Origin of the sequence: Brevundimonas intermedia (assembly GCF_027922165.1) — a bacterium.
GTDB lineage: Bacteria > Pseudomonadota > Alphaproteobacteria > Caulobacterales > Caulobacteraceae > Brevundimonas > Brevundimonas intermedia.
Genome location: NZ_BSFD01000002.1, coordinates 805,577 through 863,247 on the forward strand (window position 1 = coordinate 805,577; position 57,671 = coordinate 863,247).

The window sequence follows — 57,671 nt, forward strand, 5'->3', positions numbered from 1 at the left end:
GGGCCAAGCTGATCGGAAACTGGCGCCGTCCCAATTTCGGCCTAACGCAATGGGCTCGTCGTCAGGGTCTCGAAGAAATGTCCGGATCGAACCGTAGCGCCACCTCCGCGCCGCCGTCCAAGCCTTCGCCAATCTTCACCGCGCCCTCATGCCGATCGACCACCGCCTTGACGATGGCGAGACCCAGGCCATAGCCTGCGCGGCCGGTCGAAAACCGCGTGAACGGCTCGAACAGGGTTTTGATCTGCTCGCTGGGAATGCCAGGTCCCTGGTCGCGCACCCTGACCCACCCGTCCTTGTCCAACCTCACCACGACACGCTGACCTTCGGCCGAAAATGACAGAGCGTTGTCGATGACATTGCCGATCGCCGTCTCGACAAGGCTCGGATCGGCCCAGAGGTCATACCGTGTGACTTCCCGTTCGAAGACCAGATCCAGACCACGGCGCCGCGCCACCACTTCCCGCTCTCCGACTGCACGGCCGGTCAGGGTCACTAGGTCAGTCGCCTTCAGAGGGGCCGGCGCCTCGCCGATCGTCATGAGCTTCAGCAACTGGTTGGCGAGATCGGTCAATCGACGCACGTCCGAGATCAGCTTCTCCTTCAGCCGGCCGTCGTCCATGATCTCCAGACGCGTCCGCAGGACCGTAAGCGGCGTGCGCATCTCGTGCGCCGCCGCCGAAAGGAAGAAGCGCTGGCGCCGCTGCGCTTCATCGACGCGCAGGATCATCTGGTTGAGCGCCGAGACCAAGGGCGCGACTTCCAGAGGCAGACCCTTTTCCGGAAACAGCTCCCCTAGATTGTCGGGATCGAGATCGCGCGCCAGGGCGGCCACCCGGCGTATCCTAAGAACATTCGCCAAAAGGATGACGGCGAAGACCACGAAGGCCGCCGCCACGGTGAATAAAAAGATGCCGCCGTAGGACCAGATGAACTTGCCGTAGAGCCGAACCGAGCCGGTTGCGGCGCTCGCCGTGGCGTATTCGATCCCAGCATATTCGTAATAACTGGCCTGGCCGCCGCAATCCGCATAGGCGAGGAAACTGCGTCCGGGGCCACCGGGATCATTGATGGTGCTGTTCAGGCAAAGTCCAGGATAGGCGGCGGTCAGATTCTGACGCTGAAGCCGATCAAACGCTAGGCTGATGAAGAAGGGCGTCCCTTCGCCTGAGCGGAACTCCTTCCCCTGAACACGGACGAAATAGCGAAACTGCGGATTATGGGCCTTGATGTCGCGCAACACCGGATCGGCCTCAAGATCGCCTCCCGTTCCCGCCTGCTCGCGCTCGGCGAAAGCAAACCGCCCAAGCGCTTCTGAGGCGCTGGACGCCGTGATCTCCAGCGGGTCTGCGACGCCGCTGGGCTCGACCGAAAGGAGCGGCCGAAGCGTGAAGAAATAGACCCCAAAGCCGACGAACAGGATGGTGATGATCGCCAGTTGTCCGAACATGGATCGGTACAGACTTCGTATCGTCAGGCCCAATCCATCCTCCCCGCCCCGAGGCGCTTTCGCAGCATCTTAACCTAGGCTGGTCTGGGCCCAAACACCGTGCTTGCAGCAGCCTATGGCTCAGTCGCCGGCGACCAAGTCCGTGAAACGGTTGCTGACGGAACTCGCGGCTTGTCGCCTCAGAAGCGCCGCGAGGTCTTTTCTGATCCGATCTGCAGCGGGCGGGTCCGAGAATGCGGCCAAGGCCTGGGAAAAGGCGTCTGCGTCCAATGGCGGATCACCGGGATCTGCATAGTCGCGGCTTGTCGGATACAGGCTTTGCAGCAGGGCGGCTTGGATCAGCGCCGAAGCGATCGCGCTCTCGCCGGCGCGTCCATAGGCCCGCGCAGCCGCCAACCTCAGGCCGGCCGATGGCGTCGCGACGAAGCGCAACTGTCGGGTCAGCCCGACCAGACGACCGCTGTCGAGCGCCTCAGGCGCCCGGTTTTCCAGGGCGAGAAAAAGGGCCAGGTCGTCCACCCCGATCGGCGGACCGGACAAGCGCTCGGCCAGGGCGTCAAGCCGGGCCCGCCCGGCGCCCTGGGTCCAGAGCCCCTGCGCCACCCGGTCATAAAGCCGCATCTGCCGCGCCTGCATGATTGCGGACAGGCTCGAAAGCTCGCTTTCCAGCTCCGCCGTCACAGCGGGGTCGTTCGTGACGGCCGCAACGACCGACGCGCCGTAGCCGGCGGCGGCCGGATCGGCCAGGCTGTCGATCAGGGCCTGACGATCGGCCGTGTCGCCGTCTTCGCGCCCGCGTGGCGCCGTGGACCGCCAAAGGCCTCGCAAGGCATCGGCTCTCGCAGCGCCCTGCATCTGCGGCGCAATCAGTCGATCAAGCGGCCGGTCGGCCGCCGCGGGCGTCCACTCGGGCTCTTGGACCGCTAGGCCGACGACAGCCGGCGCTTGCGGAAAGCGTTGTCGATAGGCGGACCAGACCGGCTCGAAAGCGCTCAATAGGTCAAATTCGCCGGAACGCGGCTCTGCGGCTCGGCTTGCAAGCTGGCCGATCCATTCGGGGTCGTCCAGGTCCACGCTGGCGGATTCAGCGATGCGCGCCGCGCCCTCTGCATTGTCCGTCAGCCGATAGGCCAGGCCCAGCACCGTCCCGAGCACCTGATCATCCGATCGGGTGGCCGCATAGGGCGCGGCGCTCGCGACAAGAGCGCTAAAATCTTCCGCCTTGGCCTGGATCAAGATGAGGCCTGCGACATAGACGCCGTTCCCCGGCTCAATGGAAACCAGTCTGGCGTAGGCGGCCGCGACCTTGGCGTCGACCGGCGTCTTGGTCGCTTCGCCTCGCAGGAACCGTGTCTGGAAACGGGCCGTCTCCTCGCGGGTCGGCCGAGGCGTCGCCAGAAAAGCGTCGAACGCGGCCTGACGTTCGGCCTCGAACCTCTGGGTCAGCAGGGTGGTCAGGCTCAACGGCGGCGTGTCCATCGCCTCAATCACCGCCGTCAGGGCGTCGAAAGCCCGGGCGCGATCACCCGCAAACCAGGCTGTGAGAACCTCCGGCAGGCGGGCGCTATCGACATGGCGCGCCGCCAGGGCCCGGGCGCCCGCGATCAGAACATCCCGATTGGCGGTCGGCGCATCCAAGCGCAGCAGCAGAGCGGCAAATCCGGCGCCGGTATTGGGCGCCTCGGATCTTTCAGCGCCAATGTCCCGGATCAGCACGGCTTGAAGCCGCGCCCTTTGCGCGGCGTTGATCTCCGCGTCCAACAGGTGGTCGGCGATGGCGTCCTGAAGGCCCGACGCCGAACCGGTCTGTTCCAGACGTTCGACGAGGGCTTCGTAGAGATCGATGAGCCGATCCGGATCGAACCTTTGGGTCATCACCTGCAAAGGCGTCGGCCCGCCTCGCGTGCGACCTGCGGCGCCTGCGACCGGAAGCGGGTCATTGCCTCGCGAGACCAGCAGCGGGATGAGGACGTCATCCGAGAGCAGGCGACGACCGGCGACGGCCTCCAGTTTGGCGAACCGAGCGGGATCAATGCGATAGACGTCATACAGGGCAAGATCGTTGAAGGGCGTGCGCGCCAGCGGCGCCAGAATATCCTCTCGCACGATCTCGGGACGATCCACGTCCGCCGCCTTCAGCAATAATGACACAAGCATCGGCGGTTGATTTTCGGTCACGCCCCTTTCGCGTTCAACTCGCCAGGGCGCGTCCGCCGCGATCGCCTGGTCGGTCAGGGTGCGAATGCGGGCGCGGTCGCCGGCTTCGAAAGCAAGCGTCAGCCCCAGGTCGAAATCGCCGTTCGCCTCCGCCTGGCGCCGCAGATCCGCAATGGGCCAGTCGCGGCTCGTCGCGGTGCTCGCCTGAGCAACCGGCCCCGGAAGATCGGCCAGGACGCCCCTCGCCTCAGGATCGTCAGCGAAAGGCGTAAGGAGCGACGTCTGGAGCTCGTCCAGATCGGCGTCGCCCAAGAAGGTCGCGAGCCGCTGGTTAATCCGGGCGATCAAGGCCAGTCTGGGATAGGCAGCCAGTTTGGCTGATCCGCCTGGTGCGGTTTGCGGACGCAGCGCGGCAGAGGACGCCGTACCGCGCCAGGCGGCGAGCCGTGCGGGGGTTTCACCGGCGGGCCAAGTCAACAGCGCGCCTTCGATCAGGGTTGGGGCGTACTGCGCCGCATCGAGCGCCTTCAAGGCGTCGCCGGCCCTCTGCGAGGGCTGGCGCTGCACAAGGGCGTTCAGCCCGCGCCAATACAGGGCGCTCGCCTCCGACGTCTGTCCCGACTGTTCCAACAAGACGGCCGTGCGGGCGATCAGGTCCAGATTGTCCTGATCCTGCAAAAGGGCCACGCGGTAGCTCGCCAAGGCTTCACGCGTCAGTCCGGCCTCCGCATAGGCCTCGCCCCGCAAGGCGTCCACATTCACCAGCCCCCCGATGTCGCCCATCAGCCCAAAAGCGCGTTCGGCGCCGGCGACATCGCCTGCCTTGAGGAAGGTCTGAGCGAGGTCCGCATAGACTTCGGGCGGATAAGGCTTTCGCATGGCCACCAGGCGACGGCCATAGATCGCCTTTCGCGCGGGATCGCCCACAGCCGTTTCACTGGCGGAGGTGAGGCTGATCAGCTGGCGAAGAACCGCCGGCTTCTGGTCCCCCGCAACCGCCAGGGACGACTGGAGGGCCCGCAACTGCAGCTCCGGATCGCCGCGCTCCTGGCCGATGTCGCCGACCAGCGACGACAGCCGCACATCGTCTCCATCTTGCAGGATGCGCTCCAGCGCCGCGCGCCTCGCCCAGCCCAACCGGGCCTGGGACAGATCGGTTGGAACCGGATCGCTGTTGGCGTCGCCGGCGGCCAGGCCGTCCAGAAGGCCGTTCAGGGCGGCCACGAAGGCCGCGCCGCTGGGCGCCGTCTCAGCCTTGAACTGCAAGAGACCGGCGGCTTGCGCCACCCATCCTTCAGCCTTCAGCGCAGCGGTGTATTCCAGCAGGGCGTCGACGTCCGCAGGGGCCAGAGCCAAGGCGCGGCGGTGTTCGGACAGCGCCTCGGCCCGCCGATATCCGGAGGTATAGATCGAGGCCGCGAACCGCGCCGCCTCGACATCGTCGAGTTTGCCGGCCGCGCGCATCTGCGCCATCAGGTCATCGATCCGGCGATTGCGATCCGCCTCGCTCTCGGCGGCGTCCGGGAAACGCAGCACATTGATGATCAGGCGGCGCAGATAGGCGTCCGCATTGGCCGGATCGACCTGGGCCAATCGGGCCAGGCTGGCGTTGAGCCCAGGATAGTTCCTGAGCCGCGCCTGGACGGCCGCGAGTTGCTCTAGGGTTCGGACCTCGCCCGACCGCGAGCGTTCGGCGTAACGCCGGACGGCTAGCTCGGCGCCGGCGCCGTCCTGCTGCGCGATGCGGATTTCGACCAACAGGCTCACTTCGCCCTGGTCTGCGGCGCCCGAGGTGATCCGCCCTTCGAGTTCGGCAGCGATCGGCTCAAGCTGACCCGTCTGCTGAGCGGCGCGAATGATCTGGCGCTGAAGGAAAACCTTCCGCGCCGGAAGCTGGGTTCGCGCCCAAAGCACGCGCCAGCGTGCCAATGCCTCCGCAGGCTTGCCGGCGGCGAAGGCCAGATCCGCGATATGGGCCTGCTGATCGTCATCCAGAACGCCGCCGCGCGACTCTACGCCCAGCAAGGTTTCAAGCGCCAAGTCCTGGCGGCCCAGGCGCTCATAGTCTTCGGCGACCGCCACAAGCACCGCCGTATCGCGCGGCGCGGCTGCGGACAGGGCGCGAAGACCCGCCTCGGCCTCGGCCTCCCGACCCTGATCTATGGCGGTCTCGACCTCGAAGCGACGGATCGCAGCGGTGACCGCCGGGGACGAACCGGCGTCACCAAGGATGCGGGACGCCTGTTCGCCCATTCCCATGCCGATCATCTTGCGCGCGGTCTCGATCTGCACGTCCGGGTCGGCGCGATTGGCGACAGCGAGGCCGCGATAGACCTCTACGGCCTCATCCGCCTTGCCCTGCTCGAGATAAAGGGCCGCGAGGCCGTCCGCCCAACGGGAATCGTCCGGTCGAGCGCGGATCAGACGCCGATACTCAGCCTCGACCTCAGCCGCGCGACCCGCCGTCTTGAGAACGCTAAGGAGCCGCTCGCGCAGCGCCGGGTCGCCAGTCTGTTGAACCATGGCGACGGCGTCGTCGTAACGCCGCAACTCCAAAAGGACATCCAGCCGCGCCTGATCTACGTCCGGTCCGCGCGGCTTCTCCGCCAGGAAGCGCTCGGCGCCCGTAAGCTGATCTGCTGTTCGATAGGCTTCAACCAGAAGCGCCAGGGCGTAGCGTCGATCCTCGGTCGTCCCGGCAGCCTCCACGGCGCGCCAGGCCGAGGCTGCGGCCGCATCCGGCGAACCCTGCCCGATAGCCCAGTCCGCCAACCGCACGGCGTCGCTGTAGCGCGCACCGGCCTCCGTTCGTGGTCGATAAAGCGCGGCGGCGTCGCTGGGCCGTCCGAGGAGGCCGAGAACGGCCGCCGCCCGGTTGGCCATGACCACGTCCCCGGATCCCGCCAGCTGAGCCAGGGCGTCTGGTTTTCGTCCCATCGCCCCGATGATGGCCAGGCGACGGTCCAGCAGGGCGCGTTCTTCGGCGTCGCCCGACTGCGCCCGCGCCCGTTCATACCAGACCGACGCCGCGCCCGCCTGGTTCTGAATGTCCAGCAGCCGACCGCGCAGAAGCAGGGCGTCGGTGGACTGGCAGCGGTCGAGGGCGGCGGAGACCGTGTCGGTCGCCGCATCGACATCGCCGTCACGCCATTCCAGAACCGCTTTCAGAACGGCGATCCGGCAGGCGTGCTCCGGATCGGCGCCCACCGCCAGTTCGTCCAGGCGGCCATAGACGCCGCTCAGGTCGTTTGCGAGCACGGCGCGGGCGTACAGACGATCCGCCATGGCGAAGTCGAGCCGCGCGCCGGACAGCACCACGTCGATCATGGGGCGGGCGTCGGCGCTGTTCTGCGTCGAGAGCGTCGAAACCTCGCCGGCAGGCGACGCGGTCTGCGCCGTCACGGGCGCGGCGACCGCGCCGCCCAGGCTGAGGCCGAGCGCGAGAAACAGGGAGCGTGATCGCAAGGTCATGATCTCGATCTCAAACGGCGATCCGCCGGGGCGGCCAGCGACGATAGACGATGTCGACGACATAGAGAGCCAGCGCCAGCCAACAGAGCCAGCCCCAAAGGTCCAGCGCCGACGCCGGAGATCGCGCCGGCGGGGGGACGACAGCGCCGACACGAGAGGGATCTTCGATCACGGTCCCGCCTGTCAGACGCGCGAGTTGGTCCAGCGGCAGGCCGTCGGTCTCAGAGACCGGGCGGTCAGCCTGACCGCCGGCGATCGCCGCAAGAGCCGCACGGGTCACACCGCGCCCGTCGCGAACCTCGACCTGCGCCGGCGCATCCGCCGGCGCCCCCCCTTCCACCGTGAACAGGCCCGGCGCCCGCTCGACGGCCGAAAGGGCAGGACCGGCCTGGCCGGCGGGGTTCAACAGGCGGATTTGCGGCGCATCGCCGTCGCCGCCGCGAATGCGCTGAGCCACAATCTTTAGCCGGTCGCCCACGCGACCGAGACGAACGTCCCACTCGGGGCGGGGATCGGCCGTGCGGGCGATCAGACCCTGTATCCAGTCACCGTAGCCGGACCAAGCCCGCCAGTTGGCCGTTCCCGCCCCGACCGGTTCGGTCATCAGCGCCGTGACCCGGCCGGCGCCCCATTGCCAGGAGGCCAGGACCGGTTCCCCGGCCGTGGTGCGGATCAGGGTCTCAGCCGGCGGCTTCACGCCCGCCTGGGCGTAGCCGTCCAACTGTCGGGGTGGGGCCGCCGCCAGGCCGCCCCATCCGTAGGACGGAGCCGACGCGGCCAGGACGAACCCACCGCGCTTGACGCCCGGCTGAGGTTTCTGCTGCGGCTGTTTGAGGTTGATCTCCACCAGACTGAACTCGTCGCTGACGACATAGAAGCGGCCCCGCCCGAGCCGCGCCCACTGCGCCATGCGGGCCTCGCCCTCGGGGCTGCCGCCGACAAGAACGGTCGAAACGGTCACCTGATCCTGAGCGATGTGCCGGATCAGTTGCGGATAGCGGTCGGCGTTCACCCCCGCGTCCGAGATCACCAGGATATGGCGATAGCGGGCCTGGGTGTTCTGCAGCCCATAATAGGCTTCTTGAAGAGCGCCGAAGAGATGTTCGCTCCCGCCCTGGGCCTGGACACGGCCGATGGCGCGCTCCACCTCAGGAATGTCCCGCGCGGGCTGCATCGGCGCCACCCATTGGCGACCGCCGTAGAACTCGACCACGCCGACGCTGTCGGCCGGCGTCAATTTGCGCACCGCAAGACGCGCGACCTGTTTGCCGAGTTCAAGCGGGGCGCCCAGCATCGAACCTGATGTGTCGATCACCACGGCGACGGCGACGCTGGGGTCCTCGGTCTGCACCTCCTGGCGGATCGTCACGGGCAAGGCGGCGGAGAGCGGCGAGCCGGCGTAACCGCCCGCGGCGAAGGCGCTGTCGCCACCGGACACCATCAGGCCGAGCCCTTGAGTGCGCACCGCCTCGATCAGCCTATGCTGCGACGGCGCCGGCAGAGCCGACGCGGGCACGTCATCGAGCAACACCGCGCGATAGGCGGACAGATCGACGGCGGCGAGGGCCGCAGGCGCCTGGCTGTCGATGCGGAGACCTTGGCCCGCGAGCCTCTGGAGCGCCGCCGCCCCTCCCGTCTGGCGCCCGTCAACATAGAGAATCGGCAGCGGATCCTGGACGGCCGCCGCCGTCTCGAACACACTGACAACGGCGCCGCCGCGCATCAGCTCGACACGCAGCGGCATGAAGCCGGACTTGTCGACCGGCACGTCCAAAGCCACACCGACGGTGCCGTCGAGGTCGAAGGGTCCCGCCCCGCCCAGGCGCCGATCGCCGCTGAACACCGCCAGGGACATATCCTGCCCCGCTCCGTCCAGCCGCACGCGAACCGAGACGCGTTCGCCGGCGCGCACTGGGGGGATGGCGACGTCGGCGATGAAGGCGTCGCGTCGTCCGGCGCTGATCGGGACGCTGTCCACGACCACGCCGCGCGCCAGCAGGGCGTCGACGGACCGCCCCCAGGCGCGATCGGCGCCCAGGCCGTCGCCAATCATCGTGACCCGCCCCTCGGATCCCAAAGGAAAGGCGGCCAGAGCCAGGTTGAGGGCGTGAGGCAGGCCGCCGGTCTCGCCGCCGTCCGGCAGGGTGACATGTCGCGTGGCCTTCAGCGCCAGAGGGGCGCCGCCGCGCTGGATGACCACCACGGGCCCGTTTCGTTCCGCGCGGGCCAGGACAGACTGGGCCGCCGAGACAGCTTGGGCGCGTGAAGCCGGCGAAAGCGCGGCGCCCTGATCCACTATGATAACCGACGTCGAGCCGCCCCGCCGCACGATCAGGCTGGGCTGAGCCAGCGCCGCCACGAGCGCGAGGAAGACGACCGTACGAAGCCCTACCCGCATCCTGGCGGCCTTGCGCGCCCACCAGACGAACCCGGGAATCAGGAGCAGGAGCCAGCCCGCCTCGGGGTGGAGAAAGGTCAGGGTCACGACGCGGTCCTCAAGCCATCGCGCCGCGCTGGTGCAGCCGCCACTCGAACAGCAGCAGCAGACCGGCGATCACGACGAGCAGGATGAAAAGAAGATCGACCGCCGGTCCGCGCACCGAGGTCACGACCATATCGGCGGGCGCAGCGCGGGCGGCGTCCATCGTGATCTCGCGGTTCGTCAAGGCGACGGCCAGGCGCAGGTCGCCGATCCGGGTTTCGCCCGCCTGGTTCAGGAACAGATCGCCCTTCATTGCGCGATCAGCGATCCGGCGATCGGACGACAGACCGAACAGATCCGACTGGTCGGTCAGATCGGTTCCGGCCTGGGCGTAAGGAATCCAGGGCCCAGCGTCCGCCAGCCAGGACAGGGTGCGCGCCACAAAGACGGGAAAGCTCGAGGCCGCCGGAAAGCCGCCGGCCTCGTCGAAAAGGGCCGACCAGACGGCGACGCCTCGCTGCTGACCCGGACGAGTTTCAGCCGCAACGTCGCGTCGGGTGAAACGGGCCAGCGCCTGGGTCTCGATCGCCGACACGCCCAGGGCGTCGAGCGCGCCGGCCAGGTTGGGCTCTGCCTCGTCGGCGCCATAGGTGAAGACGAAGGCGCTCTGATCCCCGGCCTGGCTCACGACCAGGGCCGGCCGCCCCTCCCCGAACCACTCGCTCCCGCGCCGCACCACGACCTGGGCGTCTTGCGGCGCGGTGACTGTAAAGGCGGGATTGAGCCGAACGGCGCGCACGACGGCGGCAGGCGCTCCGGGCGACAGGGCGACGCGCACCGGACGTCTGTCCGGCAGACGCAACCCGGCTTGATCGTCCGCCGGGAATGCGTCGGAGCGCGCAAGCCGGACGGCGAACAGGCCGCCGTCCGCGATCACGTCGCGAACGACCAGTCGTCCGTCGGGACGGGCAAGGGTTTCGACCGCGACATCGCGCCCGTCGCGGCTGAACCGCAGGGCGTCGGCCGGCAGAGAAACGCCATCCGCGCCGATCGCCTCGACGAGTATATCCGCTCGCCCGGCGTCTCCAGAGGCGGCGGGCGAGGCGCCGAGGGCGACTATGCCCCGATTGTCCGGAGTCGGCGCGGCCAGATAGCCGTAGACGAGACGCCGACCCGCCGACGGGGTGACAGGCCGCGCGCCCGACCAGGCGCCGTAATAGTGGAAGACAGTGGGCCGACGGGGCGACGCTGCGCCATCCAGCTCCGGACTGACGAAGGCCTCCGCAAAGCTGGAGGGCGCGGGCCGAGCTCGAACGCCGTCCAGCCGTTGGCTCAGAAGGGCGAGGTTTTCGCCGGGTTGGAGAAGCGGCGTGGCGACGGCGCCGTCGAGATAGACCCTGCGGCGGGCGGGGTCGGTGTTGCGGGCATCCGCGATCAGGGCGCGGCGCGCCTGCGCCAGGTCGTCGCGGCCCATCAGTCCGGCCGAGGCGTCGAGATAAAAGATATGATCCGCAGCATCTCGCGCGGGCGCCATCTCGGGTCGCGCCCCCGCGAACCAGAGCAATAGGGCGATCGCCACGATCAGCAGATAGGCCAACCATCGCTGGAACCGCTGCCGAAACACCCGCAAGGGCGTGACCCTGGCCGCCTGCGCCCAAAGACCGGCCGCAGCGATCCGCACAAGCTTCTGGCGCGCCTTCAGAATCTGCAGCGCGAAGAGCAGGGCGGCGAGGCCGAAGGCGCCGGCGATGACGGCCCAGACCGGAAGAGACAGGAAGCTCACAGCTTGACCCCGCCCTGGCCGAACAGGACAGACAGTTGGTCGCGCACCGGCCGGTCGGCGTCGATCTGGACCAGACCCGCGCCGCGGCTCCGGGCGAAGTCCGACAAGGTGTCGCTGAAACGGCGGTAGGCGGCCTTGTAGCGCGCCATCAGATCGGGCGTAACCGTGACCGAGGTCGGCTGAACCTGTTCGCCGTCTTCCAGCAGGATGTCGCCGTTCAGCTCCGGATGACGCTCGGGATCGGCGTCATAGGATTTGACGATCTGCACCAGGAGCAGGCGATGCGGCAGCTGTTCCAGCCCCCGCACCACCGCCTCGACGCCTGCTTCGTCGAAAAAGTCCGACACCACAATCACCAGGCCTTGGCGCAGACGAAGGCTGGCCAGGTGTGAAAGGGCCGCCGCCAAGCCTGTGCCTTGCAGCGCCGAATATCCGGCCAGACTGTGGGCCACGCGCGAGAGATTGCCCTTGCCCGACACCGCTCGGAACTCGATCTCGAGCGTGTCCGAGAAGGGGAACAGGCCGACGGAATCATGCTGGTCCAAGGCCACGGTCGCCAGGGCCAGGGTCGCCGCCTGCGCGGCGTGGATGCGCGGCGGCTGCTCGACGAACAAGCTGCGAGACCGGTCGACCAGGAAATAGACCGGCATATCCTGGCTTTCCTCAAACACCCGCACGAACAGGCGCCCCAGGCGGCGATAGACGTTCCAGTCGATGGCGCGCAGGTCGTCGCCCGCCACATAGGGTTTGAAGTCGGCGAACTCGGCGCCCTGCCCGCGCGCGTTTGTCCTTTGCTCGGCCAGGCGCCCGCCCTTCTGAGCCCGCGAAATCCGCAACGAAAAGGGCCGAACCGCAGCCAGAAAGGCCGGATCGAACAGGGCCTCGAAGGTCAGGGGGTCGGCCAGACCCGCGACGGCGGCAGGAGCGGCGACGGCCGCGCGACGGCGAAACAGCATCAACGGCCGCCCCCGTTTCGCGCGTTGAAATAATCGCGCGTGACACGCTGTTCCTGGGCGCTGGCCGGCCGAGAGGCCGTCCGCCCCGCCTCGCCCTGAGCGGTTCCACGGTCCTGCGCGCTCGCGCTTCCCGCCGGTAGGGGCTGGGGCGCGCCGTCGCGGGTCGTGGTGCGAATGCGACCGGGACTGATCATGCCGCTGAGGCGATCCTGCATCGGGGTCGCCAGCATCAGGCTGGAGACCCCACGCCCCTTCTTCGGCCCAGTGTCGGCCCCGCTCGGGTTGCCGTTCTCACCCTGTCCCCCGCCCTGCTCGCGACCGGACTGGCCCTGATCGCCGCGACGACTGCGGCCCGGCTGCTGACCTTCACCGTTTTGCGACGGCCCGGAGCCTTCCTGGGGCGGCTGCGGCCGGCTGGCCGGCGGCGCGGCCTGACGGGCGCCGGCGAACTGTCCGCTCGACGCTTGGGACGCCGGCGCGTCGGCGTCGTCCTTTTCGCCAGGCTCGCCAGGGGTCTGTTGCGCCTCATCGCGAGGTTGTTCCCCCTCGTGGTCTTGGGCGGCGGCGCTTTGCGAGGCGCTGGTTCCCGCCGCGCCCTGAGCGCCGCGCCCCGCGCCCTCGCCGCCGGCGGCGGCCTGGGACGGCGCCGACGGCCTGACGGTGGCGCTTTGCGCCGCAATGGCGGCGCCGCCCGACGACGACAGGCGCGCCATCAGGCGCTGGAACGCCGCAACCAGCCTCGCCCCGGGCGTATCCTGACCGGGCCGAACCGCAGCCTTGACGTCCCCCTCTTGCGTTGAAGACGGCGCCGCACCCGGGATCGACGGCGGCCGGATCGAAGAGGCAGGGAGCTCCGCGACGGACGGTCGTGACGTGACGCCGAACGTCGCAGGATTCGACTCGCCGGCGCCGGCTCCAGCAGCGAACTGAGGAGCGACGAAGGCGGCGACAAGGCACACAAGGCCCGCGACCGGCCACAGCCACAGGCGCGACCGGCCCAACTTCAAAGGGGCGGCCTCATCATCCACTGCGCTGGCTTGGGCCCGCGCCACCCAGGGCGCGGCCTCCTGCAGGGCGGCGTCATGAAAAGCGGTTCGGCGATCCAGTCGCTCGAACTCGTCGGACGTTTGCAATCGGTCGTTCAGCCGCAACCGATGGTCGAGAAGGGCCAGAGCGGCGGCGCGGGGACGCGCGGGGACGCGACGCGCCCGGACATAGCCGAAGGCCGCCGAAGCGATCGGCACGCCGGCGAGGGCGATGACCGCCGTCGTCAGGGTCGGTGCGACGAAGGGGGCGGAAAGGAGAAGCGCCAGCGGACCGATCGCCGAAGCGGCGGCCGCCCAAGTCAAGGCCTGCCGGAAGGCCTGACGGCGTTCCTTCGTCGACAGCATATTGCGCCCGCGCGTCTCGAGGCGATCGAGGCGACGACGCAATCCATCATCGACGCCCTGGATCATCCGTTCCATTTCGACCCGCGCAAACTCATCACCCCCGATCCTTAGGACCGGCAGCTTGCACCAACCTTACAGCCCGCGCGCTTTGGAGGGCCATTTTTCCTTGCGTTCCAATGGTGAAGCTCATCGGTGTCAGGCTGGCGCAAGCTTCGTGTGCTTGGTGGCGCGCGCCCGACATCGGCGTGTGAGGATCGACCTTGAAGACCTTCGGAAAACCCATCGCCGGCGCAGTGCTGGCCGCCCTTCTGTCCTGCGGCGTCTCGACTGCGGCCTTGGCCCAGGCGCGGCCCGAACTGGGTCAGGTCCGCATCCCCTATGAGACCTTCACCCTGCCGAACGGCCTGACCACCCTCGTCTACACCGATCACACCGCGCCCACCGTCTTCGTCGGCGTCTGGTACCGGATCGGATCCAAGGACGAACCGGCCGGCAAGACCGGGTTCGCGCATCTGTTCGAACACCTGATGTTCCAACCGACGGTCCATCGGCCCACCGAATATTTCACGCCGCTGGAGGCTGTCGGAGCCACCGACATCAACGGCAGCACCACCGCCGACTACACCAACTACATCCAGACGGCGCCGACAAACGCCCTCGACCGCGCGCTGTGGATGGAAGCGGACCGCATGGGCCACCTGACGGACGGCATGACGCAAGCCCTGCTCGACGAGCAGCGGGCTGTGGTCAAGAACGAGAAGCGCCAGAACGAACTCGGTCCAGGCCAGGCCTCGGAGGCGCAGTTCCTGAAAGGCTATTATCCCGCCGGCCACCCCTATGCTCACACGACCATCGGCTCGATGGAGGATCTGGACGCCGCCACCCTGGACGATGTGAAGGCCTGGTTCGACGCCAATTACGGTGCCTCCAACGCGGTGCTGGTTCTCGCCGGCGACATCGACGCCGCGACCGCGCGCGAGAAGGTGGCCTTCTATTTCGGCGGCGTCCGCCAGGGCGAGCCGATCAGCCGACCCGACCGATGGACTCCGTCCATTCCAGACATCCGCCGCGACATCGTTTACGAGAACATCCCGGCCGCCGTCATTTCGCGGACCTGGCCGCTCAGCAACGCCTCGCCGCGCGACAACACCCTGCTGCAACTGGCGGCGCGCGCCATGGCGGCGGGACGCGGCACGCCCCTGCACGACGCCCTTGTCGAGGATTTGCAACTCGCCGACGACGTGTCTGCGTCGGTCGGCGAGAGCCAGCTGGCCAGCGCCTTCACCCTGTCCGTCGCACTGAAGCCCGGCGTGACGCCCGAGGCCGCCGGCGCGGCGCTCGACCGCGAACTTGCGAAGTTTTACGCTGCGGGGCCCAACAAGGATCGCCTGGACGAAGTCGTCACGGCCACCGACATCTCTCTGTTGCAGACCATGGAGAGCAGCGCCGCAATCGGGGCCTGGCTGGCCGAGGGCGCCGTGACCCACGACGACCCGGTCTATTTCCTCAAGCAGCGCGAATGGATCGGCGACGTCGACGCCAAGGCGGTGGCGCGGCTGACCCAGGCCGTGCTGTCGCGCCCCTATTATGAACTGGTCCAACTTCCGACGCCCGTACCCGTCGCGGCGCCGACCGTCTTCGCCGACCCCAAGCACATGCCCGAACCCGGCCCGGCGGACACGACGATCGCCTTTCCTGCCGTCGCCGAGGCGACCCTCGCCAACGGACTGAAGCTCGTGGTGGCCCATCGTCCCAACCTTCCGATCGTGAGCGCCAGCCTGCAGTTCTCGACCGGCGCCCTGGCGGAAGACGCCTATGGACGCGGCACGGCGGGCCGCGCCTTCGGCATGCTGACCAACGGCTCACGCCGTTACGACGCCGAACAGCTTCAGCGCGAGGCGACCAGAGCCGGCGTAAACATAACCGCCGGCGCCCAGAGCCGGCAAAGCGCCGTGACCTGGACCATGCTCGCCGCACGACTCGACGAAGGCTTTGGTTTCGCCGCCGAGGTGGTGCGACGCCCCACCTATCCTCAGGCCGAGATCGACAAGGCGCTGGACCGCGTCGGTCCCCAGTTCGACGCCTATGAACGCAATCCGCTGCAGTCAGCCGCACCCGTCTATTCTCGGGCCATCTGGGGCGAGGACCATCCCCTGGGGCGGATCGGCACGCGCGAGGACGCCAAAGCCGTGTCGCGCGACGAAATCCAGGCCTTCCATGACCGTGAGATCGGCCCGAACAACGCCACGCTCTACCTCGTCGGCGACATTACCCTCGACCAGGCCAGGACACTGGCCCAGACCCATTTCGGCGACTGGCGTCGCATCACCCCCACCCCGCTGAACGAAAGAGCGCCGGCGACGGGCCTGCCCGGCCGCATCATCCTCGTGGACGCGCCCGGCGCCGCTCAGACGAGCGTAATGGTCGGCGAACTGACCACCCCGTTCGTCGCGGACCAGGCGGCGGCGGGGTCCCTGGCGGACTCCATCCTGGGCGCGGCCTTCAACAGCCGGCTGAACATGAACCTGCGTGAGGAGAAGGGATGGACCTACGGCTTTACCGGCGGTGTTTCGGACACCCCGGTCGGCCCGCGCACCTTCACCGCCTCGGGCACGGTTGAAGCCGACCGAACGGCAGACGCCATGGCTGAGATTCGCAAGGAGATCACCGCCTATGTCACCGACAGACCGGCGACCGCCGAAGAGCTGGAACGGGAGCGCACGGCCCGCGTGCTCGCCCTGCCTTCGGCCTTCTCCGGGAACAGCGCCTTCCTCTCGGCGATCACCAGCGCCGCCGCCTATGGACAGCCTTATGATCGCGCCGCCTCCTCTGGCGCCCGACTGGCTGCGGTCACGCTCGATCAGGTCCAGAACGTCGCGCGTCAGACCTATGACCCGGCGCGCCTAACCTGGGTGGTGGTCGGCGACCTCTCAAGGATCGAGACGTCTGTCCGCGCCCTGAACTATGGCTCCGTCGAGGTCTGGGACGTCTACGGCCATAAGGTCCGCTGATCCGCAGGCTGGATCCAGAATAAAAAAGGGCGCCGCGGACCAAGCAGGATCCCGCGGCGCCCTTAAGCACCCTCATCGACAAACCGGGTTGGCGACTAGTCTGTCGCGTAGGGACGCTTCACGTGCGCCAAGACCTCTGTCAGGAGATCGTCGGCCGAAAGATTGTTCGCCTGGGCATGGAAGTTCAGCACCAGGCGGTGGCGCAGCACGGGCATGACCACGGCCGCGACGTCGTTGGTTGAGACGGCGAACCGGTCATCCAGCAGCGCCTGGACCTTGGCGGCCAGCATCAAGCTCTGCACGCCGCGGGGCGAGGCGCCCAAAGCCACGCTGCGGTTGATGCTGTCAGGCGCATAGTCGCTGCCGGGCTGGGTGCCCATGACCAGACGAATGGCGTAGGCCTTGGCCGCCTCTGTCACTGGCGTCTGGCGCACAACCGCGCGCATCCGTTGCAGGGTGTCGGCATCCGTCACGGCATTCAACACGACGTCGTGGCCGCTCGTCGTTCGGTCGATGATGGCGTGATAATCGGCCTCGGACGGATATCCGACCACCAGTTTGAACAGGAACCGGTCCAGCTGGGCCTCGGGCAGCGGATAGGTGCCTTCCTGGTCCACCGGGTTCTGGGTCGCCATGACGCAGAAGGGCTCGGGCATCTTGATGGTGCGGCGCCCCACCGTCACCTGGCGCTCCTGCATCACTTCCAAGAGGGCGGACTGGGTCTTGGGCGTGGCGCGGTTGATTTCGTCGGCCAGGACCAGATTGGAGACGATCGGCCCTTGTTGGAAGGTCAGTTCATGACCCCCGCCGTCGGCTTCGGTCAGGACCGTGGTGCCGATAATGTCGGCCGGCATCATGTCGGGCGTGAACTGGATGCGCGAGAACGGCAGGTCGATCGCGCGGCTGATCGAAGAGACCAGCATGGTCTTGCCCAGTCCCGGCACGCCTTCCAACAGGACGTGGCCGCCGGCCATCAGCGCGGTCAGAACGCCATCGACCACATCGGCCTGGCCGACGATCATCCGGCCGACCTCGGCGCGGACCTTGATGAAGGTTTCCTTGAACTCGGCCGCGCTCTGGCGGGCCAGTTCTACGTCGTCAGTCGAAACCATTGAAAACCCGCATACTTAGATCCAGTCAGCTAGGGTATGGCACACAAGGCTTGCACCAGTCTGGCCGGCTTTTCGAAAGGCGCGCCGGGTCAGCCTTCATCCGCCAGACAGTAGCCGAGCCCCCTCACCGCCCGGATCCGTACCCTGTCGGTGCGTCGCGCCAGATTGGTGCGCAGTCTTGAAATCTGTGACTCAAGCGAATTGGCGTTGACCACCTTGTCATAGCCATAGACCCGCGCCTCCAGCGTCTCGCGCTGGATCACCGCGCCGGGCCGCGCCATCAGCGCCTCAAGCACGAGCGCTTCGGTTCGCCGCAATGTCAGAGGGACTTCGTCGATGAAGAAGACCCCGCTCTCCAGATCGTGCAGCAGTGGGCCGAACTGGCGGGTCTCGCGGCGCACCTCGATCGAGCGGCGTAGCGCGATGCGGATGCGCGCCAGGAGTTCGCGCGGCTCGAACGGCTTGGCGATATAGTCGTCGGCGCCGGATTCCAGCCCTTCGACCCGGTGATCCGGCGTCGCCATGGCCGTGAGGATGATATAGCGCTGACGCCGGTTGCGATGGGCCGAATAGGCGATCAGCGAGACGCCGTCTCCGTCCGGCAACCCCCGGTCCAACAGCACCAGATCGAACTCATTGGCATCCACAGCGCTGCGCGCAATCGCCAGTGAAGGCGCGACGTCAACGACAAACCCCTGACGCTCCAGGTAGATAACCAGCGTCTCGGCGACGTCGGCGTCGTCTTCGACAAGCAATAGACGCATAACCCATATTACTCCGTCGAAGGCGTCGACCTCTGGCGCGACGCCCCGCTCTCCTCTTTAAAGAATGAGCTGGTGCAAACGCTAGAGACAGGGCGCGCTCGCACGCGCCCTGTCCGTGTCAGAACGAATACTGAAGTTCGATGGAGAAGGTCCGCCCCGCCGCATTGTAGCGCGCCGTATCGTAAGGACGACCTTGAACGACCACGAAGGGCGGATCCTGATCCAGGATATTGCGTCCCGCGAAGTTTAGACGGATGTCGTTGTTGATACGCCAGGCCGCCGTCAGGTCCACGATCAACAAGTCATCAACCGGCATCAGGCGATCCTCCTCGAAGTTGACGCCAGCCGCGCGGAAGATATCGTAATCGTTGATATATTCCGGAGTGTAATAGGCCCACACCGCCGCACTTAGATCGTGGTAATACCAGCCAACCGACCCGACCACCTTGTAGTCGTCAGGGCCCTGCAGCAGCCCGAGCGTCGAAAGCGGCTCACGATTTTCGAACGCCTGTCGTTCCGCCGTGAGGTTGTCGAGCACGTTGATCTTGGGTTCGAAAGTGCCCCATTTCGTGCCCCATAGGTAGCTAAGCTCATAGTTGATCGAGGTATATTCAGAACCCACGATATTGAAGGTCATGTTTCTTGCTTCGATGATCTTCCCGTTGGCGTCCCGCGGGTAGAACTGGGTCAGCCTGTATATTTCGTCCTGACGCAGGAAGGTCTGGAGGTCTCGCGGATTGGCGTACTCGCTGTCGATCTTGGTCGAGTTATACGACACGTCCAAAGTCAGTCCGTCCAACATACCTTTCGGACGCCAGGTCAGGCCATAGGTGACTTGGGTTGATGTCTGGGGCTCGAGGTCGGGGTTGGGCGCAACCACTTGTGGAACGGCGTAGGTTCCGGGGCGGACGCAGTCCGTCGTGCAGGTGTACAGCGGATCATTGCTTATAAACGTCGTATAGACTTGGTTGCCTGTGGGGCTGAACAGTTGGGTGTAGGGCGGCGCCTGGAAGCCTTCCGTCCACCGCGCACGCAGCGCCAAACCGTCGAACGGCTCCCATCGCACGCCCACGGCTGGCGTCGTATTGGCGAAGGTGTTGGAGTCGTAGAGCAGTTCCCCGCCCAGCGAGTAGGGAACATTGTTGACGGTGCCGATCGGGCCCTCGGTGGTGTAGCTGTCGCGACGCGCCGCCAAGCTGACAAGAAGCGATTTAATGCCGGGATAGTTGAAGCTCTCACCGAAGATCGGGATCGTGAATTCCGCGAAGTAGGCATGGCGATCCCGCGTGACGGGATTGACGGTTCGCACGCGGACTTCTTGGCTGTCGTTGTCATCCGAGGTCATCTCGGCACCGACGGCGTAGAGCAGCTTGCCGGCAGGCAAGGTCCACAGCGAGCCTGTCAGACGGGCTTCCCAGTTCTCCGTGCGCGACGACCGTTCCTCTGTCACGGGGATATAGTAGAAGTCGGCGACGCTGGATCCGCCGCCATTGGCGGTAGACTTCCACGGATTGAACGCGAGCGTCGGGTCGCTGCTCGTCAAGGCGAGGCACTGACGATCAAACACCCCTTGAAGATACTCGCGTTCCGCGCCGGTGACGCGGTTCTCCGCCAGCTGGAAATTGTAGCAGCTCACCCCGTTCGGGGATGTCGCGTCCGCGCGGAAATCCACAACCGAACCCAGGTTCGGGCTTTGACCGGAGGTTTCCGACTTCGATGTGGTGTAGAGGAGCTCCAGCTTGGTGTCGGGATTGAATTGATAGCTCAGGCCCGCGTTGATGTTCCACTGGGTCGCGGTATTGGAAATCCGGCCTGTCGGCAGCTCTCCAGCCTCCACTTCAGCCTGAGGATTATAGGCGACGTTCGCACCAGGCGTGAACGAGTCGAAATAATAGGCCGGGAAGGGATTATAGGCCTGGCCCGGAGCCAACTGAACGCGCAGCCCTGTAGCGTAGAGGATGTCCTGCTCACTCTCAGATCGCGTATAGAGCGCGTCGCCGAAGAATGTGAGCTTTTCTGTAATCTTCTGTTCAAAGTTCAACGTCCCGCTGATGCTATCAGACTCGGGCCCGGCGAGTTCCGGCACCACATCCGGGAGGGCTTCCGCGCCCACCGTTATGAAGTCGCCAAGTCCCGGGCGACCGACGAAGCCGGGTCGTACGGTCAGGCCTTGCGCAACATAGATGCTGTTAAATGTAACCGGATCAAAATCGTAGTAGCTTTGGTCGATAACTCCGGGTTGTAGCCCCCGACTAAATGAACGTGTGTCGAATGCAGTGTCGCCGCCGTAGTAGCTGGCGTAGTTTTCGGTGACGTAACCGCTCTTGTAGTTGTTAATGGGCTTGCGACGGCTGAAGTCGAGAGTTCCCGAGAGATTTCCTGAAGCCCAGGAATAGCCGGAGAAGAGGCTGATGCGGCTGTTGTCCGCGTCGTTGGCGGACACTTCATGTTGAACCGTCAGGGTCGATCCAATGAAGTCCTTGCGCAGTATGAAGTTGATGACGCCGCCGATGGCGTCGGCCCCGTAGATGGCGGAAGCGCCCCCCAGAGAAATTTCCACGCGCTCAACAGCGCTGAGCGGAATGCCGTTCAGGTTGGCGAAACCGTCTTCGATGCCGGCCGCGCCGGCGACCCGTCTGCCATTGACCAGGATCAGTGTATTGCCCGCGCCCATGCCGCCGAGGTTGGCTGCAGAAACGCCCAGAGAACCGATCTGCGACACGCTGACCTGACCGCGATTGGAAAGGGGTCCGCGTTGACGCTCGTTTGTGATGGCGCCGATGGTGGCGACGTTCTGCGGCAGGGTCCGGATCAGCTGCTCGACGCTGGTTACGCCGCGCGCCTGGATCTCCTCCTTGGAGATGACGATGACGCGCGAGGTCGGGTCGCCGGTCCGCAGGCGGCTGCCCGTCACCTCGACCGAGTCCACGACCGCAGCTTCGCCAGCATCGATTGCCGCCTGCTCGGCGCGCGCGCGCTCCGCTTCCGTCGTCTCAGTCACCGTTTGCGCCCAGGCTCCGCCCGCCGATGCGCAGAGCACCAGAGCCAGCATGGAAGTGCTCATCATCCTTGTCTTCACGTCATTCCCCCTGCCAGCCCCAGCCGGCGCAGATTTCACCTCCGTTGCAGGGTGACAGGAATGACGCGGCGTTCAGTGACCGGCAGAAATTCCGCAGCACGTTGCAACACCGTCATGGTTACGTCGCCAAGCTTGCACCAAACTGGCAGCCCTAACGGCGTGCGGCATAATCGAACGCGACCCACCGAGATCCGCAATAATATTGCCGACGGTGTCCTTGCAGACACAGTCCGTGCACGATCCGCGCCATTCCCACGCCACGCAGGTGATCCATGCCTTTCCAGCGATGCGACGCGCCCAAGCCTTGGCGTTTTCTAACCATTGCGCAGCACTTGGACGCGCCACCGGCCAGACTTTCGTTTGCGGATGGAGGCCATGATTTCGGTGCAAAATGGGTGCAGTGAGATATCGTAGAGAGGCGAAAACCGTCGAAAAAGCGCGTAGAAGCGCTGGCAAACATCGTCTGCCAACCGCCTGAAATTAAAGAAAAATGTTTATAAATCAAGCGCGTAGACTGGCCGTGGCGCCGATGATGGACTGGACGGATCGGCATTGCCGCGCCTTCCATCGGGCTCTGACGACGCGCGCCTTGCTCTATACGGAGATGGTGACGGCGCCGGCCGTGCTGCACGGTGATCAGGATCATCTGCTGGGGTTCGACGCCGTCGAACATCCGGTCGCCCTGCAACTGGGCGGGTCTAATCCGGCGGAACTGGCCGAGGCGGCCAGGATCGGCGCGGCCTATGGTTATGACGAGATCAATCTGAACGTCGGCTGCCCGTCGGACCGGGTCCAGTCGGGTCGGTTCGGCGCCTGTCTGATGCGCGAGCCGGAACTCGTGGCTGACTGTATGGCGGCGATCAAGGCGGCGGTCGCCGTTCCCGCCACCGTAAAATGCCGGATCGGCGTCGATGATCAAGACCCGGCGACCGGCCTGTTCGCCACGGTGGACGCCTGCGCCGCCGTCGGGATCGAGGTCTTCATCGTCCATGCTCGCAAGGCCTGGCTGCAAGGCCTGTCGCCGAAAGAGAACCGCGACGTGCCGCCGTTGGATTACGACCTGGTGCGCCGGCTCAAGCGCGAGCGACCGCATCTGAACATCTCTATCAACGGCGGGGTCGCTGATCTGGACCAGGCCGAGTTCCATCTGGCGGAAGACGAGGACGGCGTTCGGCTGGACGGCGTGATGCTGGGCCGCGCCGCCTATCATGAGCCGGCTTTGCTGGGTCAGGCGGACCGACGCCTGTACGGGGCCGATACGACGGATGTGGACGCCTTCGCCGCTTTGGATCGCTATCGTCCCTATGTGGCCGCCCGTTTGGACGAGGGGGTGCGGCTGGCGGCCATGACCCGCCACATGCTGGGCCTAATGCACGGCCGCCCCGGCGCGCGCGCTTTCCGCCGAATCTTGACCATCGAGGCGATCCAGCCCGGTGCAGGCCTGGAGGTGTTGGATCGCGCGGTCGACGCCGTGCGAGAGGCTGAAGCGCGGCGCGAAGACGCAGCCTAGGAGCAAAAGAGCTTTAGAGATTCAGTCGCTTAACGCAGCCCGGACAGGCCGCCACAGCGGCGGAGCGCGGCGCGCCCCTTTCTGGCCACAAGTTAACGCGACAAAACCGGCGCCGGCGGCGTTGGGAGCCGGTGCTGTCATGAGCAAATCGGATGATCGGCGCTTCCGCTGCCTTCGCCATTCTGTGGGCCGCCGTGTCTTCGCTTTCGAGCGAGCCGGTGCCTTACAATGTCGCTGTCGCGGCGGATGAAGCCAGGGTTGAAACCCCGGCGCCCGAGATCGGTTCCACCGACGTCTCGTCCGAAATTACCCCGAGCCTCAGCCCCGACCAGGCCGAACTGATGGTCGGCGACCCGGATTGGCGCGCCTCGGCCCGCCTCTATCATGCAGGCGGCGGCGGAGCGACGGGCAATGATTCCCTGGGTTGCCGTCCCATCGCCATGCGTACGGTCGCGGTCGATCCCCGCGTCATCCCCCGCCGCACCAAGCTGTTCATCCGCGAGACGGTCGGTCTGCGTCTGGCCGATGGTTCGGTCCACGACGGCTACTGGTATGCGTCCGACACCGGCGGCGCCATCAAGGGGCAGAAGGTCGATCTGTTCACGGGCAACGGCCGCGGCTCGATGGCCCAGGCCCGCCGCCTGAACATGCAGACCCTGACCATCGCCGACGCCGGTCGCTTCGACGGCTGCCCTCCCGCCTGGGAAAACGCCTCCAACTGATCGTTCCAGGCAAGAAAAAACGCCGGCGAGCCTTAGGGCCGCCGGCGTCTTCATGTCTTGTCGATGCTGCGGCCTAGTCCAGTTCGCTGACCTTCAGCGTGGACTGCACCATGTCGTCCCCATAGGTCCCGACCCAGACGTCATAGCGACCGACCTGCGGATTGGTGATCAGCACCTTGGGGTTCACGCCGCCGCCGCTGTCGTCGTCGCAATACCAGCGGCCGTTCGGGGCGTTGATCAGCAGGGTGGTGTCCTCGGACGCCTCGACCAGGAAGGTCAGATCCAGGTCGCCCGGCTCGAAGAAGACCTGATAGTCCGCCGCCGCGCTGACCTTGCCCTCGCAGCCCGACTTTGCGCTGGCCGCCGGGATCGAGCCGCCGGCCAGGATCGCCTTCTCGTGCGGGTCGGGCGTGAAACCGGTCTGCAGCGTCACAGAACCGAAGTTGGGCTCCAGTTCGGTGTTCGGCGCGCCGTCGTCGGTCCCGTCCGATCCGCCCAGTTCGCTGATCTCCAGCGTCGACTGCACCATGTCGTCGCCATAGGTGCCCAGCCAGATGTCGTAACGCCCGCTCGTGGGATCGGGGATCAACACCTTTGGATTCACGCCGCCGCCGTTGTCGTCATCGCACAGCCATTCCCCACTCGGCGTATTGACCAGCAGGGTGGTGTCCTCTGACGCCAGCGCGCGGATGGTCAGGTCGAACTCGCCCGCTTCGAAGGTCAGTTGCAGGTCCGGCGCGGCGCTGACCGAGCCCTCGCAGCCCGACTGGACGGCTGCGGCGGGCACGGAGCCGCCGGCCAGGATGGACTTGGTCCAGGGATCCGGCGTGAAGCCGGTCTCCAGCGCGACCTCGCCATAGTTGGGATCAAGCGTGAAATCCGGCTTGGCGCCGCTCTTTTGCGCGACGCTGACGCCGGGCGTCAGTACGAGCGCGGCGCTAGCCGCGATGGCGATGATCTTCATGGACGATCTCCCTCCCCTGCGGCCTCCCGCCGCAGGGCGATCCTATCCGCTTCCGCTGCAAGGCACAGCTTCAAATCACAGAGGCTAGGTTCAGAACCGCCGCCGGCCGGACGCCGTCTCGAAGAACAGGCGAAAGTCGCCCATCAGGCTCCACAGCGGATATTTGAACGTGGCCGGCCGGTTTTTCTCGAAGAAGAAATGGCCGACCCAGGCAAAGCCGTAGCCGACCAGCGGCATGGCCAGCAGCCACCAGGGGTTCAACGTCAACACGAAGGCGACGAAGGCCAGGATCACCAGACCGGTGCCCACGACGTGGATCCGCCGACAGGCCCGGTTTGAATGCTCGTGGATGTAATAGGGATAGAAGGCCTCGAACGAGGCGTATCGTCCCTCAGGTTCGGACGGGGTGCTCATGGGCGGAGGGTGCGCCTCCGCCCATGAGCAATCAAGTCTCAGCCCTTGGGCTTGCCCTTGAAGCCTTCCTTCTTGAAGCCCGGCTTGGCCTTGAACGGCTTCTTGGCGAACGGCTTGTCGGCGGCCGCGTTGGAGCGCGGGTTGGCGCCGCCGCCATCGGACTTCGGCGCCCAGGGCTTCTTCTTGAACGGCGGGCGGGCGTCGCCCTCGCCGCCGTCGGCGCGCTTGTAGGGGGTCTTCTTGAACGGACGATCGCCTTCGTCGCGGTTCGGCTTGCCGGAGAAGCGGCCGGCCTTCATCGAGCCCGGCGTCGGAGCTTCCGACGACGTGATCTTGACCTCGTCGTTCGAGGCGGCGACGGCCTCGCGGAAGGCCTTTTCGTGGGTCTTGGCGATCTCGAACCGGGTCTCTTCCGGGAAGGTGCGGATGGCGCCGATCTGGGGCTTGGAGATGCCGCCGATGCGGCAGATCAGCGGGATCAACCATTTGGGATCGGCGTTCTTGTTTCGGCCCACGTCCAGGCGGAACCAGACCACGTCGTCCGCGCCCAGGCGGTCGCCCGGCCAGGGTTGGGCGGCCGTGCCGTCTTCGTTGCGCACGGTGCGCTCGCGCTTGACGGGGCTGCGATCCGAGCCCGGATCGGACAGTTCTTCCGGCGCCGGCTGCTCCTTGCGCAGCAGACGCACCAGGGCGGCGGCGATCTCGTCGGGCGTGCGCTCGGCGATCATCCGCTTGGCTACGATCATGTCCTCGTCGGACACGTCGGCCTCGAAGAACTCGGGCGACAACAGACGGCCTTCATCGGCCTTGCGTATCTCGTCGAAGGTCGGGGCGCCGGACCAGACGGCGTCGATGCCGGCGTCGTCCATCAGACGCTCGGCCTTACGGCGACGCGAGTGCGGCACCAGCATCACGGACACGCCCTTCTTGCCCGCCCGGCCAGTCCGGCCCGAACGGTGCAGCAGGCCGGCGCGGTTCATCGGCAGTTCGGCGTGGATGACCAGGCCCAGGTCCGGCAGGTCCAGACCGCGCGCGGCCACGTCGGTGGCGACGCAGACGCGGGCGCGGCCGTCACGCAGCGCCTGCAGGGCGTCGGTGCGTTCGCGCTGACCCATCTCGCCCGACAGGGACACGGTCGAGAAGCCGCGCTCCAGCAGCGAGGCCTGGAGGTGACGGACGGAATCGCGCGTCGAGCAGAAGACCATGGCGCGCGGCATCTCATACCAGCGCAGGGTGTTGACCACCGCGTGCTCGATCTCGTTCGGGGCGATGCGATAGGCGCGGTATTCGATGTCGGCGTGCTGGCGCGTCTTGTCGGTGGCGTCGATGCGCACCGCGTCCTTCTGGTAGCGCTTGGCCAGGGTCGCGATCTCGCGCGCGATGGTGGCCGAGAACAGCAGGGTGCGGCGTTCGGCCGGCGCATGGTCCAGGATGAACTCCAGGTCCTCGCGGAAGCCCATGTCCAGCATCTCGTCGGCCTCGTCCAGGACGGCGACCTTCAGCTCGGACAGGTCCAGATTGCCCCGGTCGATATGGTCCTTCAGACGGCCCGGCGTGCCGACGACGATATGGACGCCGAAGCCCAAGGCGCGCGCTTCACGTCGTGCATCCATGCCGCCGACGCAGGTGGCGATCTTGGCGCCGGAGTCGGCGTACAGCCACTGGAGCTCGGCCGCGACCTGCATAGCCAGTTCCCGCGTCGGCGCGATGGCCAGGCACAGGGGGGCGCCGCCCGGACCGAAGATCGGCTTGTCGCCCAACAGGGTCGGCGCGGCGGCCAGGCCGAAAGCGACCGTCTTGCCCGATCCGGTCTGGGCCGACACCAGCAGGTCGCGGTCCGCATGCTCGCCTTCCAGGACGGCGGCCTGGACCGGGGTCGGCTCGGCATAGCCCTTGTTGATCAGTGCGCGGTCGAGCGCGGGATGGACGGCGGGAAAGGGCATCGGCTACCTGGAATGACGGACAAGGGCGGTCGCCGAAACGACCGCGCCCGGCCGAGGACAGACCTCAGGCCGGGCGAATGATGGGCGCTCTATACACGGATAAAGGCGCAAGCGGGGCGGAAAACGCCGTTCACCCTGTTTGTTGCAGGGGCGTTGACCGGGACGGGTCCAGAGTACGGGTTGAAGGAGACCGCCCATGCAGGCCCTGTCTATCGCCGCCGCCGGAATGCTCGGGGCGCAATCCCGGTTCGAAGCCAGCGCGCGCCGCACCGCGTCTGCCCCGCTCGACAATCTCGCCGAGGAAACTGTCGAACGCATCCAGGCCAAAACCGCCTTCACCGCCAACGCCGCCGTGGTGCGCACTGCGGACGAGATGAGCGGGACCCTGCTGGACATGCTGGCCTAGCTGTCGGTCGCCGGCTCAGGCCCAAGGATGCGCCGGATATAGGGCCAGGCCCTGGCCACGGCCGAAATCACGCCGACCAGGCTGGCGAAGAACTGAAAGCCCGCCCAGACGGCGCTGAACACCGCGCCGCCCAGAAACAGCTCGGACAAGGGATAGAGCACAGACGCGATCGCGATCTGGAAATCGGCATAGGCGACCGAATATTCGATCGACCGGTCGGCGAAGAAGGCGATCACCACCGCCGCCGACACCGGCGACCAGAGCAGGGGCAGAACCAGCAGCACGGCCGCTGAAAGCACCGCCAGTTTCGTCCCCAGGGTCCGGTTCGACAGAAAACTGGCGACCACGCCCACGCCGAGGATCAGGGCGACCAGGGCCAGCAGGACCGGCAGAACCAGATCCGCCGCCGCCATCAGGTCCATGAACAGCATGCCGATCAGTATGGCTGCGCCGCTGATCAGGAATCCCGCCACCCACAGGGCGGCGTACTGGCTGAACCGCTGCTTCAGATGACCGATGTCGAACATGGCGTTCCCCGACGACGCCTCCCCCGAGGCCGCCTAAGGATACTCGCCTTCGACGCGAAGTCGACTCAGAGAACCGCGATCACCGGAACATCGCAGTCCTCCGGTCGACGGGGATCAGAATTCCTCCCAGCCCTCCGCCGCGGGCGCGGCCTGGGCCTTGGGAGCCGCGCCGCCGCGACCGAGGGTCTTGAGGGCGGCGACCATATGGTTCGAGCGGGCCGGTGCCGACGCCTTGGGCGCGGCGCGTTCCGTCGGCGTCGAGGCCGATGCGCCCACCTTGAACTGCGCCATCGAGGTCTGCAGGGCCTCCGCGTCCTGGGCCAGCGCCTGGCTGGCGGCGGTCGATTGCTCGACCATGGCCGCATTCTGCTGGGTGACCTGGTCCATCTGGTTTACGGCCGTATTGACCTGGGCCAGGCCCACGGCCTGTTCCTGGGCCGAGGCGGCGATTTCCGACACCAGATCGTCGATCTCGGCCACCCGGTCCACGATCCGTTGCAGGGCCTCGCCGGTCTGGCCGACCAGGCTCACGCCCGACCCCACCTGGGTGGTCGAGGTCGAGATCAAGGTCTTGATCTCCTTGGCCGCGTCGGCGGAGCGCTGGGCCAGGGCCCGCACTTCGGAGGCGACCACCGCAAAGCCGCGACCGGCCTCGCCCGCGCGCGCCGCTTCCACGCCGGCGTTCAGCGCCAGAAGATTGGTCTGGAAGGCGATCTCGTCGATGACGCCGATGATCTGGCTGATCTGAGACGACGACCCCTCGATCGCCTGCATGGCTTGGACAGCGTCGCGAACGATGACGCCCGAGGTCTCGGCGTCGCCCTTGGCGGCCTGGACGACTTCGGAGGCCTGGCGGGCGCCCGAGGCGGTCTTGTTCACCGTGGCCGTGATTTCATCCAGAGCGGCGGCGGTTTCTTCCAGCGAGGCCGCCTGCTGTTCGGTGCGACGCGACAGATCGTCGGCGGCTTGCGAGATCTCGCCGGCGCCCGAGCGGATGCTGGCTACATTGTTCAGAACCACGCCCATGGCCTGCTGCAGCCGGGCGATCGCGGTGTTGAAATCAGCCTTCAGCTGTTCGCCACGCGGCGACACATCGGTGGTAAACCGGTGGGTCAGGTCGCCGTTCGACAGGGCGGACAGACCCTCCGCCAGAGCGGTCAGGGCCACACGGTCCTCTTCGGCGATCCGCGCCTTTTCGGCCTCGTTGGCGCGGTGTTCGGCTTCACTCAGTGCGCGCTGGGACTGGGTTTCCGCCTCGAGCCGGATCTTCTCAGCCGCATTGTCGCGGAAGGTCCCGACAGCGATCGCCATGCGGCCGATCTCGTCGCTCCGTCCCTGTGCTGGAATGGCGACATCGAGGTCTCCCCCGGCCAGTCGATCCATAGCGCGGGTCATGGCGACGATCGGCTGGCTCAAGGCCCGCACAAGCCACAGGGTCATAGCGCCGGCGACCAACAAGGCCAGAATCCCGCCGATGACCAGGGCGGCGTATCCGGCCTCGAACGCGATCTTCTTGTCGACCTCCCTCTGGGTCAGCACACGCCCCGCCGCCTCATCCACCGCCGCGACGGCCGCGCGGATGTCTTCCAGTCCGGCCGTCTGCATCAGTTGGGCTCCGGCCTGGGGCCGGGTGGCGGGATCGCGGGCCAGGCCCATCAGGCCTTCGGACTGTTGGTGGAAGGCGGTCGTGGCGGTGCTTAACGCCTGATGCTGGGCGGCGTAGACGTGGGTCGCGTCGCTGGCGTCCAAGGCCGCAACCGCCTGGTCGAAGGTCGCCTTGCGCGCCGTATAGTCCTGAAGGGCCTCATCGCGGCCTGTCGCCACATAGGCGCGCATGGCGTTCTGTTCCTCGACCGCCGCCGCCATCGCCCGGTTCGCCGCGTCGCTGATCTCTCGTGCGGACTGTTCGGCCGTATCGGACTGCTGGATCGTCATCAGGCTGAACAGCACCACCAAGGTGGCCACGCCGCACGCGCTCATCATGGCCCCGAGGGCGATCATGAGCTTGATGGATACCGATAGGGACCTGAACACGTCCGCCTCCGAATACTAGGGTGCGTCAGGACCTAAGGGATACTCCTTACCAAACCTTCTAAGGCTAAGCTTCCATCACGGCCTTTTCCGGCAGGTGGAAGAAATCCGTGAACCGTTCGAAGACGCGAACATCACCCTTGATCGAGAGATCCCCCTCCGCGTTCAAAGCCGCAATTGGAACCTTGCCGTAGACCGCCGCCGCGACCAGGGAGGGCCGCGTGGTCAGGGTGACGTCCGCATCTTCGATCTGGCCGCGTAGAGCCTCCAGCTTGCCGTCCGCGATCTCGACGCGGAAGGCGGTCTCATCGAAAACGAAGCCGACGACCATGGCCGCTTCACCGGCGCGAACGGGATCGAACATGGTCTTGAACGACAGCATGGTGGAAACTGCGCTGATCGGCAGGGTCGGATCATGCTGGGGCGAACGCGCGGCCCAGCGTCCCAGGACGATGAAGACCGGTTCGATCTCGCGCCCCCACTCCGTCAACTCATAGACCTGAACCGAGGCCGGGGGCGGCAGTTTTCGACGCCGCACCACGCCCGAGCCCTCGAGCCCCTCCAGTCTCTGGGTCAGCACATTGGCCGAGATTCCATGCAGATCCTTCTTCAGATCGCCGAACCGGCGCGGGCCCAGCATCAGTTCGCGCACGACCAGCAGCGCCCAGCGTTCGCCGATCAGGTCCAGTCCGTGCGCGGCCCCGCACGCATCGTGGTACCGACGCCCAGCCTTTGCAGTTACTTTTTCTAACTTCATAGTTGACTATTTTAATCTCTCACGGCACGGTTAGCAAACATAGGGAGAGGAAAGACGAATGACCCAGCTGATTTTCATTAACCTGCCCGTCGCCGACCTGACCCGATCCATCGCCTTCTATGAGGCGGTCGGCGCCACGAAAAACCCGATGTTCAGCGACGACACGGCGGCCTGCATGGTCCTGTCGGAGGTGATCCACGTCATGCTGCTGACCCACGACAAATGGCGCACCTTCACGGATCGCAAGATTCCAGACGCCCACAACTCCGCCCAGATGCTGCTGTGCCTCTCGCGCGACAGCCGCGACGCGGTCGATGCGGTGGTGGCCCAGGCCGAGGCGGCCGGCGGGGCGGCGGACCCGAATGCGCCCCAGGACTACGGCTTTATGTACGGCCGCAGCTACGCCGACCCGGACGGCCATATCTGGGAGACCATGTGGATGGATCCCGCCGCCGTCGCCGCCGGCCCCGAAGCTTTCGCCGCCAATCAACTGACACCGGCCTGACCGGAAGGCCGATATGTCCGACCCCTTCGAACTCAGTGTCACCCGCCTGATCCAGGCCTCGCCCGATGACGTGTGGAATATCTACGTCGAGCGGACCGGCGAATGGTTCTGCCCCCGCCCCTGGACCACGCCCGTCGTCGATTGGGACCTTCGCACCGGCGGCCGCGCCAATGTGGAGATGCAATCGCCCGAAGGCGAGCGCCACGCCTATTCCGGCGTCTTCCTGGAGGTGGTCCCCGGTCGGCGACTGGTTTCGACCGGCGCCCTGACCGAGGGCTGGGTTCCTCAGGCGGGCGAGATGAACTTCGTCCGTATCGACACCTTCGAACCAGAAGGCGACGCCACCCGCTACACCGCCGTCGCCCGCCACTGGGACGAAAAGGCGATGCAGACCCACCGCGCCATGGGCTTCGAACAGGGCTGGGGCGCCGTCGCGGATCAACTGGCCGAACTGGCCGAAACCAACAGCTGAGGAGAACGACCATGACCTATGTAAGCGGCTTCGTGACCCCTGTGAAAACGGCCGACAAGGACGCCTATCTGCGGTGCGCCCAGGCCGCCGCGCCCATCTTCAAGGAGTTCGGCGCCCTGGCCGTCGTCGAGAACTGGGGCGTGGATATTCGCGACGGCAAGCTCACCGACTTCAAGATGGCGGTGAAGCTGGAGCCCGAAGAGACCGTGGTCCTGTCGTGGATCATCTGGCCCGACAAGGCGACCGGCGACGCCGCCGAGAAGAAGATGATGGAAGATCCCCGCTTCCACGAAATGGAAATGCCCTTCGACGGCAAACGGATGGTCGTCGGCGGCTTCGAGACGATCTTCCAGGCCTGACGCGCTCAGGCGCGGCCGGCCTTGAGCGCCGCCGTCAGGTCCTTGCGTCGCTTGGCGTGGCTGCGCTCCAGGTCCGAGCGTTCGGCTTCCAAGGCTTTCAACCTTTCGGCCAAGGCCGCGTCAGCCTCTTGATAGTCGGCGTCTAGCGTCTCCAGCTCGGTCTGCAGACGCTCGATCTTGGCGATCCGCGCGTGCGATGGGCCGGCCGCCTTCTTCGGCTTTGCCGCCTTGCCGATCTTGCCGATCTTGCCGACGTCAATGGACAGGCCGCGCTCGATCACCTCGCCCGGAGCCGCCAGGGCCGCGTCATAATCAGGTCCACCGCTCAGCTCGCTGGCCAGGCCGGTGGCGAACAGATCCTGCTTCGATCCCCAGGCTTCCAGCGCCTTGGATCGCGAGCTGACCGCGATCGTAAAGGCGTGAAACCCGTCCGACCAGGTGAAGACTTTCAACCTCGGCGCCATACCACCGTCCCTCCGGCGACTGGATCGGCGCCCTATCGGCAGAAACGCGTGTCGGTCGCTTCCAGATGCAGGTGGTCATAGTGGACGGCGTTGTAGTCGGGGCTCAGCACCGTACCGAAGATGCGGCAGGCGTCGTCACGGATGCGGCGCAGGAACCTGGCCTCGGGCGCATCGCCATTCCAGTCGGCGGTGACGCTGATCCGCCGCCCGTCGCGCAGCCGCACCCCTGCGAAATCCAGCGCCGCCGCCTGGGCGTGGGCGCTGATCCGGGTTGATCCGGCGCCATTGTTCACATTGCGGCAGGCGTAGGCGCCCATATGGTCGATCTGGACCACGTCAGAGCCCAGGATCTCGCGCGCCGCCGGCTCCAGCGACTGGCGCCGCCAGATGCTCAGGGCCAGGGCGGTCTGGCAGGTCATCTGGACATCCCCCGGCGCCATACGCGCCACCGTGCCCATGTCGGCGCCCAGCACCCCGCCCTGGCTCAGTCCACAGACGGCGGAGTTCTGGCGGTCCGGCACAGGACTGAAGCGGACGCGCGCGGCGTTGAGCTCGGCCAGACACCGGCCCAGATCGGCGCCCACCCGCACCACCGCCCCTTGAGTTCCCCCATCTATGGGCCGGTCGATCAGGCCCCCGACCAGCGGCGCCTCGGACCGCCCCGGATAGGGCGACGGCCTTAGCGGCTCCGGCGCACGCCGCACGCAACCGCTCAGGACCAGCAGGACCGCCAGGCCGGCCGACAGACGCATCATCAGAACATTTGAAGCCATCGGCCGGATTCTATCCGATTCCCGAAGAGAGGCCGGTCACGAGGCGGAGAGCCGCCTATCGCCGTTCCGGCGACGCACCCTTCTCCCGACACCGGTCGGAGCAGAATCGCACCCGATCCCAGTCGCGCACCCACTTCTTGCGCCACGCGAACGGCAAGCCGCAGGCGACGCAGACCTTTTGCGGCAGATCGGCCTTGGCAGGCGCATGGCCCAGATTGACGTGCTTTCGACCCATGACATTCCGCAATGAAAAAGGGCGGCCCCGTCGGAGCCGCCCCTGATCGTCTTAGCTGTCCAGGAAGGACCGCAGTTTGCGCGACCGGCTGGGGTGTTTCAGCTTGCGCAGCGCCTTGGCCTCGATCTGACGGATGCGTTCGCGCGTCACCGAGAACTGCTGGCCGACTTCTTCCAGCGTGTGGTCGGTGTTCATGCCGATGCCGAACCGCATCCGCAAAACCCGCTCCTCGCGCGGCGTCAGGGACGCCAGCACACGGGTGGTGGTCTCGCGCAGGTTCGACTGGATGGCGGCGTCGATCGGCAGGACGGCGTTCTTGTCCTCGATGAAGTCGCCCAGGTGGCTGTCTTCCTCGTCCCCGATCGGGGTTTCCAGCGAGATCGGCTCCTTGGCGATCTTCAGGACCTTGCGCACCTTCTCCAGCGGCATGGCCAGCTTCTCGGCCAGTTCTTCCGGGGTCGGCTCGCGGCCGATCTCGTGCAACATCTGGCGGCTGGTGCGGACGATCTTGTTGATCGTCTCGATCATGTGCACCGGGATACGGATGGTCCGCGCCTGGTCGGCGATGGACCGCGTAATCGCCTGACGGATCCACCAGGTGGCGTAGGTCGAGAACTTGTAGCCGCGGCGGTACTCGAACTTGTCGACGGCCTTCATCAGGCCGATGTTGCCCTCCTGGATCAGGTCCAGGAACTGCAGGCCGCGGTTGGTGTATTTCTTGGCGATGGAGATCACGAGGCGCAGGTTGGCCTCGACCATTTCCTTCTTGGCCTGCCGGGCTTCGCGCTCGCCCTTTTGCACCGTCTGGACGATGCGGCGATAGTCGTCGATCGGCAGGCCGGCTTCCAGCGCTACGGCGGCGATGTCACCGCGGATAGTCGCGATCTGGCTGGCTTCATTGTCGCTGAACTTGGTCCAGCGCACGCCCTGGTCCTTGATCCGGTCGGTCCAGGTCGGGTCCAGTTCGGCCCCGAAATAGGCCTTCAGGAATTCGGGACGCGAAATGCCGTAGCTGTCGGCCAGGCGCAGCAGACGCCCTTCCAGACCGATCAGGCGCTTGTTGATCGCATACAGCTGTTCGACCAGGGCCTCGATGCGGTTGTTGTTCAACTTCATCGTCTTCAGACGATCCGAAATGGACGTCGTCAGCGCCTGGTAGGCCTTCTCGTCCTTGGCGCTCAGCGCCTCGCCCTTCAGGCGGGTCTGGACCAGCTTGTCCTGAAGCGCGCGGAAGGCGCCGAAGTCGGCGGCGATGAGATTCAGAACCTCCATCACCCCATCGCGCAGCTCAGCTTCAAGCGCCGAGATCGACATGCCGCCGCCGTCGTCGAAATCGTCGTCATCGTCGTCGTCAGATTCAGGCTTGTCTTCGGCGACCGGCTTTTCCTCGGCCTCCTCTTCCTCTTCGCCCTCAGGCTGGGCGGCGCCCGGCAGGGATGAGGGGTTCAACACGCCGTAAGTCGCGTCCAGGTCGATGACCTCGCGCAGCAGGATGCGGTTATTCTCCAGCTCGTCGCGCCAGACCATGATGGCCTCGAAGGTCAGGGCGCTTTCGCACAGACCCGAGATCATGGCGTCGCGGCCGGCCTCGATGCGCTTGGCGATGGCGATTTCGCCCTCGCGGCTCAGCAGCTCGACCGAGCCCATTTCACGCAGATACATCCGCACCGGGTCATCGGTTCGGTCATAGGCGGCCTTGGCCGGGGCTTCGGCCACGCCGGTGGAGGCGGCGGCGGCGACGTCGGTGGACTGCTGCTCCTGCGCGTCCTCCTCGGCCTCGACGACGTTGACGCCCATTTCCGACAGCATGGCCAGGGTGTCTTCGATGGCGTCCGGGGTGACTTCCTCGGACGGCAGGACCTTGTTCAGTTCCTCCATCGTCACATAGCCGCGCGCCTTGGCCTGTTTGATGAATTTCTTGACGCCGGCGTCGGTCAGATCGAGCAGGGGCCCGTCGGTCGAAACCTCGGCGTCCTGCGTCTCGGTCTGTGCGTTCATAGTCAGTTCGTCTCCAGCCGGAGGGGGTGATCAATCCACCCCGGCGAAAATACAATGCCTGGCGAGGCGTAAGGTTACGCGCCCGCGCTGTCTTCCCAAATCATCCCGGCTTTGATCGCACGACAAAGCAAACCCCGCGCGACCCACGTCGGCGGAACCCTTCATCCTGCCCCGGCGCATCTCACGCCAGGACCGAGGCGTCGTCGAACGCCTGCGACCATCGGACCCTTGCCTCGGCGAGGGGCGCATTTGCGGCCTGGAATGGCGCGCCGGACTTTGCCGCCGCCTTCTCGACCTCGCGCACTAAGGCATCATGACCCGATTGCGCCAGATGGCGTCGCAAGCGGGCAGAGTCAAGCGCATCCGCCAATCGACGCGCCTCAGACTAGAGTCGTCCAGAAATCCGGTGCGGCGAACGAGCGTGTTATGGCGTCGCGTTCGGCCTTCAGCCGGATCAGAGCCTCAATGCCCGTACCCTGGCCCAGGTCCTGTTTGGCCGTCTCTATGGCGCGGGACAGGGCGGCCAGATGGGTCATCAGACCGAACACCTTCAGCCATTGGGCGCGCGATTCCGCCACGGTGAGATCGGCCGACAGAAAGGCCGCGCCCGACTTGGACGCCGCCTTTTCGATCTCTTTCAGAAGGAGATCGAAGCCGGAATCGCTCAGCCGATGCCGCACAACGGCCGCGTCCGACGCCTGGCCGGACAGGCGCAGCCGCACCAACTCCTGCGCCAGCCCCTCCAGCGCGGCGTCGCCGAACCCCTGGACGCTGACTTCTTCGAGGTGATCGTCCAACCGCTCGATGTCGTCGATGGCGGCATAGGCCAGGGCCGCCGCCACCGGATTGACGGCGCGGAATAGGGACTGCATCGCCTGAGCGCCCTCGACCGTCTGGCCCAGTTTCGGCGGCGGGCCGAAGCGTCCACGACCCTGGCCCGGCGTCCAGGGCGCGCGCTGCGGGGCGCGCGGAAACAGGGCGTCGAAACGGTCGAACAGGTCGCGGCGATATTGTTCGGCCAGGTCCTTGTCCTGAATGGCCGAGGCGGCGGTCCGCAATCGGGCCTTGAACCCGGCCTTGCGTTCCGGCGTGTCCAGCGGCTCGACGTCCTGCTCGCGGCGGAACAGGACTTCAGCGAAGCCGTGGGTGTCGGCCAGGGCCTGGCGCAGGGCCGGCGCCCCCTTGTCGCGCAGGATGTCGTCGGGGTCTTGCCCCCCGCTCAGCAGCGAGAACCGGAACGACCGCCCCGGCTTCAGCAGCGGCAGCGAGCGTTCGATAGCGCGATAGGCGGCCCGCAGCCCCGCCGCGTCTCCGTCGAAACACAGCACCGGCTCATGACTGACCCGCCACAGCCGCTCCATCTGTTCTTCCGTCAGGGCCGTGCCCATAGGCGCCACGGCCGGCAGGCCCGCGCGCTGGCAGGCGATGACGTCCATATAGCCTTCGACCACGATGATGGCCTGGTTGTTCTTGCTCTCCGCCCCCAGGATGCGCCGCGCCTCGGGCAGGCCGTAAAGCGTCGCGCCCTTGTGAAACAGCGGGCTTTCCGGACCGTTCAGGTATTTGGCCCGGTCGTCGGGGTTCATAGCTCGACCGCCGAAGCTGACGATCCGCCCTCGTGCGTCCAGAATGGGGAACATCAGCCGGTCGCGGAACCGGTCATAGGGCTGCCCCCCGCTGTCGGGCGCGATCAGCAGCCCGGCCTCGACCAGTTCCGCCGGCCGCGCCCCGCGTTGCACCAGGGCCTGTTTCAGCCCCTCGCGGTCATTGGGCGCATAGCCCAGACCGAACCGCTCCCACTGATCTTCGGGCAGCCCGCGTTTCTCGAGGTAGTCGCGCGCCGCCTTGCCCGGCGTACGGCGCAGATTGGCGGCGAACCATTTCTGGGCCAGGTCCATCCAGTCCGACAGACCCTGACGTTTCTGCTCGCGCTCAGCCTCCTTGGGGTCTTCGACAGGAAGCTGCATCCCCGCCTCGCCCGCCAGCCGCTGCACCGCCTCGACGAAGCTCAGCCGCTCGGTCTCTTGCAGGAAGGAGATGATGTCGCCGTGCTTGCCGGACGAGAAGTCGTGGAAGAAACCCTTGTCATCATTAACGAAAAACGACGGCGACTTCTCCTTGGAGAAGGGCGACAGGCCGACATATTCGCGCCCCTGCCGCTTGAGCTTCACCGTCCGCCCGATCACGTCGGACGGGCGAAGGCGGGCCTTCAGTTCATCGATGAATCTTTCGTCGAAGCGCACCCGGCGATCCTTAAGCCCTGCGGCGCTTCACGTCGATGATCGGGCAGGTCGATGATCGGAGAACGATCAGGCGGTTCGTCCGGGCATCCCCCGAAGTCCGAACGAACCGCCGCATCGCAGAAGGCGTAAACCGCAGCGTCCCCCAACGCCTTGGCTTAACGAAGTCCTAACGCCTCGCGGACCGGCATCTGACGTTCACTCGCATCCTCTGTCGAGAGGGCGCCGACCGGCGTGATGCGGATCGTGGCCGGACTGTGTCTTTCTCGCCGCGCCTGGTTTTTGTCACCGGCGTCCGAAGGGCACCACCTTGTTGAAGTGGTCATGCCCAATATCGGCTGAACCTAGGAATTCTATGCCCGACCTCAGGCACCAGTAGCGAACAATCTCATCCGGAGACTGGCCGAAATCGGGATCGTTTGGCGTGACATCTGAAACACGTCCCAGGCGAATTCCGGCCACACGTCGGATAGAGTTCTGACCCGTCAAGTGAAACATCATTCGGTCGATCCGGTAGGCCGCCTCCGACACCTCCTCCAGCATCAGCACATGGCCAGACAGATCGGGCTCAAGGTCCGTGCCCAGCAACTGGTCGATGATGGTCAGGTTGAAGGCGACGGCCGGTCGGGGGTCGGTCGCCAGCGACGGCTCGATCCAGTCCGACCGTCCGGTGGTCAGCCAGGCCAGGGCGCCTTTCGCCGTCGCATCGTCGCGCACCGAATCCGAGGCCATCGGCCCGTGCGCCAGATGTTCGAACCCGGCCTTGTACATTCCCGCCAGCAGGCTGCCGGCGTCGGAATAGCCCAGATAGCGCTTCTTGCGGGCCACGGCGTTCAGGCGCGGTATGACAGACTCAGCGACCCGGCAGGATCCATAGCCGCCGCGCGCGAACCAGATGGCGTCGATGCGCGGGTCGTTGGCGAACTCGACGAAGGCGTCCGCCCGCGCCCGGTCGTCCCCGGCGAAATGGCCGTGCTTGAGAAAACAGGCGGGATGAAACGCCACCACTACGTCGCGGTCGGGATGGTGCTCGGCCATCCAGGCCTCGACGGCGTCGGCCCGCTCTTTCGAGAACCGTGAGCTGGCGCAGACCACGCCGATCTTGAAGCTGTTGCTCGTCACGTCCGTCTTCTTCGTCGAATATTGCAATCCGCCTCTGGCGGATCGGCCCGATCCCCTGTTCTAAGGGGGCATGAACCAAGACGCCTCCTATTTCTTCTGCGGCATCGGCGGGTCGGGCATGCTGCCCCTGGCCCTGATCGTCCAGGCCCAGGGCCACCGTATCGAAGGCTCCGACCGGGCGCTGGACCAGGGCCGCACGCCCGAGAAGTTTGACTGGCTGCGCGCCCACGGCGTGACCCTTCACCCTCAGGACGGATCGGGCGTGACCCGCGCCGCCCAGACCGTCGTCGCGACCGGCGCGATTGAAGAGACTGTGCCCGATATCGGCGCTGCCCGTCGCGTCGGCGCCGTCATCAAGACCCGGCCCCAGTTGCTGAGTCAGCGGTTCAACGCCGCCCCGACCTCGGTCGGCGTGGCGGGCACCAGCGGCAAGTCCACCATCACCGGCATGATCGCTTGGATCCTGAGCCAGACCGACCGCAATCCCACCGTCGTCAACGGGGCGGTGATGAAGAATTTCGCAGACGCAGACCATCCCTTCGCCAGCGCCTTGGTCGGCGGGCCGGACCTTTTCGTGGCTGAGGTGGACGAGTCCGACGGCTCCATCGCCGGCTATGACCCCACCGTCGCCGTCGTCTCCAACATCTCGCTGGATCACAAGTCGATGGAGGAGTTGCGCGACCTGTTCGGCGGCTTCACCGGCCGCGCGACCACGGCGGTGCTGAACCTCGACAATCCCGAGACGGCGGCCCTGGCCCAGACGCTTCCGGCCGACAGGGCGATCACCTTCGCCCTGGGCGAGGAAAAGGCAGACCTGTCCGCCCATGACCTGCTCCCCCTGCCGACCGGCATGAAGTTCCGCCTGATCGAGGGCTGGAGCGAATATGACGTCGTCCTGAACGTCCCCGGCGCCCACAATGTCGCCAATGCCCTGGCGGCGCTGGGCGCGACCAAGGCCCTGAGCGTGCCGACAAGCCAGGCGGTCAAGGCGCTGGAGAGCTTCGCCGGCATCCGTCGCCGGATGGAGGTGGTCGGGACCGTCAACGACATCACCGTCATCGACGACTTCGCCCATAACCCGGACAAGATCGCCGCCACGCTCAAGACCCTGCACGCCTTCGACGGCCGCTTGCTGATTCTGTTTCAGCCCCACGGCTTCGGCCCGCTGAAACTGATGCGGCAGGAGTTCATCGACGGCTTCGCCGGCCTGATGCGTCCCGACGACGTCCTTTTGATGCCTGAACCGGTCTATTACGGCGGCACCACCGACCGCAGCGTGGGCTCAGAAGACATCGCCTCGGGCGTCCGCGGCGCCGGTCGTCAGGCAGAGGCCCTGCCCGACCGCGCTGCTTGTGGCGACCGGATTGTGGAAATGGCGCAACCGGGGGACCGGATCATCGTCATGGGCGCCCGCGACGACACCCTGTCCAGCTTCGCGGCTGACCTGCTGGGCCGACTGGGTCAGTCGGCAGGCTGATAGACCCGGACGTAGTCGACCTCCATCCTCTGAGGGAAGACGGCGTCGTCGACGCCCTCCTCGCCGCCCCAGGTTCCGCCCACGGCGACGTTCAGGATCAGATGGAACGGCTTGTCGAACGGCCAGGTCTCCACATCGCGCGCCTGATCGTTGGTGAAGCGGTGGAAGGGTTGGTCATCGATCAGGAAAACGATCTCGTCCGGCGTCCAGCGCACCTGATAGCGGTGAAAGGCGTCGCAGGCGTCCGCGACCTGGCGCGTCGCCGTGCTCTGGGTGCCCTTCACGTGGTTGTAGGCCTCGGTGTGGATCGAGCCGTGCACAACGCCGGGGCGATGGCCGACGTGCTCCATGATGTCGATCTCGCCGCCGATGGGCCAGCCGGCCGCCTTTTCGGGCAACATCCAGATGGCCGGCCAGCTGCCGCGTCCACAAGGGATCTTGGCGCGCGTCTCGATGAAACCGCGTGACCAGGCGGCCGTCGAGATCATCCGCGCCGAGGTGTAGGCCTGTCCACCCCAGTCGGCCGGGGGCGGGTCGAGGATCTCTCGCCGCGCCTCGATGATCAGCACGCCGTCCTCGATGCGGGCGTTCTCAGGCCGCGCGGCGGAATAGTACTGCAGCTCCTCGTTATACCAGCCGGTCTTGTTGGCCTGGGTGTCGTATCGCCACTTCGAGGCGTCGGGCAGGCCATCGCCAGAGAATTCGTCGGACCAGGTCAGGGCGTATCCAGCCGGAGCGGCGGGCGTTTGCGGCAGGGTCGAAAGCGCTGCCGCCAGCAGCATGGAAATCATCGGTTCCTCCCTTTCTTTGCCCCATTGATGGCAGGAAGGTCCGGCGGGCGGCAGCCCTAATAGACGTCGCGGCGGTAACGACCGGTTTCGAGCAGGTCCAGCAGGGCCTCGGCGCCCAAGGCGGTCTCCAGCGCCGCGTGAACGCCTGCGGCCATGCCCTCCAGACTGCCGCAGACATGGATGGTGGCGCCGCGACCGATCCAGTCCCGCAGTTCGTCCCCCGCCCCGGCGACCAGATCCTGCACATAGCGGCCGTCGCCCGCATCGCGCGAGAAGGCGCGGTCCAGCCGCCGCAGCACGCCCGACCCCAGCCACCCCTGAAGCTCGGCGTCGAAGAAGGCGTCGTGCGCCCGCGTCCGTTCGCCGAACAGCAGCCAGGCCCCGCCCCCCGCCGCCGTCCGCGCCTTCAGATGCGCCCGCAGCCCCGCGATCCCCGTGCCGTTGCCGATCAGGATCATCGGCGTCTCGTTCGCCGGCCCATGGAAGCTGCGGTTGGTCCTCAGCCGCATGCCGATCTTGTCGCCGAGCGCCAGATCTTGGGTCAGCCAGCCGGACGCCAGACCCGGCGTCCCATCCGGATGGCGCATCAGGCGGATCAGGCATTCGACCCGTCCGTCCGACGGCAGGGAGGCGATGGAATATTCGCGCGCGCCCGGCGTCGCCCCGTCGCGTTCTGGCAGGCCGACCTCGGCGATATCGCCCGCCGCCCAGTCCGGCGCCGACCCGACCGCCTCAAACGCCAGGTGATAGGCCGCCCCGCCGGGACTGCCCGGATTGACCAGGGTCCGCTCGACCAGCCGCCACGGATAGAAGGCCGCCGGCGCCCAGTCGGGGGCCCCGACGCTGCCGGTGATCTGGTTCAGCTGGTGTTGCCAATGGCGGATCGCCCCGGCCTCGCCGTTGTCGACTTCGACCGTATCGAACAGGGGCTCGGCGCCCGATCGCCGCAACCAGCCGTCCACCACATGACCGAAGCCGCAGAACTGGTCATAGCTGCGGTCGCCTAGGGCCAGCAGCCCGAACCGCAAACCCGCCAGGTCCGCACCCTCGCCCATCAGCTTGCGCACGAACCGGGCTGCAGTGTCGGGCGGATCGCCCTCGCCGGTCGTTGAGACGATCAGCAGGGCTCGCCCCGCCGCCTTTAGGGCCGCCAGATCCAGATCGGCGAACGACAGCACCCGCGCCCCGACCCCGCCGTCCTGCAAGGCCTTGGCCGTCATCCAGGCCAGCTCCTCGGCGAATCCCGTCTGGCTGGCGAAGGCGACCAGGACCGCCTCCCCCGGCCCGGCCATCGCGTCCGACCATGCGCGGGCCGCCGCCTTCACCCGGCGCTCGCGCCAGACGACGAAGCCCGTCAGGACCAGCCACAGGGCTGCCGCCCCGGCGGCCCAGAGCCAACGCGTCGGCTCGCCTGTCACCAGGGCTCTTCCATCATGGCGGCCAAGGCCGGCGTCATTCGTTCCACCGGCCCGCGCGGCGTCCGCTCGACGAACAGGGCCGCCAGACCGATCGCCTCGGCATGTTCAGGCCCGTCGAACGGCCCCATGACCGTCAGGGCGGTGGCGTAGGCGTCCGCCTTCATGGCCGAAGAGTGCAACACCGTCACCGAGGCCACGGCGTTGGTCACCGGCCGCCCGGTCGAACCGTCGATGGTGTGCGGATAGACCCGTCCGTTATGTTCGAAGGCGCGGCGGTAGTCGCCGCTGGTGGCCATGGCCATTTCGTACAGCGCGGCCACCGTGCGCGGCTCGGTCGAGCCCTCGACCCGCTCGATCTCGACCCACCAGGGCTGGGCGTCCGGCTTGACTCCGCGCCCCTTCAGTTCGCCGCCGATCTCGACCAGGTGCGAGGTCGCGCCGATGGCGGTCAGCCGGTCCGAGACTCGGTCCACGGCATAGCCCTTGGCGATACCGGAGAAATCCAGCCGCATCCCGCCCATCTGCATCAGGCCCCGCGCCTCGCGGTTCATCCTCAGCCGGCGCCAGCCCGACACCGCCAGCGCCGCCTCGACCTCTTCGTCGGACGGCACCGGCAGAAGCGCGCTGCGTGGTCCCGGCGGGCCGAACCCCCACAGATCGACCAGGGCGCCCAGGGTCGGATCGACGGCGCCATTGGTCTCGTCGCCCAGGTCCATAGCCGCGTCCAACAGGCCCCAGAAGGTCTCCGACACCGACCACATGCCTTCGGGCGCGGCGTTGAAGCGGCTGATCTCGCTGTTCGGCTCCCAGGGGCTGAAAGCGGCGATGACGGCCGCCAGCTCCTGTTCGATAGCCGCCCGCGCCTCGACCGGCCCCAGCAGGGGCGGACCGATCAGGCGCACGCTCCAGGTCGTGCCCATGGTTTCGCCGTCCAGCGCCAAAACCACGTCGCCGGGCGGACGGGGCGGAACCCCGTCCATGGGCGGAATCAGAACCCGGTTGTCAGCGCGGTCCGCAAGCGGAAACCGGTCGCCGAGCGAGACCGTGGGCGGGGCGGCGCGGGATCCGCGCGAGAAGGGACTGTCAGACATGCCCGTGGCTTAGGGCAGGACTTCCATCACCGCCACATAGCTGGCGTTCGAACCGAGCGCCTCGCCCTGGGCCGGCGCGCGGACCGAGGCGTTCAGCCAGTACATGCCGGCTTCCGGCCAAGTCACGGTGAAGGCGCCGTCGGCGCCGGTCTTGACCGTCATTTCCTCGGGATTGTCGCGATAGCGCACGCCGCCGCGGGCAATAGTGACCTCCAGATCGGCGGCCGGTTGCCCGTCCTTGACCAGTTTGAAGGTCGCGGCCTCGCCGGCGGCCAGGTCATTGGGATGGGTCACGGGAACCAGCTCCAGCCCCTCGCCCGTCGGCTTGAACACGCCGTCGGTGGCATTGTTCAAGGTGACGAAGGTTTCGATCCGGCTGGCGGTGCGGGTCGCCTGCACCTCGGTGGCGCCTTCGGGCAGAGCGGCCGGATACTCGGCCGCCGAACCGCGCCAGCGCTTCTGTTCGCCGTTCAGCTTGTAGCTGGCCATGACGCCGCCCATCACATTGGCGACCTTGTAGGTGCCGTTCTGCGTCAGATGGACGTCGAAGGTGGTGCGGTACTGGCCCTGCATCAGGTGCTCGGGCTGAACGGCCGAGCCGTCCGGCGCCGTCACCACCAGGCCGTTCATGCGCATGGCGGCGTGGTCGGGGATGAAGACCCCGTTCGACATGCCGGCGTCGAACCCGACCCAGGCGTCATTGCCCGACAGGCTGGTCGAGGTCGGCGCCATCCAGGCGCGGTGAGCCTGGGCGGCCATGGGCGCGGCCAGGGCGGCGGCGAAGGCCAGAAGCGTGATCGTCTTTTTCATGGGTCTGTTCCTCAGCGAGAGACGGTGACGCGCACTGCGCCCAGTTCGGTGGAGCCTGAAGCATTGGCGGTGTTGGCGCCGCCCCAACGGAAGGGTACGCGCACGACTTCACGGCCGCCCAGTTCGCGCGCCGCCTCGACGACGACCGTATATTGGCCGGGTTGCAGGCCGCGCAGGCGGGCGGCGGGCACGGTGACGGTCTGACGCCCCGGCGCGCGGGTGGCGCCCGAAACGCCGTCGGCCGGCAGGCTCATGGCCCGGCCGCCCTTGCGCCACCAGGTGCGCAGATCCTTCAGCCAGTCCTTGCCGTCGCCCTCGTTGTTGCGCGTCTGCTGGTACCAGACGGCCAGGGTCTGGACCGCCGTCTGGTCCGGCCGCTCGATCCACACCGCCACATAGGGCCGGTGATAGGAGGCGGTGTTCAGCCGCGGCACATCGACGGTGACCGACAGGTCCGCCGCCAGGGCCGGCGCGGCGGCGGCCAGGGAAAGCCCGGCCGTGGTGATGACGATGGGAAGCAGGCGCATCCGGAAAACTCTCACGAAGTTCAATGAATGAAGATCAGGGCGATGACGACGGGGATAAGCAGGCCCAGGGCCGCCAGCGGCCAGGTGGACGGCCGCCCCTTGGCGTGCAGCCACATCAGGCCCAGCCCCGTCAGGGCGAAGATCACGCAGGCGACTGCGAAGACGTCGATGAACCAGAACCAGACGCCGCCGGCGTTGCGGCCCTTGTGCAGGTCGTTCAGGTAGGCGATCCAACCCCGCGTGGTCTTCTCGTGCAGAACATCGCCCGTCGAGCGGTCGATGGTCACCCACCCATCGCCGCCGGGCGTGGGCAGGGCCACATAGATTTCCTCGGCCGTGGTCTCGGTCGGCTTGCCGGCGATCTCGGCCTTCAGCGTCTGCGCCGACCAGCGGGCGACGGCGTCGGGGACGGGATCGGTTGTCTCCTCGGGGAAGTCCGCCAGTCGCTCGACCAGGGGCGCAGGCAGGGCCGCGGTCTGTTCGACCGTCACCGGATCGGCGGGGATCGAGGCCGCGTGGTTCAGGGTGATGCCGGTGAAGGCGAACAGGAGCAGGCCGACCAGACTGACCGCCGCCGAAATCCAGTGCCAGGAATGAAGCTGTTTCAGCCAGAAGGACCGCGCGCCGTTCAGCGCCGCCTTGGGCTTCTTCGAGCCCTTGGCGGGGGGCTCGACCTGATGTTGTGCGGCGAGTTCGGTCACAAGGTGGCTGTGCCACTGTTGCGAACCGTTTTCAATAGCAGTCCGTGCGACGAAATCGCCGCACCGAGCGTCAGTAGCTGAATCTCACGCCTGCCCGCAACGTGCGCGGCGGAGCGTAGCCGGCGACATCGGTTCCGGTCATCGACACCTCGACCTCTTCATCAAAGGCGTTATCCAGGGCGGCCCAGATCATGACGCCCTCGCGCGCCGCCCATTCCGCCCGGGCGTCCAGGGTCACGGCGGCGTCCAGCGACCGGCTGTTCAGATCATCGTCGAACCGCGCCGATTCATAGCGCGCGGCCAGGCCCAGGGTCAGGCGCTCGGTCGCCCGCCAGTCCAGGCCCGCCGTCGCGCTCCACTCCGGCGCCTGGGCCGGCCGCAGGCCGGTCAGCTGCGGCGCCGCGGTCCCGCCGTCCACCTCGGCGTCCGTCCACGACAGGGCGGCGTTCAGCGACAGGGCCTCGGTCGCCTGGACCGATCCGTTCAGCTCGACGCCCCAGGCCTCGATGGTCCCGGCGTTCTGGCGCTGGCGCAGCACGCCCCCGGCCGGCACGAAGCCCGCGCGGGGGAAGGTGCCCGGCCCTTCGCCGATGGTGACGTTGACGATGGCGTCCTCGATCTCGTTCCAGAAGACCGTCGCCCCCCAGGCGATCCCGTCCCGGTCGAAGGCCAGACCCGTCTCGATCCCGCGCAGGGTCTCGGGCTCCAGCGCAGAATTGGCCTCTGTGATGTCATTGCCGACCCGGAACGGCCGGTGCAGTTCGTTGAGCGTCGCCGGCCGGAAACCGGAATAGGCCGCCGCCCGCCAGGCGTAGCCGGCGCCCAGAAGGCTGCTCAGATCGCGTCGCGCCGCCAACCGCGCGCTGAACACCTCGCCCGACCGGTCTTCGTCCATCTCGTCCAGGATGGGAGCGCCGGTCGCCAGCGTGTATTCGTAGCGGAAGCCCGCCTCGTTCTTCCACTGGTCGTAACGCAGCCCGCCCGCGACCAACCAGGCGCCGTCGGTCCACGACCCGTCCACATAGGCCCCGGCCACCGACGTCTCCCCGCCCGCCCGTCGTCCCCGGGCGAAGCCTGCGCCGGTGGGATTGCTGAAGAACTCGTTGGTCTCGCCCTCGTTGAACCGCGCGTCGGCCCCGACCTCCCACTCCAGCCGTCCGCCAGCGAAGTCGGACACGCGGCGGCGCAGGGCCGCGTTCAGCCCCCAGCCCGTCGCCGGAGTCCTGTACTGATCATTGGCCGGGGTCGTGGTTGATCGATCCGCCGCCACCGAGGCCGAGGTATTGGCGAAATCGCTCTCGATCCGCCAGGCCTGCAGCCGCCAGCCGTATCCGTCGACGGGCGGCGCCTTGGCCGCCGTGGCGCTCAGACTGTGGCCGCTGGCGTTGGAGCGGGTGTTCAGCAGGCCGGACCCGCGATCCTCCTCCCAGGTCGCCGCCCGCAGCGACAGGTTCGCCCCTTCGAGATTGAGCCCGTCCAGCGGCGCATCGACCCGCAGGGCGGCGCTGCGGCTGTCCAGGTCCAGCGGCGTATCCGCCGCCCCGGCCGCCGATCCACGCACCGGCGTATAGCCGTCGCTGGTCTCGTACAGGCCCGACAGGGTAACACCGACCGGTCCCAGCATCGTCGATCCCGAGCCCGCCGCCCGCGCACCGCCGCGCTCGCCGACCGAGAGGTCCAACACTCCGCCGCGGTCCCTTTCCGTCAGGCCGATGGCGCCTGTCAGTGCGCCGGCGCCGTAGGGTCCCGCCCCTGCGCCACGCACGATATCCACCCGCTCCAAGGATTCCGGCGCGACCTGGGACCAGATGACCCAGCCCCCGAACGGATCGTTCAGAGGAACCCCGTCTAGCGTGACCAGGGTCCGGCCCGCGCCCGACGGCGCGATGGCCCGCAGCGAAATCCCCTGGGTCGTCGGATTGGCGGCCAGACTGGACGTCCGCCGAAACAGAGACACCGCCGGCACGGTCCGCAAGGCCTCGTCCAGCCGCGTCGAACGCTCCAGCACGGCCTGATCCAGCCGCACCACCGAAAAGGCGGCGTCGGCGGCGGCAGGCGGAAGCCGGGCGGCCGTCACCGTGATTTCGGAAAGCTGGGCGGGCGGTGCGGGGGGCGCGTCTTGGAACATCCCGGTCACAATAGACCAGCTTCGCCTTGGTTCACCCCCGCCGCCTTATAAAGCGGACTGCGCCCCCCGGGTCACAGCGTCACACCTCGGACCAACGCCGCAGCAGGTTGTGATAGACTCCCGTCAGCTCGATCACCGCCTGATCCTTCGGTCCCTTCTCTCGCGCCACGCGCTGGGTCGCGACGTCTAGGCGGAACAGCATCTCGCGGTCGCCGTCGTCGCGGATCAGGCTCTGCATCCACATGAAGGACGAGACCCGCGCCCCGCGCGTCACCGGCATGACCTTATGAAGGCTCTTGGACGGATACAGCACTAGGTCCCCGGCCGGCAGCTTGACCGACTGCGGCCCGTACATCTCCTCGATGATCAGCTCCCCGCCGTCATAATCCTCGGGTTCGGACAGGAACAGGGTCGCCGACAGGTCGCTGCGGATGCGGATCGAACCGCCGCCGCGCTGTTGCCGGATGGCGTTGTCCACGTGCAGCCCGAACTCGCCCCCGCCCTCGTAGCGATTGAACAGCGGCGGAAAGATCGTGTGCGGCAGGGCGGCGGCGACGAACATCGGATTGGCGTTCAGCGCCTGAACCACCAGGGCCGAAACCTCCCGGGCCACGTCCGAGTCTTCCGGCAGTTGCTGGTTCCGCTTCGCCGTCGCCGACTGATGGCCCGACGTCATATTGCCGTCGGCCCAGGGTCCGGCGTCCAGCCGCTCGCGCAGCGCCTTCACTTCAACCTTGGAGAAGACTTCGGGAATCTGCAGCAGCACGACAGGTCTCGCTGAATAGAAAACGGCCCCGCCGGAAGGACGGGGCCGTCAGGATAGGCCGGGGATCGGGCCTTTAGAAGCGCAGGTTCAGCGCCAGGATCGCCTGCCGCGCCGGGGCGACGTCGGCGTGGTGAACCCCGTTGGTGCGGATGATATATTCCTCGTCCGTCAGGTTCTTCACGTTCAGCTGCAGGCTGGCGCGATCCGTCAGATCATAAGAGGCGAAGGCGTCCACACGGGTCCATTCCGGGGCAAAGACGCGGTTGTTGCCGCCGCCCGCGCCGCCCTGGTTCCCGCCGAAGGAGTCGGAGGTGTAATAGACGCCGCCGCCAAGGGTCAGCTTGCGCGTGACGCGGTAGGTGCTGAACAGGCTGGCGGTATGTTCGGGCGTATTGGCCAGAGAATCGCCTTCGAAGGCGCTGGGCGTGCAGACCGGCGGCGTCACCGTGTTATCGACCGTGCAGGCGCCCTTCACCAGTTCGGAGTCCATATAGGTATAGCCGCCGAACACCGTCCAGGCCGGGGTGATGCTGCCGGAAACGCCCAGTTCCAGACCACGGACCTCCACTTCGCCGACCTGCTCATAATCACCGACGTCGACCAGGATGGCGGCGTTCTTGCGCGTCGTCTGGAACAGTGCGGCCGACAGGGCCAGTCGGTCGTTGAAGACATTGGCCTTGGCGCCGATCTCGAAGCTTTCGCTGTCTTCGGGATCCAGAACCGTATTCGCCAAATCGCCCGTCCCTGTACCGCCGGAGGCGTTTTGATCTCCCGCCGAGATGGTCGGCGGTGTCGAGGAGGTGGACCAGGAGGCGTAGACACTGCTGCTCGCCGTCGGCTTGAACACTAGGCCGACTTGATAGTTGGTGAACTCCCAGGTGCGCTTGGGCACGGACGTATAGCCCGTCGTCGTCCAGACGCCGGCCGACTGGTTCGCCGTCGCATTGACGCCGCTCACCGAATACTGATCCCAGCGCACGCCCAGGTTCAGGATCAGGCGCTCCGTCAGGGTGATGCTGTCGTTCGCATAGACGCCGATGGTCTCGGTCGTGTTCGAGCTGGTCGGCCCCCGGTTGATCACGCCGGTCCAGGCGTCATCGGCGTTCGGGCTATAGACCGGGGTGCAGTCGTCAGCGCCCAGCGCGCTCGCCGCCGTCGGGCGAGATCCCGAGACCGTGGTCAGGCCCGTCGGGCAGGCCGCGCCCGAGGTGGTGTAGGTCGAATAGGTGGCGTTGCGGTTCCGCTCGCGCGACAGTTCCACGCCGACGTCATAGCTGTGCTTGATCGAACCGGTGGCGAACTGACCGTATACGTCGGTCACATTGGCCAGGGTGGTGACCGGGTTCCAGCGGGTCTTGGTGCCCCGCTTCATCCAGTAGGTCCCGTCGGCCGCCCGCCCCACATAGCCGCCGTCGCCGGGGTTGGTGACGATATAGTCGTTCAGGGTCTCGGAATAGCGGCTGACGTTGCGGATCGTGGCCACATCATTGAGGCGATGCTCGGCCTTGAAGGTGAAGGTGTCCACCTCATTGGTCAGGTAGTCGCGATCCTTGACGCCGTAGAAGCTGTCGTACGGCACATCCAGAATGCCGCTGTCGGTCGTGCGCACCCCGATCTTGGTGAACAACGGGATGCCGTAGTCCGGCATCTGGTCGCTGGTCAGGTGATAATAGCTGAACACCATCGACGACGGCGTGCCCAGGCCGGCGCCCAGGCTGATCGCCGCGCCCCATTTGTCGTAATCGACGCTGTCGCGACCGGGCACATCGCCCTGCGCGCCCATCAGATTGACCCGCAACGCCGCCGTCTCGCCCAACGGCATGTTGCTGTCGATCGTGCCGCGTAGATAGGAGTCCGTGCCGACGCTGGCGCCGATGTTGGTGAACTCGTTCAGTTGGGGCGCCTTGGAGCCGAGATTGATGCTGCCGCCGCCGGAGCCCCGGCCCGAATAGACCGCATCAGGCCCCTTGATGACTTCGACCTGCTCCAGGTTGAAGACTTCGCGTTGCTGGCCGCCTGTGTCGCGCAGGCCGTCGACGAAGATGTTGTTGCCCGACGACTGGCCCCGGATGAAGGGCCGGTCCGCCAACGGCTGCCCGCCTTCCCCCGCGCCGAAAGTGATGCCGGGCGAGTTCATCAACACATCCTGCAGCGACGACGCCGCCGTTTGTTCGATGATCTGCTGCGGAATGATCGTCACCGCGCGCGGCGTGTCCAGCAGGGGTGCGACGAACTCGGGGCTTTGCGGCTCGCGCTTCTTGAGTTGGCCGTTGACGTTGATCGTCCCAAGATTGGCCGGCTGCTGCTGTTGGTCGGCGGTGACGACCACGCCGTCCTCGGCGGGAACCTCGGCGGCCAGGGCCGGCGCGGCCACCAGCATTCCGGCGGCGCTGGAAGCGAACAGGAGAGAACGAAGCGCGGCGGCGCGGGACTCGGACATAGTGAGGCGACCTTTTGGCCTGATTTTGCGATGCGGTCGCAATAGAGCGCTTCACAGTGTCGCACAAGCACAATTGCGACTTAATCGCATCATGATCAGAAGGGCGTCAGGTCACGGCCTTCATTCGCGCCGTTTTCGTCGGCGTCAGGTCCAGCCAAGTGGGATCCGGCATGGCCTTGTGCGCCGCCGCCAGGGCTTCGGACCAGCGCCGGCCCAGGTCGCGGAAATAGGGATCGTCCGCATCGATGCGCCGCTCCATCCCGGTCAGACCATCACGCGGAATGACGATCAGATCCAGCGGCGGCCCCACGGCGATATTGGAGCGAATGGTCGAGTCGAACGAGATCAGCCCCAGTTTCACCGCCTCGGACAGGGGGGTGTAGTCATGCAGGGCGCGGTCCAGGATCGGCTTGCCGTATTTCAGCTCGCCGATCTGAAGATAGGGGGTGTCGGCCCCGCATTCGATGAAATTGCCCTGACCATAGATCAGATACAGGCCCATCTTGCCCCCGCCGATCTGGCCGCCCAGCAGCATGGAGGCGTTGACGTTCAGGGCGTCGGCGGTGGGCGAGGCCGGGGTGTTGATCGTGGCCCGCACCATGGCCATGGCGTGCCCCAGGATCTGGGCGGCGCGGAACAGGCTGGGCGCGGTCTCCAGCGTCTCCGGCCCGGTCGAGTCGGGCAGTTTCACCCCCTCGGCCACCATCGCCAGGGCCGTCTGCGTGACCGACAGATTGCCGGCCGTCGCCACGGCCAGGATCCGCTCGCCCGGCGTCTTGAACACGTGCAACTTGCGATAGGACGAGATGTTGTCCACGCCCGCATTGGTGCGGGTGTCGGCGATCATCGCCAACCCCTCCTCCACCAGCATGCCTACGCAATAGGTCACTTGCCTCTATCCGCTCCCCGTTTCGCGAATCGTTCGACGCTAACAGATTCCTGCGTCATGGCGATCAGGACCATCCCCGGCTCTGATGTTGTTGCTGGCTCTGTTGCACAGGCCGCACATGAAGCGCGACCGTCAGGCTGCCGACCCCGCCGCCGTAGCTTGTGCCCCGGATCGGCGTCGCGCCCAGAGCGTCCAGGCCTGTGGCGATGCGGACATAGTTGTCGGTCGGGCAGATGCCGTTGGCCGCGTCGAACCCGACCCAGCCCAACCCCTCGATCCAGGCTTCGGCCCAGGCGTGGGCGGCGTCCTGATCGTGCTGACCGTCCGACCGGTTCAGGTGGCCGGAGACGTAGCGGGCCGGCACGCCCAGGGTTCGGGCGCAGGCGATGAAGATCTGGGCGTGGTCCTGGCAGACGCCCCGCCGGATGTCGAAGGCCTCGGCCGCCGTATGGGTGGCGGACGTCGCCCCGACCTCGAAAGCCACCCCGCCGTGGATCGCCCCCATCAGCCGGTGCATCCGCTCCAGCGGCGCGCCCTCGCCGATCTCTCGCGCGAACTCGACCAGGGCGGGATTGGCCTGGGTCAGGCGGGTGTCGCGCAGATACACGCCCGGCTGCAGCCGCTCGTTCTGGCCGCGGATCACCCCGCCGGTGTCCACGGTCGAAACCTCGCCCGTCACCCGGATGGTCAGGGCGTCGGTCGGGCGCTCGGTATAGAGGCTGTGAACAATATTGCCGAAGGCGTCCTCGCTGCGCCGAAGCCGGGCGTCGACGTCGGTCTCGATGCGCCATTCGCGCACCTGCTGGCTCTCACACGACTTGGGCGTCAGCCGCAGCATCTGCACGATGAACCGCGCCGGGCGGGCGTAGGCGTAGCGGGTGGAGTGATCGATCCGGATCCGCATGGTCAGACCAGATACTGTTCGTGGACGGCGGCGGCCAGGGCGTTGTTCTCGTTCAGGAAGCCCTGGATGTATTCGTGTAGGCCGGACTGGAAGATGTCCTCGATCCGGGCCTCGTTGAACTGGGTCAGACGGCTGGAGGCCAGCCTCTGCGCCGGGCCGCGCCGGCCGTAGTCCGTCGCCAGCCGCTCCAGATAGCTGACGATCATGCCCTGGCACGACGCCAGCGACCGCGGCATCTGCCGGTTCAGCACCAGCAGGTCCGCCACCAGCCAGGGCCGCACGCTCTCCCGGTAAACCCAGCGATAGGCGGTCAGGGCCGAGACCTCGCGCAACAGGGTGGTCCACTGGAAATAGTCCAGCTGTCCCCCCACCCGTTCGCCGGGCGGCAGCAGCAGGTGGTATTTCACGTCCAGCAGGCGGGCGGTGTTGTCGGCCCGCTCGATCGCCATGCCCAGCCGCAGGAACCAGTAGGCGTCATTGCGCAACATGGTCCGCGACGAGGCCCCCTCCACCGCCAGCGACGTCGACTTCACGAAGTCGAGGAAGTTGGTGAAATCATCCCGCTTGGTCGGCTCGCCCAGCTCGTTCAGCCCGTTCCAGGCGCCGTTGATCGCCTCCCACAGCTCAATGGTCAGGGCGGTCCGCACCGAGCGGGCATTGGTCCGCGCCCGGGTGATACAGGCCTTGATCGAGGTCGTATTGTCCGCCCCGAAGGCCAGATATTCACGGACGGACTTCTCCGACACCGTCCGGCCGGTCGCATCGAACGCCGACTTCACGCCTGACGAAGCGATGGCGCCGGCCCAGGCCGTAACGGTGGCCTGATCCTTGGCCGGCAGGGCCGCCAGGCGGATCGCCGCCTCCAGAATGCGCGCGAGAAAATCCGCCCGCTCCATATAGCGGCCGGTCCAGTACAGACTGTCTGCGGTGCGAGAAAGCATCAGTTGTCCAGCACCCAGGTGTCCTTGGTTCCGCCGCCCTGGCTGGAGTTGACCACCAGCGACCCCTCCTTCAGCGCCACCCGCGTCAGTCCGCCGGGCGCGACCCGCACCCCCGCCGGACTGGACAGGACGAACGGCCGCAGATCGACGTGCCGCGGCGACAAGTCGCCTCCATTCAGGGTCGGCGCCGTCGACAGGCTCAGCGTCGGCTGGGCGATGAAATCGTCGGGGTCGGCGATCAACTTGGCCCGGAACGCCTCGATCTCGGCCTTGGTCGAGGTCGGCCCCACCAGCATGCCGTAACCGCCCGATCCGCCGACCTCCTTGACCACCAGCTCATCGAGTTTGCCCAGCACCTCCTTCAGCGCGTCCGGCTCGCGGCAGCGCCAGGTCGGCACATTCTTCAGGATGGCGTCCTCGCCGGTGAAGAAGCGGATGATCTCGGGCATATAGGTATAGACGGCCTTGTCGTCGGCCACCCCCGTCCCCACCGCATTGGCCAGGGTCACGCGCCCGGCGAAATAGGCCGACATCAGCCCCGGAACCCCCACCGCCGAGTTCGGCATGAAGGTCAGGGGGTCGATGAAGTCGTCGTCGATGCGGCGATAGATGACGTCGACCCGCTTGGGCCCCTCGGTCGTGCGCATATAGACGGTGTCGTCATTGACGAAGAGATCCCCGCCCTCGACCAGCTCGACCCCCAGCTTGTCGGCCAGGAAACTGTGCTCGTAATAGGCCGAGTTGAACGGCCCCGGCGTCAGCACAACGATGGTCGGATCCTCGCCCGCCCCCGACGGCGCCGAGGCCTGCAAGGACCGCAACAGCATGTCGGTATAAATCTCGACCGGCCGCACCGCATGTTCGGCGAACAGGTCGGGGAACAGCCGCATCATCATCTCGCGGTTCTCCAGCATATAGGAGACCCCGGACGGCGTGCGGACGTTGTCCTCCAGCACATAGAAGCCGTCCTCGCCCGTGCGGACCAGATCGACCCCGGCGATATGGCACCAGACGTCGCCCGGCGGCCGGCGGCCCTGCATCTCGGGCCGATAGTGCGGATTGGTCAGGATCAGGTCGGCGGGCACGATCCCGGCGCGGATACAGTCCTGCGGCCCATAGATGTCCTTCAGGAAGGCGTTGATGGCGGTGACCCGCTGCTTCAGCCCCTTCTCCAGCCCGCCCCATTCATCGGCGCCGATGATGCGCGGCACGACGTCGAACGGGATCAGCCGCTCGTTAGACTCCTCGTCGCCATAGACGGCGAAGGTCACGCCCATACGGCGGAAGAACAACTCCGCCTGACGCGAGCGCGCCTGCAGCAGATCCGGCGGGGCGTTTTCCAGCCAGGCCGCCAGGGTCTTGTAGCTGTCGCGGATCGTCCCCGATCCGCCGCCGTTCATTTCGTCGAAAGCTCTCGTCATTCGCCCCCGCCGCGTTGAGTTCGCAGCTTGATCGATCCCCAACGAAAAGCGCAACAGTTTTGTTGCACTGCGGCGACGACGAAGCGGCGGGGCGCCTCTCCCTTCCCCTGCGGGGGAGGGGGGCTGAGCCGAAGGCGAAGCCGGGTGGGGGCGGCAGGGCGACACGGGACATATCTCGCGAGGCAGAACCCGTGCGACCCTGCCGGGCCGCCCCACCCGGTCCCTACGCGACCGCCCTCCCCCGCAGGGGGAGGGAGAAGGCCTGCGTCACACCCCCACCGCCTTCATCGAAACCGAGACGTCCGCCAGCTTCGCCACATCCACCGGCGTCCCCCTCCCGATCAGCTGTTTGCCCGCCATGAATTCCGGCGGCGCATTGACCGCCTCGACGCAGACCACTCGGTCGCCGCTCAGGTGAAACACCGCAAATCCTCCCGCCGTCGGATCGCCCCGCACCACCTGACGGTCCGCATCGAACGGCAGGCCCGCGATCTGAAGCTTGAAGTCATATTGATCGGACCAGAACCACGGCACCTCGGCCGCCGGGCCCGGTCGTCCGACGATGGCCGCCGCCGCCTGCTTCGCCTGTTCCAAAGCATTGGGCACGCTCTCCAGCCGGCGCGAGACGCCGCCGTGCACGGGGATCGGCCGGCGCGTCATGTCCCCGACGGCGAAGACGGCCGGGTCGCTGGTCCGCGCCTGCTCGTCCACCACCACCCCGTCGTCGCAGCGCAGGCCCGCCGACCCCGCCAGGCTGTCGCACGCCAGGGCCCCGACCCCGACCAGAACCGCATCCGCCCGCACCACCGATCCGTCCGCCAGGGTCACGCCGTCATGGGCCACGGCGACCACCTCGGCCCCGGTCAGGATCTCGACCCCATGCGCCCGATGCTGGGCGGTGAAGAAGGCCGACAGGGTCTCGGACGCCACCCGCGCCAGCACGCGCGGCGCGCGCTCGATCACCACCGCCTCGGCGCCCAGAGCCCGGGCCGAGGCCGCCGCCTCCAGCCCGACATAGCCGCCGCCGACCACCGCCAGCCGCTTGCCCGGCCCCAGCACGGCCTTCAGCCGTTCCGCGTCCTTCAGCGTCCGCAGTTCCAGCAGGTCGGGATGATCCCCGCCCGGAACCGGCAGTTTGCGCGCCGTCGATCCCGTCGCCAGCACCAGGACGTCATAGGCCTCTGACGTCCCGTCATGGAAGGCGACCGTCTTCGCCTCCGGGTCCACCGACACGGCGACCGTCGACGGCCGAAACTCGATCCCCTGTTCCTCATAGAAGCTCAGGGGCCGCAGCATCAGCCCCTCCAGATTCGCCTCGCCCTTCAGCCAAGCCTTGGACAGGGGCGGCCGCTGATACGGCGGCGCATCCTCCTCTCCGACCAGCATGATCGGCCCCTCATGGCCGTACTGCCGCAGAAACGCCGCGACGGAGCCGCCGGCATGTCCGGCGCCGATGATCAGGATCTTGGTCATGACGACGCAGATAATGCGCGCCGCACGTCCTGTCTCCTCCCCGTCGCGAAGCGATGGGGAGGTGGCGCGGCGCCTGCGCCATGACGGAGGGGTTCTTCACCGCATCACCGGCGCCCGTGGGACTTCAAGAGCCCCCTCCCCGCTTCGCAAGGAGGAGACGAACAAACCCTTGACCGTTCCACTGTTACAGCATAGTGGAACGCGCATGACGACCCCGCCCGCCCGCGACGCCCTCTATGACGCCCTGCTGTCGATGCAGACGCGCGCCGAGATCGACGCCTTCCTGGCCGATCTCTGCACCCCGGCGGAACTGCGCGCCTTCGCCGAGCGCTGGCAGGTGGCGCGCCTGCTCGACGCCGGCGACAAGTCCTATCGCGAGATTGCGGCCGAGGCCCACGCCAGCCCCACCACCGTCGTCCGCGTCGCCCGTTATCTCAAAGACATGCCGCACCAGGGCTACCGCATCGCCCTGGACCGCCTGAAGAACACGAACTGAGTATCCGAACATGAGCACCGTCCAAGGCCGGCTTCGCATCGCCGTCCAGAAATCCGGCCGTCTGGCCGACCGCAGTCTCGACCTGATCCGCGACGCGGGTCTGAAATGGGTCAAGGGCCACAACGACCTGCTGTACCGGGTCGAGAACTATCCGATCGACCTGCTGCGCGTCCGCGACGACGACATCCCCACCTTCGTGGCCGACGGCGTCTGCGACCTGGGGATCGTCGGCGAGAACGTGTTGGAGGAGGGCCGCAACGGCGGCGCCAACGCCTCCGTGGTCATGCCCCTGGGCTTTGGCCGCTGCACCCTGAAGATCGCCACCCCCCCGACCCTGGCCTATGACAGCCCGGCCTCGCT

The 57,671-nt window shown here is 66.9% G+C and carries 45 protein-coding genes (1 of these 45 cut by a window edge); 10 read left to right on the plus strand and 35 right to left on the minus strand.

The window, feature by feature from the left end; genetic code table 11:
* Positions 1–61: 61 nt before the first annotated feature.
* From PKE72_RS06510 to PKE72_RS06535, 6 genes are all read right to left on the minus strand, one after another.
* On the minus strand, positions 62–1,450 hold the full coding sequence (locus PKE72_RS06510) for a sensor histidine kinase (protein ID WP_271164555.1): 1,389 nt from the start codon (positions 1,448–1,450) through the stop codon (positions 62–64).
* Between the two features lie 120 nt (positions 1,451–1,570).
* Positions 1,571–7,078 carry a tetratricopeptide repeat protein gene (locus tag PKE72_RS06515; RefSeq protein WP_271164556.1) on the minus strand — a complete coding sequence of 1,836 codons (5,508 nt, stop codon included), beginning with the start codon at positions 7,076–7,078 and terminating at the stop codon, positions 1,571–1,573.
* 10 nt (positions 7,079–7,088) lie between these two features.
* Positions 7,089–9,563: a VWA domain-containing protein gene (locus PKE72_RS06520; protein WP_271164557.1), complete on the minus strand. Its 2,475-nt coding sequence runs from the start codon at positions 9,561–9,563 to the stop codon at positions 7,089–7,091.
* Positions 9,564–9,573: 10 nt separating this feature from the next.
* A complete protein-coding gene (locus PKE72_RS06525; RefSeq protein WP_271164558.1) occupies positions 9,574–11,283 on the minus strand; it encodes a hypothetical protein in 1,710 nt (569 codons plus the stop codon).
* The gene (locus PKE72_RS06530) at positions 11,280–12,239 is read right to left on the minus strand and encodes a DUF58 domain-containing protein (protein WP_271164559.1); all 960 of its coding nucleotides are present in this window, start codon (positions 12,237–12,239) and stop codon (positions 11,280–11,282) included. Before PKE72_RS06530 ends, PKE72_RS06525 begins: the two co-directional genes overlap by 4 nt.
* Positions 12,239–13,705, minus strand: coding sequence for a hypothetical protein (locus PKE72_RS06535; protein ID WP_271164560.1), 1,467 nt, complete (start codon positions 13,703–13,705; stop codon positions 12,239–12,241). The genes PKE72_RS06530 and PKE72_RS06535 overlap by 1 nt, the downstream gene beginning before the upstream one ends.
* A 185-nt stretch (positions 13,706–13,890) precedes the next feature.
* Here PKE72_RS06535 and PKE72_RS06540 point away from each other — a divergent pair, with 185 nt between their 5' ends.
* The gene (locus PKE72_RS06540) at positions 13,891–16,641 is read left to right on the plus strand and encodes a M16 family metallopeptidase (protein ID WP_271164561.1); all 2,751 of its coding nucleotides are present in this window, start codon (positions 13,891–13,893) and stop codon (positions 16,639–16,641) included.
* Positions 16,642–16,736: 95 nt separating this feature from the next.
* On the opposite strand, the gene PKE72_RS06545 is transcribed toward PKE72_RS06540, so the two are convergent.
* From PKE72_RS06545 to PKE72_RS06555, 3 genes are all read right to left on the minus strand, one after another.
* Entirely contained in the window at positions 16,737–17,753 is a 1,017-nt protein-coding gene (locus PKE72_RS06545) for an AAA family ATPase (protein ID WP_271164562.1), read from the minus strand.
* A gap of 89 nt (positions 17,754–17,842) precedes the next feature.
* Complete coding sequence (locus PKE72_RS06550) at positions 17,843–18,517, minus strand: response regulator transcription factor (protein WP_271164563.1); 675 nt, start codon at positions 18,515–18,517, stop codon at positions 17,843–17,845.
* A gap of 118 nt (positions 18,518–18,635) precedes the next feature.
* Complete coding sequence (locus tag PKE72_RS06555; RefSeq protein ID WP_271164564.1) at positions 18,636–21,569, minus strand: TonB-dependent receptor domain-containing protein; 2,934 nt, start codon at positions 21,567–21,569, stop codon at positions 18,636–18,638.
* Between the two features lie 517 nt (positions 21,570–22,086).
* Here PKE72_RS06555 and dusA point away from each other — a divergent pair.
* The gene (gene dusA, locus PKE72_RS06560; RefSeq protein ID WP_271164565.1) at positions 22,087–23,106 is read left to right on the plus strand and encodes a tRNA dihydrouridine(20/20a) synthase DusA; all 1,020 of its coding nucleotides are present in this window, start codon (positions 22,087–22,089) and stop codon (positions 23,104–23,106) included.
* A 152-nt stretch (positions 23,107–23,258) separates the two neighbouring features.
* Positions 23,259–23,828: a 3D domain-containing protein gene (locus PKE72_RS06565; protein ID WP_271164566.1), complete on the plus strand. Its 570-nt coding sequence runs from the start codon at positions 23,259–23,261 to the stop codon at positions 23,826–23,828.
* A 73-nt stretch (positions 23,829–23,901) separates the two neighbouring features.
* On the opposite strand, the gene PKE72_RS06570 is transcribed toward PKE72_RS06565, so the two are convergent.
* The 3 genes from PKE72_RS06570 to PKE72_RS06580 form a co-directional block, all read right to left on the minus strand.
* Positions 23,902–24,792, minus strand: coding sequence for a hypothetical protein (locus PKE72_RS06570; protein ID WP_271164567.1), 891 nt, complete (start codon positions 24,790–24,792; stop codon positions 23,902–23,904).
* Between the two features lie 90 nt (positions 24,793–24,882).
* Positions 24,883–25,206, minus strand: coding sequence for an Mpo1-like protein (locus PKE72_RS06575; RefSeq protein ID WP_271164568.1), 324 nt, complete (start codon positions 25,204–25,206; stop codon positions 24,883–24,885).
* Positions 25,207–25,244: 38 nt separating this feature from the next.
* A complete protein-coding gene (locus PKE72_RS06580; protein WP_271164569.1) occupies positions 25,245–27,149 on the minus strand; it encodes a DEAD/DEAH box helicase in 1,905 nt (634 codons plus the stop codon).
* A gap of 196 nt (positions 27,150–27,345) precedes the next feature.
* Between PKE72_RS06580 and PKE72_RS06585 the strand changes: the two genes are divergently transcribed.
* Positions 27,346–27,555 carry a flagellar basal body rod C-terminal domain-containing protein gene (locus PKE72_RS06585; RefSeq protein ID WP_271164570.1) on the plus strand — a complete coding sequence of 70 codons (210 nt, stop codon included), beginning with the start codon at positions 27,346–27,348 and terminating at the stop codon, positions 27,553–27,555.
* Here PKE72_RS06585 and PKE72_RS06590 read toward each other — a convergent pair.
* The 3 genes from PKE72_RS06590 to PKE72_RS06600 form a co-directional block, all read right to left on the minus strand.
* Complete coding sequence (locus tag PKE72_RS06590) at positions 27,552–28,082, minus strand: hypothetical protein (RefSeq protein WP_271164571.1); 531 nt, start codon at positions 28,080–28,082, stop codon at positions 27,552–27,554. The two genes, PKE72_RS06585 and PKE72_RS06590, sit on opposite strands and share 4 nt — an antisense overlap.
* 114 nt (positions 28,083–28,196) lie before the next feature.
* Entirely contained in the window at positions 28,197–30,083 is a 1,887-nt protein-coding gene (locus PKE72_RS06595; RefSeq protein ID WP_271164695.1) for a methyl-accepting chemotaxis protein, read from the minus strand.
* Positions 30,084–30,180: 97 nt separating this feature from the next.
* Positions 30,181–30,870 carry a winged helix-turn-helix transcriptional regulator gene (locus PKE72_RS06600; RefSeq protein ID WP_271164572.1) on the minus strand — a complete coding sequence of 230 codons (690 nt, stop codon included), beginning with the start codon at positions 30,868–30,870 and terminating at the stop codon, positions 30,181–30,183.
* A gap of 58 nt (positions 30,871–30,928) precedes the next feature.
* On the opposite strand from PKE72_RS06600, the gene PKE72_RS06605 reads away from it, so the two are divergent.
* The 3 genes from PKE72_RS06605 to PKE72_RS06615 are packed head-to-tail and all read left to right on the plus strand — an operon-like array spanning position 30,929 to position 32,206.
* Positions 30,929–31,375 (plus strand): VOC family protein, encoded by a 447-nt coding sequence (locus PKE72_RS06605; RefSeq protein ID WP_271164573.1) that lies wholly within the window; start codon positions 30,929–30,931, stop codon positions 31,373–31,375.
* Positions 31,376–31,388: 13 nt separating this feature from the next.
* Complete coding sequence (locus PKE72_RS06610; RefSeq protein ID WP_271164574.1) at positions 31,389–31,847, plus strand: SRPBCC family protein; 459 nt, start codon at positions 31,389–31,391, stop codon at positions 31,845–31,847.
* Between the two features lie 11 nt (positions 31,848–31,858).
* Positions 31,859–32,206, plus strand: coding sequence for a DUF1428 domain-containing protein (locus PKE72_RS06615; RefSeq protein WP_271164575.1), 348 nt, complete (start codon positions 31,859–31,861; stop codon positions 32,204–32,206).
* A gap of 5 nt (positions 32,207–32,211) precedes the next feature.
* Here the strand turns inward: PKE72_RS06615 and PKE72_RS06620 are convergent, their stop codons facing one another.
* The 6 genes from PKE72_RS06620 to PKE72_RS06645 all read right to left on the minus strand — a co-directional run bounded on the left by PKE72_RS06620 (position 32,212) and on the right by PKE72_RS06645 (position 39,038).
* Positions 32,212–32,658: a hypothetical protein gene (locus PKE72_RS06620; RefSeq protein WP_271164576.1), complete on the minus strand. Its 447-nt coding sequence runs from the start codon at positions 32,656–32,658 to the stop codon at positions 32,212–32,214.
* A 44-nt stretch (positions 32,659–32,702) separates the two neighbouring features.
* A complete protein-coding gene (locus PKE72_RS06625; protein WP_271164577.1) occupies positions 32,703–33,443 on the minus strand; it encodes an extensin-like domain-containing protein in 741 nt (246 codons plus the stop codon).
* Positions 33,444–33,498: 55 nt separating this feature from the next.
* On the minus strand, positions 33,499–33,678 hold the full coding sequence (locus PKE72_RS06630) for a DUF2256 domain-containing protein (RefSeq protein ID WP_271164578.1): 180 nt from the start codon (positions 33,676–33,678) through the stop codon (positions 33,499–33,501).
* A 51-nt stretch (positions 33,679–33,729) separates the two neighbouring features.
* The gene (rpoD, locus tag PKE72_RS06635; RefSeq protein ID WP_271164579.1) at positions 33,730–35,676 is read right to left on the minus strand and encodes an RNA polymerase sigma factor RpoD; all 1,947 of its coding nucleotides are present in this window, start codon (positions 35,674–35,676) and stop codon (positions 33,730–33,732) included.
* Between the two features lie 380 nt (positions 35,677–36,056).
* Positions 36,057–37,919: a DNA primase gene (gene dnaG / locus PKE72_RS06640; RefSeq protein WP_271164580.1), complete on the minus strand. Its 1,863-nt coding sequence runs from the start codon at positions 37,917–37,919 to the stop codon at positions 36,057–36,059.
* 282 nt (positions 37,920–38,201) lie between these two features.
* Positions 38,202–39,038 (minus strand): LD-carboxypeptidase, encoded by an 837-nt coding sequence (locus tag PKE72_RS06645; RefSeq protein ID WP_271164581.1) that lies wholly within the window; start codon positions 39,036–39,038, stop codon positions 38,202–38,204.
* A gap of 70 nt (positions 39,039–39,108) precedes the next feature.
* Between PKE72_RS06645 and PKE72_RS06650 the strand changes: the two genes are divergently transcribed.
* The gene (locus PKE72_RS06650; protein WP_271164582.1) at positions 39,109–40,515 is read left to right on the plus strand and encodes a UDP-N-acetylmuramate--L-alanine ligase; all 1,407 of its coding nucleotides are present in this window, start codon (positions 39,109–39,111) and stop codon (positions 40,513–40,515) included.
* Here the strand turns inward: PKE72_RS06650 and PKE72_RS06655 are convergent.
* The 14 genes from PKE72_RS06655 to PKE72_RS06720 form a co-directional block, all read right to left on the minus strand.
* Positions 40,500–41,306, minus strand: coding sequence for a glycoside hydrolase family 16 protein (locus tag PKE72_RS06655; RefSeq protein ID WP_271164583.1), 807 nt, complete (start codon positions 41,304–41,306; stop codon positions 40,500–40,502). The genes PKE72_RS06650 and PKE72_RS06655 overlap by 16 nt on opposite strands.
* A 56-nt stretch (positions 41,307–41,362) precedes the next feature.
* The gene (locus tag PKE72_RS06660) at positions 41,363–42,724 is read right to left on the minus strand and encodes a sulfite reductase subunit alpha (protein ID WP_271164584.1); all 1,362 of its coding nucleotides are present in this window, start codon (positions 42,722–42,724) and stop codon (positions 41,363–41,365) included.
* Entirely contained in the window at positions 42,721–43,815 is a 1,095-nt protein-coding gene (locus PKE72_RS06665; RefSeq protein WP_271164585.1) for an FAD:protein FMN transferase, read from the minus strand. Before PKE72_RS06665 ends, PKE72_RS06660 begins: the two co-directional genes overlap by 4 nt.
* Positions 43,816–43,824: 9 nt before the next feature.
* The gene (locus tag PKE72_RS06670; RefSeq protein WP_271164586.1) at positions 43,825–44,625 is read right to left on the minus strand and encodes a DUF4198 domain-containing protein; all 801 of its coding nucleotides are present in this window, start codon (positions 44,623–44,625) and stop codon (positions 43,825–43,827) included.
* An 11-nt stretch (positions 44,626–44,636) separates the two neighbouring features.
* Positions 44,637–45,152 (minus strand): DUF2271 domain-containing protein, encoded by a 516-nt coding sequence (locus PKE72_RS06675; protein ID WP_271164587.1) that lies wholly within the window; start codon positions 45,150–45,152, stop codon positions 44,637–44,639.
* A gap of 20 nt (positions 45,153–45,172) precedes the next feature.
* Positions 45,173–45,853 (minus strand): PepSY-associated TM helix domain-containing protein, encoded by a 681-nt coding sequence (locus PKE72_RS06680; RefSeq protein WP_271164588.1) that lies wholly within the window; start codon positions 45,851–45,853, stop codon positions 45,173–45,175.
* A gap of 70 nt (positions 45,854–45,923) precedes the next feature.
* Entirely contained in the window at positions 45,924–47,981 is a 2,058-nt protein-coding gene (locus tag PKE72_RS06685; RefSeq protein ID WP_271164589.1) for a TonB-dependent receptor, read from the minus strand.
* Between the two features lie 79 nt (positions 47,982–48,060).
* The gene (locus PKE72_RS06690; RefSeq protein ID WP_271164590.1) at positions 48,061–48,747 is read right to left on the minus strand and encodes a Fe2+-dependent dioxygenase; all 687 of its coding nucleotides are present in this window, start codon (positions 48,745–48,747) and stop codon (positions 48,061–48,063) included.
* Positions 48,748–48,820: 73 nt separating this feature from the next.
* A complete protein-coding gene (locus PKE72_RS06695) occupies positions 48,821–51,187 on the minus strand; it encodes a TonB-dependent receptor (RefSeq protein ID WP_271164591.1) in 2,367 nt (788 codons plus the stop codon).
* A gap of 106 nt (positions 51,188–51,293) precedes the next feature.
* Entirely contained in the window at positions 51,294–52,076 is a 783-nt protein-coding gene (locus PKE72_RS06700; RefSeq protein WP_271164592.1) for a proteasome-type protease, read from the minus strand.
* A 64-nt stretch (positions 52,077–52,140) separates the two neighbouring features.
* On the minus strand, positions 52,141–52,980 hold the full coding sequence (locus PKE72_RS06705) for a transglutaminase family protein (protein WP_271164593.1): 840 nt from the start codon (positions 52,978–52,980) through the stop codon (positions 52,141–52,143).
* Between the two features lie 2 nt (positions 52,981–52,982).
* A complete protein-coding gene (locus PKE72_RS06710; RefSeq protein WP_271164594.1) occupies positions 52,983–53,921 on the minus strand; it encodes an alpha-E domain-containing protein in 939 nt (312 codons plus the stop codon).
* Positions 53,921–55,342: a circularly permuted type 2 ATP-grasp protein gene (locus tag PKE72_RS06715; RefSeq protein WP_271164595.1), complete on the minus strand. Its 1,422-nt coding sequence runs from the start codon at positions 55,340–55,342 to the stop codon at positions 53,921–53,923. Before PKE72_RS06715 ends, PKE72_RS06710 begins: the two co-directional genes overlap by 1 nt.
* Positions 55,343–55,609: 267 nt before the next feature.
* A complete protein-coding gene (locus tag PKE72_RS06720; protein WP_271164596.1) occupies positions 55,610–56,815 on the minus strand; it encodes an NAD(P)/FAD-dependent oxidoreductase in 1,206 nt (401 codons plus the stop codon).
* Positions 56,816–57,020: 205 nt separating this feature from the next.
* Here PKE72_RS06720 and PKE72_RS06725 point away from each other — a divergent pair, with 205 nt between their 5' ends.
* Together PKE72_RS06725 and hisG are read left to right on the plus strand one after the other, a co-directional pair.
* Positions 57,021–57,311: a YerC/YecD family TrpR-related protein gene (locus PKE72_RS06725; RefSeq protein WP_271164597.1), complete on the plus strand. Its 291-nt coding sequence runs from the start codon at positions 57,021–57,023 to the stop codon at positions 57,309–57,311.
* 10 nt (positions 57,312–57,321) lie between these two features.
* Positions 57,322–57,671, plus strand: the beginning of a protein-coding gene (gene hisG, locus PKE72_RS06730; protein WP_271164598.1) for an ATP phosphoribosyltransferase. The gene runs 532 nt beyond the window's last position; only the first 350 of its 882 coding nucleotides appear in the window; it begins with the start codon at positions 57,322–57,324; its stop codon lies beyond the right edge, outside the window.

What these genes read in the sequence shown, in the direction of transcription:
- PKE72_RS06655 (WP_271164583.1), bottom strand. Translation starts at nt 41,306, where the DNA reads ATGATTTCCATGCTGCTGGCGGCAGCGCTTTCGACCCTGCCGCAAACG.
- PKE72_RS06725 (WP_271164597.1), top strand. Translation starts at nt 57,021, where the DNA reads ATGACGACCCCGCCCGCCCGCGACGCCCTCTATGACGCCCTGCTGTCG.
- PKE72_RS06670 (WP_271164586.1), bottom strand. Translation starts at nt 44,625, where the DNA reads ATGAAAAAGACGATCACGCTTCTGGCCTTCGCCGCCGCCCTGGCCGCG.
- PKE72_RS06545 (WP_271164562.1), bottom strand. Translation starts at nt 17,753, where the DNA reads ATGGTTTCGACTGACGACGTAGAACTGGCCCGCCAGAGCGCGGCCGAG.
- rpoD (WP_271164579.1), bottom strand. Translation starts at nt 35,676, where the DNA reads ATGAACGCACAGACCGAGACGCAGGACGCCGAGGTTTCGACCGACGGG.
- PKE72_RS06630 (WP_271164578.1), bottom strand. Translation starts at nt 33,678, where the DNA reads ATGGGTCGAAAGCACGTCAATCTGGGCCATGCGCCTGCCAAGGCCGAT.
- PKE72_RS06515 (WP_271164556.1), bottom strand. Translation starts at nt 7,078, where the DNA reads ATGACCTTGCGATCACGCTCCCTGTTTCTCGCGCTCGGCCTCAGCCTG.
- PKE72_RS06600 (WP_271164572.1), bottom strand. Translation starts at nt 30,870, where the DNA reads ATGAAGTTAGAAAAAGTAACTGCAAAGGCTGGGCGTCGGTACCACGAT.
- dusA (WP_271164565.1), top strand. Translation starts at nt 22,087, where the DNA reads ATGTTTATAAATCAAGCGCGTAGACTGGCCGTGGCGCCGATGATGGAC.
- PKE72_RS06595 (WP_271164695.1), bottom strand. Translation starts at nt 30,083, where the DNA reads ATGATCGCCCTCGGGGCCATGATGAGCGCGTGCGGCGTGGCCACCTTG.
- PKE72_RS06555 (WP_271164564.1), bottom strand. Translation starts at nt 21,569, where the DNA reads ATGCTGGCTCTGGTGCTCTGCGCATCGGCGGGCGGAGCCTGGGCGCAA.
- PKE72_RS06625 (WP_271164577.1), bottom strand. Translation starts at nt 33,443, where the DNA reads ATGGCTTCAAATGTTCTGATGATGCGTCTGTCGGCCGGCCTGGCGGTC.
- PKE72_RS06615 (WP_271164575.1), top strand. Translation starts at nt 31,859, where the DNA reads ATGACCTATGTAAGCGGCTTCGTGACCCCTGTGAAAACGGCCGACAAG.
- PKE72_RS06715 (WP_271164595.1), bottom strand. Translation starts at nt 55,342, where the DNA reads ATGACGAGAGCTTTCGACGAAATGAACGGCGGCGGATCGGGGACGATC.
- PKE72_RS06575 (WP_271164568.1), bottom strand. Translation starts at nt 25,206, where the DNA reads ATGAGCACCCCGTCCGAACCTGAGGGACGATACGCCTCGTTCGAGGCC.
- PKE72_RS06550 (WP_271164563.1), bottom strand. Translation starts at nt 18,517, where the DNA reads ATGCGTCTATTGCTTGTCGAAGACGACGCCGACGTCGCCGAGACGCTG.
- PKE72_RS06610 (WP_271164574.1), top strand. Translation starts at nt 31,389, where the DNA reads ATGTCCGACCCCTTCGAACTCAGTGTCACCCGCCTGATCCAGGCCTCG.
- PKE72_RS06650 (WP_271164582.1), top strand. Translation starts at nt 39,109, where the DNA reads ATGAACCAAGACGCCTCCTATTTCTTCTGCGGCATCGGCGGGTCGGGC.
- PKE72_RS06530 (WP_271164559.1), bottom strand. Translation starts at nt 12,239, where the DNA reads ATGCTGTTTCGCCGTCGCGCGGCCGTCGCCGCTCCTGCCGCCGTCGCG.
- PKE72_RS06705 (WP_271164593.1), bottom strand. Translation starts at nt 52,980, where the DNA reads ATGCGGATCCGGATCGATCACTCCACCCGCTACGCCTACGCCCGCCCG.
- PKE72_RS06565 (WP_271164566.1), top strand. Translation starts at nt 23,259, where the DNA reads ATGATCGGCGCTTCCGCTGCCTTCGCCATTCTGTGGGCCGCCGTGTCT.
- PKE72_RS06695 (WP_271164591.1), bottom strand. Translation starts at nt 51,187, where the DNA reads ATGTCCGAGTCCCGCGCCGCCGCGCTTCGTTCTCTCCTGTTCGCTTCC.
- PKE72_RS06585 (WP_271164570.1), top strand. Translation starts at nt 27,346, where the DNA reads ATGCAGGCCCTGTCTATCGCCGCCGCCGGAATGCTCGGGGCGCAATCC.
- PKE72_RS06510 (WP_271164555.1), bottom strand. Translation starts at nt 1,450, where the DNA reads ATGTTCGGACAACTGGCGATCATCACCATCCTGTTCGTCGGCTTTGGG.
- PKE72_RS06710 (WP_271164594.1), bottom strand. Translation starts at nt 53,921, where the DNA reads ATGCTTTCTCGCACCGCAGACAGTCTGTACTGGACCGGCCGCTATATG.
- PKE72_RS06605 (WP_271164573.1), top strand. Translation starts at nt 30,929, where the DNA reads ATGACCCAGCTGATTTTCATTAACCTGCCCGTCGCCGACCTGACCCGA.
- PKE72_RS06675 (WP_271164587.1), bottom strand. Translation starts at nt 45,152, where the DNA reads ATGCGCCTGCTTCCCATCGTCATCACCACGGCCGGGCTTTCCCTGGCC.
- PKE72_RS06535 (WP_271164560.1), bottom strand. Translation starts at nt 13,705, where the DNA reads ATGGAACGGATGATCCAGGGCGTCGATGATGGATTGCGTCGTCGCCTC.
- PKE72_RS06580 (WP_271164569.1), bottom strand. Translation starts at nt 27,149, where the DNA reads ATGCCCTTTCCCGCCGTCCATCCCGCGCTCGACCGCGCACTGATCAAC.
- PKE72_RS06570 (WP_271164567.1), bottom strand. Translation starts at nt 24,792, where the DNA reads ATGAAGATCATCGCCATCGCGGCTAGCGCCGCGCTCGTACTGACGCCC.
- PKE72_RS06685 (WP_271164589.1), bottom strand. Translation starts at nt 47,981, where the DNA reads ATGTTCCAAGACGCGCCCCCCGCACCGCCCGCCCAGCTTTCCGAAATC.
- PKE72_RS06590 (WP_271164571.1), bottom strand. Translation starts at nt 28,082, where the DNA reads ATGTTCGACATCGGTCATCTGAAGCAGCGGTTCAGCCAGTACGCCGCC.
- PKE72_RS06720 (WP_271164596.1), bottom strand. Translation starts at nt 56,815, where the DNA reads ATGACCAAGATCCTGATCATCGGCGCCGGACATGCCGGCGGCTCCGTC.
- PKE72_RS06665 (WP_271164585.1), bottom strand. Translation starts at nt 43,815, where the DNA reads ATGTCTGACAGTCCCTTCTCGCGCGGATCCCGCGCCGCCCCGCCCACG.